This window comes from Bacteroidales bacterium (assembly GCA_017521245.1).
Lineage (GTDB): Bacteria > Bacteroidota > Bacteroidia > Bacteroidales > G3-4614 > Caccoplasma_A.
The window spans coordinates 1-57,671 of record JAFXDI010000017.1 but is presented as its reverse complement, the minus strand read 5'-3'; the positions used below and the strand labels follow the sequence as shown (position 1 = coordinate 57,671).

Here is a 57,671-nt window from a genome sequence, read left to right as displayed (position 1 = left end):
GTAAAGTCCTGCGCCGGGATACCAACGTGAACTCTCTATTAGGTTTTCAAGTCTGACAGCCAAAGTAACTTTCTCTCCCTCTTTTATGAAAGGTGTAGCATCAACATTAAATGATGTGTATCCGTAAGGTCTTGAAGTTGCAAATTCTCCATTAATATATACATTTGCATGGCTCATTGCACCATCAAAGATAATAGTACATTTTTTACCCTCTTTAAATTCTGGAATATCAAAAGATATTCTATACCAACCCGGACCTACAAAAGGTAAGCCTCCTGTACGACCTGCGTGTTCCATTGCCTCTTTCTGTCCATCTTGTGTAATTGCAACATTTTGTCTGTCATTGTCAATGCTAAATGGTCCATAAATAGCCCAATCGTGTGGAACTCTTACCTCTTGCCAATTATTGTCAACAAAGTCTGTTGTTGAAAACAAACTATTGTCTTCACGTGTAAAACGCCACCCCTTCTCTAATAGAGTCTCAGTGCGAGGTGTTGCAAAGAGCATCATTGGAGAAAGCAGTAAAAGCAATGCTGCATTTCTAATTTTCTTGTAGTTCATAATATTTATTATTAGTGATTATAATTATCAAAATAGCTTTATTTGGCGAAGATAATAAAAATTATGAGTTAAATCAATATCCTTTATATTAGACAATAAAAAAAGTATGAGTTTAACCCATACTTTTCTTAATATGTAATTTCCCTTATATCTTATCGTATTCTGTCTGCTGAACGAACTAATCTTTCATCTGCTTTAATTGCCTTAACAGCAAGTATATTTAATATTACTGATATAGCAGGAAGTATTAATCCAAATGATACTGATGTGTATGTATATTCTATTAAATCTTTTATGTACCATAAATATATGGCAAAAACAGCATAAAACATTATTGAAAGGAATAGAGATATTGATGCTATCTTAATTTGTTTTATTCTGTTTTTATACATAAATATTGATATAAATAATAGTATAGCAGATAAAATTGCAATTATGGCCATTGGATAGGTTGTTATTGTTCCGCAACCTATTCCGAAGGTATTAAACAGAATAGTTTCTTGTTCACTAACTGAGAATTTTAGTAATGGAAAACAATTTGTTAATGCCATTAATAATGAAGCAATAAATAGGTATATTGTTTGAATTCTTTGTATCATGATTTATCTTTTATTAGCATTTAATATTTAGGTTATCTAATACTACACGCATTTTTTCGTATGTTGTAATACGTGTTGGAACTAAAGGCAATCTTAATTTATTGTCGATATATCCCATAGCATTAAGCATTGCTTTTACTCCTGCAGGATTACCATCTACAAATAGTAGAGAGAATAGTTCTGTAAATTCATGGTGTATTCTTAATGCACTATCGTAATCACCATTAAGAGCCAAACGCACCATTTTACCAAACTCTTTTGGGAACGCATTTCCAATTACAGAGATAACACCTACAGCACCTAACGTAATTAGAGGGAAAGTTATACCATCATCGCCAGAGATAACCATAAAATCAGCAGGTTTGTTCTTGATGATATCATCCATTTGAACAATATTTCCTGATGCCTCTTTGATTGCTACAACGTTTTTAAACTCACGAGCAATACGCAAAGTGGTTTCGGCAGTCATATTGACACCTGTTCTGCCGGGTACATTATACAGGATTATTGGCAATTCAGTTGCTTGAGCAATTGCTTTATAGTGTTGATATATGCCCTCTTGTGATGGTTTATTATAGTATGGGACAACACTTAATATAGCATCTATTCCTTCGTAGTTGTCGTTCTTTAATTGAGCGACAACGCTATTTGTACAATTTCCTCCAACGCCTAAAACAATAGGAACTCTTCCATTTACTCTTTGTTTTACAAATGAAACAACCTCTTTTTTTTCTTCGGTTGATAATGTTGGAGTTTCGGCTGTTGTACCAAGTACAACAAGATAATCTATATTGTTTTGTATTAAGTGTTCAATTAGTTTGCCGAGTGCCGTGAAGTCGATAGTTTCATCCTCTTTAAAAGGCGTTATCAATGCAACACCCAATCCTTTTAAATTAATTCTCTCCATAAAGGTCTTGTCGAATATTTCAAGATGCGAAGATAATAAATAATTTCTACTTTTACTATAACAAATTAAATAATATTAAGTACAAATATTAACTATTTGATATTAATTAACTAAGTTTACTATAACTCTCCTATCATTGATAGGAACTCGGTTTCGTTTATAACTTTAACACCAAGTTTCTGAGCTTTTTCTAATTTTGCAGGTCCCATATTTGCACCAGCCAATATGTAATCTGTTTTTGCAGAAACAGATGAAGTGTTCTTACCTCCGTGTTGTTCTATTAGTGATTTGTATTCATCTCTTGAGTGTTTCTCAAAAGTACCACTAATTACAATTGATAGTCCAGACAAAGTATCGGAAAACATTGAAATTCTCTCTTCAGAGAGTTTTAATTGTAAGCCTTCTGCTCTTAACTCCTCTATTAATGAGCGATTACGTTCATCGGCAAAATATTTAATAACACTTTCGGCTATTCTTTCGCCTATTTCATCAACGGCAACAAGTTCCTCTTTTGTTGCATTCATTAAAGAATCAATATCTTTAAAAGCGTATGCAAGTTTTTTTGCAACAGTCTCGCCAACAAATCTGATACCTATTGCATATACAACTCTTTCAAAAGGAACGTTACGAGAATTGTTTATACCATCAATTATATTTTGGGCTGATTTCATCCCCATCCTATCAAGTATGGCAATGTCCGATACTTTAAGTTTATATAAGTCTGCAACTGTTTTAACTAAACCCTCTTTGTAAAAGGCATCAACAGTCTCCTCTCCGAGTCCATCAATATTCATCGCCTTGCGACTTATAAAGTGTTCTATACGTCCTCTTATCTGAGGAGAACAACCAGACTCATTTGGACAGTAGTGTGCCGCCTCCCCCTCGTATCTAATCAATGGGGTAGCACATTCAGGACAGTTTTTAATAAATCGAACTTTATCTCCAATCAGTAGCATACGAGCATCAGTATCAACCCCTGTAATTTTGGGGATAATCTCTCCACCTTTTTCAACATACACCATATCTCCAATGTGTAAATCTAATGCCTCAATAATATCAGCATTATGTAAAGATGCTCTTTTAACAATTGTGCCTGAAAGTTGTACAGGATCAAGGTTTGCAACAGGAGTTACAGCGCCAGTTCTACCAATTTGGAACGATACGGAATTTAATCGAGTACATGCTCTTTCGGCTTGGAATTTATAAGCAATTGCCCATCGTGGAGATTTTGCTGTATAACCTAATGCTTTTTGTTGTTTAAGAGAAGCGACTTTAAATACAATACCATCTGTTGCTACCGGGAGATTTTTACGTTCACTATCCCAATAGTTTATAAAATCAATCATATCTTGCAAAGAGTGGCATATTTTAGTATCAGGAGAGATTTTAAATCCCCACTCATTAGCTATTGAAAGATTTCTATAATGGTTATCCGATGGGAGATTTTCTCCTAACATATAGTAAAGATAAGCATCCAAACCTCGTTTTGCTACAACGGCTGAGTTTTGAAGTTTTAATGTTCCAGATGCTGCATTTCGAGGATTGGCAAATAGAGGCTCGTTTTGTGATGCTCTTTCGTTATTTAGTTTTTCAAAAACTGTCCATGGCATAAGAATCTCTCCACGAATCTCAAATGATTGAGGATAATTATCACCTCTCAATTGTAAAGGTATAGAACGTATGGTTTTTACATTAGCAGTAACATCATCACCTCTTGTTCCATCACCACGAGTAACAGCCCTTATTAATCTGCCGTCTTCGTATGTTAGGGAGATTGATGTTCCGTCATATTTAAGTTCTGCAACAATTTCAAATGGCTCGTTTAATCCTTGAAGTACACGATTATAAAATGCTTCAACTTCACCAATAGTATAAGTATTACCAAGAGATAGCATAGGGTATTTATGCTCAACTTGTGTAAACCCTTCTGATATATCGCTACCTACTCTTTGTGTTGGTGAAGAGGGTGAAAAGTATTGAGGATTTTCATCTTCTAAACGTTGTAGTTTAGCAAGTAAATCATCAAACTCTTTATCGCTTATTGTAGGATTGTTACATACATAGTAGTTGTAATTATGTTCATCAATCTCTTTACGAAGACTCTCTATAATCTCTTTAACATTATCCATTGTTGCATCTTTAAATATTGTGTAAAGATACAACAAATAAACCTATAAATTAGTAAGGTTGTAAAATAATTTATCGTAGAAATGTAAGACGTTCTTTTATGTCGGTTTTATTTAATATTTGCTTTTTGAATATAAAAAATATATCTATTTTACACGCAGAGAGTCAAAAGCAGGAATTCTAATAAACCTATATAAATTGGATTCATTATATAACAAAGAAAATCGCTAACTTAATTAGTGTCTTACACTTCTACAGCACTATTAAATCAGCGATTTTCAATGAATTATACAAATATTTCTACAATAAATTGTACACTATGTATATTTTATTCTAAAGTAAATTCTTGAAGATAATTGTATATCTCTTCGTTATAACTATTAAACGAAGAAATTCTTTCACTCATTGTTTTAGTATTAGAATATGGGGCATACATCACAACAGGGCTTTTTGTAGATGAGTTATAATATTCAAGAATAACTAATTTCTCAATTTTAGGTGATGATTTTTTACCTTTATAATGAACAAAGTCAGCAGTGCTGTTATCTATTTCTAAAATAGTGTATCTTTCAGTTAAAAAACCTGCTATTTCTTCTATATATGCTTCACTACTTGTACTTTTTAAAACAACAGTAGAATAAGTCAATTTCCCACCACTAAACATATACATAATGTATGGTGCTGATGAGTTATTAGTTTTATATAACAATGAGTTACTTGTCGATGCATATGGCGTACCATATTTTGACTTTACTTGACTCATTGTTAAAAAGTCCATACAAGGTTCTGTGAAAGTTTTATATTTAGGTGTTACTTTTACCGTAATAGTATGTCCTGATTGTGAGGATATTTTTGTTTCACCTACTTTCCCTGCATAAATAACTCCATTCTTAATTGTTGCTACAAATTCATTATCAGAACTCCAATTAAGGTTCTTAACTGATGTTGTATTTCCCGAATGTGATATTTGAATAAACTCATCGGGTTTTAGCGTGTAATTATCTTTTGTTATTTTAAAGTCCGATGTAAAATAATCGCATGAATTTAGTAAGGATGCCATTACAAAAATGGCTGTTAATAGAAATACTTTTTTCATAATACTTTGTTTTATAGTTTTGTGCAATATAGCCTTATCAAATAGATAAGCAAAGCACAAAAAAAGAACGCAGTGCCTATCCACTCGTTCCGCAGGATTACCACACCCTATCTTATCAATGGAGTAAGGCACTACGTTATAAAACGCAGTACACCCTTGATAAGATTAAAATAGCCGGTCTCAGTCTATTGTGGTAATTTGCGGAACGATAAGGCTATTAATATGTATAACAATTGAGTAATTGTTATCACAAAAATACAAAACATTTTCAAATAGTCAAAGGATTATTGTATTTTAGTTTATTTCATAACTATTCATAGCAAATAAAAGAATAAATAACTGCAGATACAGAGGTTGGATTATTCACTGCATTGCTCATTGCAGAGCCACTTATGAATAATTCAACCTCTATTATTTTGAAGTCTAACTAAAAATCAACAGATAGTTTGATGTTGAATTGTCGACGAGTCAGGTAATTGGGTACTGCACTTTGTTGGTTGTATATATCAGTTACCCAATAGTATGAGTTTACATTGGTTATGTCTAATAGGTTTAGTACATCGAAACTTAACCAAATGCTATGTAGTTCTTTAAAGAATTTGCGTTTCATTACCCTGTCGTTTCCTCCTGCAAGCATACACGATGCTCCTATGTCTAATCTCTTGTATGCAGGTGTTCTAAACCATCCATCTTCTCTTCCTTTATGGGGTGCAGATTGTGGTAATCCGTCTGCTACAATTGCTCTTATGTTTACTTTAAAGCGTGGAAATTTTGGTATGTAGTCTTGGAAGAATAATGTAAACGCATATCGTTGATCAGTAGGTCGTGGTACTTTTACTCCATTTATATACTCTTGTGTACTCATCAATGAGAATCCTATCCATGAATCTACTCCGGGTACAAACTCTCCGAATAGTTTTAGGTCTAATCCTGTTGCATATCCATGAGAACTATTGCCATCGCGATACCATATACTTAAATTATCTACTTCGTATGGTATTAGGTTGTTTAATATCTTATAATATGCTTCGGCCGTAAATTTAAATGGGCGGTTTCCGAGTTTGAAAGTAAAGTCACTTCCCAATATAAAGTGTATTGACTGTTGTGATTTAATGTTTTTATTGAGTTGTACTATTACATTATTTCGGTTGTCTCTGATTGTATCACGTAACTCTTTATAGAATGGTGCTTGGTAATATATTCCTGTTGCAAAACGGAATGTTAATCGCTCTTGGAATGAGGGTATATATCCAATGGATGCTCTCGGACTAATAATAAACTCGTTATTGAAATCCCAATATGATGCTCTTACTCCTCCTGTGAATGTAAAACTTCCTGCTTTGCAATACAATTTGTATGTATCTTGGATGTAGGCAGATATACGATTTGATTTCATATCTTGGTGTGATGATATGCTTGATATTAAATCAATTCCGTTTCCAGTGTGCGGAAGTGTATATCCTGCAGAGTCGCGTGTTTCCCACTCTCTTACTCGGTCTTTTATGCGTTCATATTGATACGTTACTCCGTAATGTAGTTCGTTATTCTTTTTTAGTTTAGTTACTCCTTTTAGTGATGCTGCATATACTGCTGCATTAAGTGTGTTATTTGCGTGTTCTCGATATGCTCCATATCCTAATGTTCCTGAGGTGACTGGTTCTCCTCCGTTAATTGCAGCATCTAACTCACTTAACCAATACTCTCCGCTTATATCGTAACGTATCTCCTCATTTGTTGTGAAGGCAGATCCCATTAGAGATAGTTTTGTATGATTTGCGGGGGTGTAATCAACTGTGAATGCTCCAAAATATGATTGGAATTTATCTCTCTCCATTCCATCAAAATATACCTTAAATTCGGTAACTGAAGCGTATGTTCCATAACTTGTTGTACGCTCTTGCGGTGTGAAATTATATTTGTTTTGAGAAATGTTGCCTAATAGTGCTACCGACCATTTGTTATTGAACTTATAGGTCATATAGGTTTGGTAATCGATAAATGAGGGATCGTACTCTCCTTTTGTGTCTAATGAGCCAAGCAGTAAGGAGTTTTTCTTAAATCTAAAGCCATGAAGTTGTGTAAAGTTTTTTATTTTGCTTCCAACGGAAACGCTTGCTCCCATTAAACTTCCTGATATTGCTCCCTCAACTATTTTGGTTGGTTTGCGATATGTAATATCGAGTACCGATGACATTTTATCTCCGTACTCACTTGCAAATCCTCCTGATGAAAATCCTACTGCTCCTACCAGATCAGGGTTTATAATACTTAACCCCTCTTGTTGCCCTGAGCGAATGGTTAGTGGACGATATACTTCAATGCCGTTGATATATACTAAGTTTTCATCATAGTTTCCGCCACGAACAGAATATTGTGTACTTAACTCGTTATTTGAATGTACTCCTGGCATTGTTGTTAAGAGAGATTCAATGCTACCGCCTGTTGCATCGGGCATTAGACGTAAATCTTCGGCATCGAGGTATTCCAAAGTTGATGTTTGCTTGCGAAATTCACTAACTGATACCTCTCCTAAATCGCTATCTTTTTGATATAATCTGACGTTTAGTTTTATCTCTCCTTCCGGCTCTATTAAACGGCGTTTGACTGTTTCGTATCCTAAATATGATATGATTACCTCTGCTGTATCTCTGCTTTGTGCCTCTATTGAAAATAGTCCTTTTTCGTTAGTTAAGGCTCCGCTCATTGTTCCTGCAATTCGTACTGAAACGAACTCCATAGGTTCATTTGCTTCGTCAATTACCTTGCCAGAAACAATAAACTTTTTTGCTTCAACAACGGTTGAAACAATCATTAAACAGAGTATTATGTAATATTTTAATCGATACATTCAATTTTATTAACGTAATTTTTATCTACATATTATATATGTAAGCAATAATATTTTGTTTAAAGGTATTTATTGTAATGATAAATATTTGTTATATCTTCGTATGTCAAATTTATAAATATTAGATATGAAAGATTTTCATCAATTACTTCTTAATCGTAGAAGTTACAGAAAATATAAAGATCAAGAGTTAAAAGCTGAAGATGTAAAACTTATTCTTGAGGCTGCATTGGTTTCTCCATCATCAAAATCGACTATGGGTTGGGAATTTATTGTCGTTGAGGAGAAGGACGATTTAGAGAGGTTATCGCTTTGTAAAGAGCATGGTGCTCGTCCTATAGCTGGTTGCAAATTGGCAGTTGTTGTTACTGCTGATACTACAAAGAGTGATGTTTGGATTGAAGATGCCTCTATTGCCTCAATTATTATGCAACTACAAGCTGCTGATTTAGGTCTTGGCAGTTGTTGGATTCAAGTAAGAGAGCGTTTTACGCAAGATGGAGTATCTTCTGAAGAGTATGTTCGTGAGATGTTTGATATTCCTGAGCAGTTTGCAGTTTTGTCGGTAATAACTTTTGGTTATAAAGATGAAGAGCGTAAGCCTTACGATACTGATAAGACTCAATGGGAGAAAGTGCATATTGGTAAATGGTAAAGAGTGTTGCTATAATAGGTAGTGGTAATGTTGCTACACATTTAGCAAAAGCCATATATAAAGCAGGAGTGGAAATTAAATATGTTTACTCTCCTACTCTTGCTAATTGTAAGGCTCTTGCAAACTATGTTAATGCTACTCCTATTTATACTATTGATAGTATAATTGATGTTGATTTAATAGTTATTGCAATTAAAGATAATGCCATAAGAAACGTTATTGAAAAGTTGAGTGATAAAAATTCAATTATAGTTCACACTTCAGGTGGCGTAAATATTGAAGTTTTTGATGGAGTAGTTACAAAGTGTGGTGTTCTTTACCCTTTACAAACTTTTTCTAAAGAGAGAGAAATTGATTTTAAAAAAGTTCCACTCTTTATTGAGGCTAATAGCACAAGCGTTTTTACTGAACTTGAAGAGTTTGCTAAGAGATTATCGGAAAGCGTTATAGAGGCAGATTCACGTAGAAGAAAGATAATGCATATTGCAGCTGTCTTTGCTTGTAATTTTGTAAATCATTGCTACGATATATCTTCTCAAATTTTAGAGAAAGAAGGATTGTACTTTTCAACTCTCATGCCTTTAATTGAGGAGACAACAAAAAAGATTTCAGATATTACTCCTCATAATGCTCAAACAGGTCCTGCACGAAGAGGTGATAGTGTTGTAATGAACTCTCATTTAGAGATGATTGATTCTCCTCAAATAAAAGAGATATATAAATTGTTAAGTAAAAGTATAGCAGATAGTTATAAAGAATAGGATATTATGAGTAAAATTAATTACGACCTGACAAAAATTAAAGCATTTGCTTTTGATGTTGATGGCGTTTTATCTCCTTCAACTATTACCTTGCATCCGTCTGGAGAGCCTATGCGTATGGTGAATATTAAGGATGGATACGCTATTCAATTAGCGATTAAGTTGGGTTATAAGATTGCCATTATTACAGGAGGTCATACTCGTGCTGTTTATGAGAGATATAAAGGGTTGGGGGTGAAATTTATTTATATGTCTATTAGTAAGAAACTTCCTACTTATAAAGAGTTTAGAGACCAGTTTCATTTAAAGGATGAGGAGATTTTATATATGGGTGATGATATTCCTGATTATGAAATTATGAAGATTGTTGGTTTGCCTTGTGCTCCTGCTGATGCTGTTAGTGAGATAAAAGAGTGTGCTACTTTTATATCATATCGTAATGGTGGCGAAGGTTGTGCCAGAGAAGTTATTGAAGAGGTATTAAAGGCTCAAGGTAAATGGATGAGTGACGAGGCGTTTGGTTGGTAGTTAATGTGCTTTTATATGCTTGATAATCTTAAAAAATACGATATAATTCTTGCAAGTAACTCTCCTCGCCGTAGGGAGCTATTAACGGGATTAGGTGTTGAATTTAGGGCAATATCTCTACCAGATATTGATGAATCATACCCTGAGGAACTTAAGGGTGGAGAGATTCCTGCATTTATATCAAAACAAAAGGCATCTTCATACAAAGAGTTTATGCAAGACAATACTCTTTTAATTACTGCTGATACTATTGTTTGGGTTGGAGATAAGCAATTTGGCAAACCTGTTGATGCCGTTGATGCTAAACGTATGCTCGTTGAGTTATCCGGAAATACTCACATAGTATATACTGCTGTTACAATTTCAACTAAAAATATTGAGAAAACTTTCATCGCCGCATCAGAAGTTAAATTTGCGACTCTGACTAATGATGAAATTGATTTTTATATTGAAAACTTTGCTCCTATGGATAAAGCTGGTGCATATGGTATTCAGGAGTGGATTGGCTATGTTGGAGTTGAAAGTATAAATGGTTCGTATTTTAATGTAATGGGATTGCCAATTCAACGGTTATACAAGGAACTTAAAGAATTTTGATTTTTATCGTTTTCTATTATAATATATACCATATAATCACTATCCTCTGTAATTGGGGACAGGTTCAAATATCCGCTACTTATCTTTCTGTTTTTTAAGATTAGCGGGTATTTTGTTTTATACTCTACATCAAGAGATAATGCCTCTCCTTTATGCTTAAAATATACAACATTATATTCTCCTATTTTACCTTTATCAATATGTTTGTCGTAGAGTATTCTGGATGTTGCTCCCATATTCATTCTTAAATTTAACTCAACACAAGGGTTAATGTGATATTTATTCTCTTCATCAGAATATATCATCATATCAACACCAAAATATCCTTCATATTCAAAGCCTTTGAAAATATCTTCTAACACAGAAATTAATGATGATTTTACTTGTGATATCGAAGTTTGTGGGTTGTAACTCTTTAAGAAATCTTCAATTTCAAAATCTTCTGCTAAAATATTTCCTGAATATACTCCTTTAGTTGATTTAAACAGTGAATATCCTTTGAATGATACGTCTCCGTTTTTGCAATAAAACTCCATTGCAAAATCTATAACCTTATTCAAAAACTTTTCACATATAACTCCGCCTTGTCGGCGAATTACACCTTTTGCAAAGTGTTCAACAGGTATTTCTCTTCTGCCTAATCCCCAAGCTATTCCTTTTCCGCTTCCTGACCATGGTGCTTTTATTACCGATAGTGGCATACTACATATAAACTCTGCAACCTCTTCGGTTGATGTAATATATTGAGGTAAAGGGGGTATGTCAACTCCTCTATTTCTCAATCCTTTTAGAATCTCTATTGTTACTTTTCTATTGGATAACTCTCTTAATTTACTAATAGAATTGATCGTTAATAGTGTTTTATTGGGCAATCCCATATTTGCAAAGCGTTTGCGTATATGCAAACTCCATCCCCATGGTGTACATTTAGTAATATTATCTGCTATTGAGTTATAAATTTTGGGGAATTTGAATAATTGAGAATATTTGTTGAAATATTGAATGTGGATATTATTAGGGAGAATTACAAAATCATCTTCATCAGCAAACCACAAAGGGAGTGTTGATAAGTCGTATGCAATTTTACTTGCCGATGGAGGTGCACAATAATTTGCATTTCCATTGGCAAGTGCTAAGTCATTTTCGGGGTTGAACAGATGTAGTTGCATCTACTAATCAATCTGTTTAAAATATTAGTTTTATTATAAAACTTTGTTTGCCGTCAACTTTACCCTGTACGTAGTAAGTTATGCCCTCTTCTGTTGATTGGCGTATTTTGTAAAGTTCAACCTCTTGACCTGCAAGAACTTCATTGTCAAAGTTTACAAATAACTCCTTTAATGGTTTGCTACTTGCGTCTTCATAATCTACTATATCTAACGCCCAAACAACATATTTTACATTGTTTACATGGTTGTTTGTATCAATGTCAGACCATCTTGCTTTATGTGTTCCTGCAAATCCCAATTCATAACCTTGAGGTAATGTTATTTTATCGGCTGGTTCACTTATTGCATCCTCTTTTATACAGGTATTTTCATCTGCCAATTCAGCATTACGTGAAAGACGGCGTGTATTTAAGTCGATGATTAACCAAGATGTTGTTGCATCTATAAGAGAGTTTCCATCTGTATCTTTTAATGTAAAATCACGTAAATAAAAAAGTTTAAATGCTCCTTTATGCCATGTGTATAGTTTTACTTCGTCTCTCCATTTGGGATAGGCGTTAACTTTTAAATGAAGACGTGATAATACCCATGCGGTATTTGTTGCCATCATATTGTCAAATCCAAATCCTAAACGAGTTGCATCGGCATTTGCAGCTTCTTGCATTAAATCAAGCATTGCTGTTGGACGTAATAATTTATTAGCGTCTGCTTCATAACAGGTTACAACGCTCTCTTTTGAATATTTTTCCATATATTTATATATAAATTATGTTACAAATGTACAAAAAAATATTTTTGTGTAATTTACTTCTATCGTTGTAAACGATATTTTGACTATAAATTTGTATCTTCGCACAATATAAAATATAAAGTTATGCGTAAAAATTTTGGAGTTAAAACTTGGTTATATCCAATGCCTGTTTTTATTGTTGCAGCATATGATAAAAACAATATCCCTAATGCAATGAACGCTGCTTGGGGAGGCATATATACTGATAATATGGTTGGTATATGTTTGTCTGAAGATCATAAAACCACTCAAAATATTCTTGAGTCAAAAGCATTTACCGTTAGTATGGCTACTGCAAACCAAGTAGTGGCTTGTGATTACGTTGGTATTGTGTCGGGTAATAATGAACCAGATAAGTTTAATAAAGCGGGATTTAGTGCTGTTAAATCAGAATTTGTCAACGCCCCTATTATTGAACAGTTACCTATGTGTCTGGAGTGTGAACTTGTTTCGTACGATTCAGATTCATGCTATATGATTGGTAAAATTATTAATATATCGGTAGATGATAGTATTATTAATGAAAATGGCAAGATTGATGTTCAAAAACTTCAACCTATAACATACGATCCATGTAATCACGACTATATTGCATTAGGAGAGAAAGTTGGCAACGCCTTTTCTGATGGTAAAAATTTGAAATAATTTTGATGAAAAGAGTTAGAATTACTGTTAAAAGAATGGCTTGTTACAGGGATTTAATGAGCGAATATGAAAATCCTATTGAACATGCTTGTGATATGAAATTGGGTCAATCTTTTATTGTGGAGGATTGTGCCAAACCCGATGGTATGTGTGATAGTGCATGGGAGAGTATGTTGCCTTTCGTGAAAGAACTTGCCTCTGGTGGCGGTAACTTTTATGATGGGTGGATGAAGGACCCATACTCTGCCATGATTTCGTGTAACGATGGATTTAGACCTGTAAGTTTTTATATTGAGGTTGTAGAGTAGTAATAAAAAACAACCTTGTAATTAATATTCCTATTTCTTATCTCCTACTTTTTATCTAATTTTGTAATGATGTGCATTTAAGTAATAATGAGTATTGATATGAGTAAAAATATAAGTGAAGATAATATTTTTATTAAGGGTGCGAGAGTTAACAATTTAAAAAATATTGATGTTGAGATTCCGCGTGATAAATTTATTGTTGTTACAGGAGTGTCGGGATCGGGTAAAACCTCTCTCGCTTTTGATACTTTATATGCTGAAGGTCAACGCAGATATGTTGAGAGCCTTTCTTCATACGCACGTCAGTTTTTAGGAAGGATAAGTAAACCTGAATGTGACTATATTATTGGCATTCCTCCTGCTATTGCAATTGAGCAGAAGGTTAGCACTCGTAATGCTCGTTCAACGGTTGGAACATCAACAGAAATTTATGATTATTTGAGAATGTTATTTGGTAGAATTGGTCATACTTATTCTCCAATATCAGGTGTTGAGGTCAAGAAACACGATTCTGATGATATAGTAAAATGTATGCTCTCCTACCCTAAAGGTACACGTTTTATATTAATGACTCCTCTTAAAGAGTGTAAGGATGATGAAGCACGAGGCTATCTTGAACGTCTTCAAAAAGAGGGTTTTTCAAGAATTATTGCCGATAATAATATTACTCCTATCTCAAATATAATTGAGGATAATAAAATTGATCTAAAAGGTTGCTATCTTGTTATTGACCGTATGTCGGCAAGTGATGCAAAAGATGTTATTAGCAGAGTTGTTGATTCATCTGAGATTGCTTTCTTTGAGAGTAATGGTGAGTGTATCTTGCGTTTTTATACTAATGAAGGAGAGATTGACCATAAGTTCTCAAAACATTTTGAGGCCGATGGAATTATTTTTCAAGAGCCTAATGATTTAATGTTTAATTATAATTCTCCAATTGGTGCTTGTCCTAAATGCGAGGGTTATGGTATGGTTGTGGGAGTTGATGAAAATTTAGTTATTCCTAATAAAGCTCTATCAGTATATAACGATGCTGTATTTTGTTGGAGAGGCGATAAAATGAGTGAATGGAAAAATGATTTTATTCTTAAAGCGGATAAATATAATTTTCCAATTCATAAGCCTTATTACGAACTTAGTCAGTCTCAAAAAGATTTACTATGGCATGGCAATGATGAGATATATGGTATAGATTCGTTTTTTAAAATGGTTGAATCTAATCTGTATAAAGTACAATATCGCGTAATGCTATCAAGATATAGAGGTAAAACTTTATGTCCTGTGTGTAAAGGAGCAAGACTTAAACCTGATGCCCTATATGTAAAAGTTGGTGGTAAGAATATTGCGGAACTAACACATATGTCTATTTCTGAATTGAGTCGTTTTTTTAATGAGATTCAATTGTCGGAATATGATATGGATATTGCAAAACGCCTTTTGGTTGAGATTAAAACAAGATTGCAATTTTTGATTGATGTTGGATTAAGCTATTTAACATTGGATAGGTTGTCTTCAACTTTGTCAGGAGGAGAAAGTCAACGAATCAATCTTGCAACTTCGTTAGGAAGTAGTCTTGTTGGCTCTCTATATATTTTAGATGAACCATCTATTGGTTTACATTCTCGCGATACTGAGTGCTTAATAAAAGTCTTACGTCAATTGCAAAGTTTAGGAAATACGGTTGTTGTTGTTGAACACGATGAAGATATTATTCGTAAGGCTGATTATATAATAGATATTGGCCCCGACGCCGGTAGATTAGGCGGTGAGGTTGTTTATCAGGGAGAAATGAGCGGATTGAAAAATAACTCACAAAGTTATACTGTTAAATACCTTACAGGAGAAGAGAAAATACCTGTCCCCCACTTCCGCAGGAAATGGAATAATTTTATCTCTATTAAAGGTGCTGCTCACAATAACCTCAAAGGTATTGATGTTGATTTTCCTTTAAACGTATTTACTGTTATTACAGGTGTATCAGGTTCGGGCAAATCCTCACTGATAAGAGATACTTTTTACAGAGCATTATGCCGTTATTACGATAAAGAGAGCGACGCTCCTGGTGCTATGTTGTCACTTGAAGGTGATATGAACTTAATGCATGGTATTGAGTTTGTTGATCAAAATCCTATCGGTAAATCAACACGTTCTAATCCTGCTACTTATCTCAAAGCATTTGACGAGATACGACGCTTATATGCCGACCAACAAGCTGCAAAACAACTCGGATACTCTGCAGGATATTTCTCTTTTAATATTGAAGGAGGAAGATGCGAAGAGTGCAAGGGAGAAGGCGTTATTACAGTTGAGATGCAGTTTATGGCAGATATAACACTTGTGTGTGAAAGTTGTAATGGCAAACGATATAAGAGTGATGTATTAGAAATTGAATATAGAGGCAAAAATATCAGTGATATTTTGGATATGACAATTAATCAAGCCATAGAATTCTTCTCAGAAACAAATGGTACATACGAAAAAAAGATTGTTAAGAAACTATTGCCTCTTCAAACCGTAGGTTTAGGTTATCTAAAGATGGGACAATCCTCTTCTACTCTTTCGGGTGGTGAGAGTCAAAGAATTAAACTTGCAGCATTTCTATCAAATGAGGCTCTTGCACCAACAATATTTATATTTGATGAACCAACAACAGGTCTACATATGCATGATGTCAAACGACTAATTTCTGTATTTAACAAGTTAGTTTCTAAAGGTCATACAGTTATTGTTATTGAGCATAATATGGACGTTATTAAATGTGCTGACCATATTATTGATTTAGGTCCTGAGGGTGGAGATAATGGTGGCAATGTTGTGTGTGTTGGTACTCCGGAAGAGATTGCTGAATGTGCAAATTCTTATACAGGCAAATTCCTTAAAGAAAAATTATAATCTTTATCTTATAAAATATTTTAAGTGATTACGTTGTAATGGCCAACAACCATTACTGCTATTTAGTATGTTTTAAAGTCTATTATTATAAAAACATAGTCAATGACTTTAAACCATATAATAACAGTTTTGTCATAGATTAATTACAATGAATGTTTATTTTGATAAGAGTTGTTAAATTAATATACATTGCGGTTAAAATAGTTTAAAACAATAATTTTTGACAAATTTTGCACGTTAATTGCATAGTATATTTATGAAATTCATTAATACATTAAATCTAAAATTATGAGTAATTATGGTAAAATGCTTTTGAGTTTAACGGCTGTTGCACTTATCAGTTCAAGTGTATCTATTGGAGCATACGCTATACTCAATGAAAAAAGCACAGAAGAGAGTGTTAGTTTTGTTAATAATGGAGTTGATGTTAATGGTAAATTTGTTAATGTTTCAAATGTGCCTAATCAATTTGTAGATTTTACAGGCGTTGCAGAAATGAGCGTAAATGCAGTAGTAAGTATTCGCTCAACAGTTACACCTAAGACTTCGCGAAGAGTACCTCAAATGCAAGATCCGTTCTTTGAGTTCTTTTTTGGGGATCATTTTAATTCACAACCTACTCCTCAGCCTCAAAGCGGTTTAGGCTCCGGTGTTATTATTAGTAGGGATGGATATATTATTACTAATAATCACGTAATTGATGGAGCTGACAAAATAGAGGTGACTCTTAATGATAAACGTATGTTTAACGCAGCGGTCATTGGTGCTGACCCATCAACCGATTTAGCCCTATTAAAAATTGACAGTAACGATTTACCAATGCTATCTTTTGGTAATTCAGACTTACTGAGAGTTGGTGAATGGGTATTAGCCGTTGGTAATCCAATGGGCTTAAATTCAACTGTTACTGCTGGTATTGTTAGTGCAAAAGGAAGAAGTATTGGTGCTGGAAAATCAATGTCTATTGAGTCATATATTCAAACAGATGCGGCTGTAAACCCTGGTAATAGTGGTGGTGCTCTTGTGAATGCAAATGGAGAGTTAGTAGGCATTAATACAATGATTTTATCTCAAACTGGCAGCTATATTGGTTATTCATTTGCGGTTCCTTCAAATATTGCTATTAAGATTGTAAATGATTTAAAAGAGTATGGTGCAGTTCAGCGTGCATTACTTGGCGTTACTATTATTGAAATGAATGCCGATTTGGCTAAAGATAAAGATATTGATTTTGTCAATGGCGTTTATATAGAATCTGTTGCAGATAGAAGTTCTGCTAAAGAAGCAGGTTTGAAGAAAGGAGATATTATAACAGCAATTGATGGAGTTCAAACTTACTCATCATCAAAACTTCAAGAGCAGATTAGTTTGCATCATCCGGGAGACAAAATTATTGTAACTATAAATCGCGATGGAAAAACTAAGGATATTGAGGTCGTATTAAAAAATCAACAAGGCGATACTTCTATTACAAAACCTTCAGATTTTAATATTTTAGGTGTAGAGTTATCTGAACTTTCAAATGATGCTAAAAATAAATATGGTATCTCATGTGGAGTTGAAGTGTCAAGTATAAAAGAGGGAAAATTCAAACAGGTTGGAATATCAAAAGGATTTATTATCCTAAATATTAATGGTGAGGTTATAAACTCAGCAAAGGACGTTGAAAGAATATATAATTCAATTAAAAATTCATCAAATAGAGATCAGGTAATGTTTATCTCAGGAATGTATTCAAATAAACGAAATGCATATTATGCTGTTGATATATCTGATAATGATGAAAAATAATAAACTGAATAACAGCAGAGAGGTTTCTTTCTGCTGTTATTAATTGTTTAAAATTAAGAATAAACATTTTTATATTTATAGAATACTTATTTTTAGTCAGTTATAAAAACAATTACCTGATAATTACGTTTTAGGGTTTGTAAATTGCTGATTATAAATAATATTTTCTCCTTTTTATCGTTTAATGATTATAGTAAGGAGAAATTTATTTTGCACCTTTTTTACTGAAAATTTGAATTTTTTCAAAAGAATTACTATATCAATAAAAAAATAAAGATTTTTTTACAAAACTATTTTATATCTAAAAATATTAAGGTATATTTGCGACTTAAATTCAATTTTTTGAAATGAGACAACTAAAGATTACTAAATCTATTACAAATCGCGAAAGCGCTTCGCTTGACAAGTATTTGCAAGAGATTGGACGTGAGGAACTTATTACTGTAGAGGAAGAGGTTGAGTTGGCTGCTAAAATTAGAAAAGGCGATAGAGCGGCTCTTGATAAATTAACAAGAGCAAATTTACGCTTTGTCGTATCAGTTGCTAAGCAGTACCAAAACCAAGGACTCTCCCTACCCGACCTTATCAACGAAGGAAATCTCGGTCTAATTAAAGCAGCAGAGAAGTTTGACGAAACGCGAGGATTTAAGTTTATTTCTTATGCTGTCTGGTGGATTCGCCAATCTATATTACAGGCATTGGCTGAACAATCAAGAATTGTACGCCTTCCTCTCAACCAAGTAGGCTCGCTAAACAAAATTAGTAAAGCATTCTCTCGTTTTGAGCAAGACAATGAGCGTCGTCCTTCAGTGGAAGAGTTGGCAGAACAACTTGATATGCCTGTTGATAAGATTGCTGATACAATGAAAGTTTCAGGACGTCACATCTCTGTTGACGCACCTTTTGTTGAAGGTGAAGATAACAGTTTGTTAGACGTACTTGTAAATGATGATTCTCCAAATGCTGACAGACCTTTGATTAACGAATCATTATCGAAAGAGATTGATAGAGCTTTAGGCACACTGACTCAACGCGAAAGTGAAATCGTTAAAATGTTCTTTGGAATAGGTTGCCAAGAGATGACTCTTGAGGAGATTGGAGATAAATTTGGATTAACACGTGAACGTGTTCGCCAAATCAAAGAGAAAGCAATCCGCCGTTTAAGACAAAATTCGAGAAGTATTCATCTAAAGCCATTTCTCGGTTAAAGTTTTTGTTAAAAATTTAAATTGATATTGACTGCCGAATTATTTCGGCAGTTTTTTTATATATTGAATTATATTTATAATGTATATTCTTTATTTAATAAATTGGCAAGAAAAAACATTTAAATTATCTATTGAATATAATTGATAATAGACATAGATTATTCTTATAATTTTTAAGCAAATTAGCGTTTATAAAAATAATTAATAATTATATAGTATTTTTTTCTATTTTTATTTTGGAAATAAGAACATTATTCTTATCTTTGCATAGTGTTAATAGGAAATGATATTTAACAATAGTATTAACACTCTAAAAATGTACTGAATATGAATAATTTATATATTATATCTCTAATTAACCTGCCTCTATTGATTGGAAAACGATAGGGAGTGAGATATTATATGTGTATTATTACCACGCAAAAACCTTTCTCACTCCACGTGCGGAAGGTTTTTTTAATTAAAGATTAAGATTAAATAATTAATTATAAAATATTAAGAAACTATGTCAGACAGACTATTTATTTTTGATACAACCTTAAGAGATGGCGAACAAGTACCCGGATGCCAATTAAATACAGTTGAAAAGATTCAAGTAGCAAAAGCATTAGAGACATTAGGTGTTGATGTTATTGAGGCAGGATTTCCTGTTTCAAGTCCTGGAGACTTTAAGTCTGTAGTTGAAATATCAAAGGCTGTTACATGGCCAACAATATGTGCGTTAACTCGTGCAGTCGAGAAAGATATTGATGCTGCTGCTGAGGCTTTGAAATATGCTAAGCGTAAACGTATTCATACAGGTATTGGTACATCTGATTATCATATTAAATACAAATTCAACTCTACTCGTGAAGAGATTATAGAACGAGCTATTGCCTGTGTTAAATATGCAAAGAAATATGTTGAAGATGTTCAATTCTATGCAGAAGATGCCGGACGCACTGATAATGAGTATCTTGCAAGAGTTGTTGAGGCTGTTGTAAAAGCTGGAGCAACTGTAATTAATATTCCTGACACAACAGGTTATTGCTTACCAGAAGATTTTGGTAAAAAAATTCTTTATCTAAAAGAGAATGTTAAAGGAATAGATAATGTTGTTATTGCTACTCACTGCCATAATGACCTTGGTATGGCTACCGCAAATACAGTTTCAGGTATTTTGAATGGTGCAAGACAAGCAGAAGTTACAATAAATGGTATTGGTGAGCGTGCAGGAAATACTTCTCTTGAAGAGGTAGTTATGACCTTTAAAAGTCATAATAAAGGTATTGAAACAAATATTAATACTCAAAAGATATATTCTACAAGCCGTATGGTTTCAAGTATGATGAATATGCCTGTTCAACCTAACAAGGCAATTGTTGGAAGAAATGCTTTTGCCCACTCTTCTGGTATTCATCAAGATGGTGTTTTAAAGAATAGAGAAAACTATGAGATTATAGACCCTAAAGATGTTGGTATTGATGAAAATTCAATAGTATTAACTGCTCGTAGTGGTAGAGCAGCTCTTAAACATCGCTTAAATGTTCTTGGTGTTGAACTTAATCAAGAGGATTTGGATAAAGCATACGCAGAATTCCTTGCATTGGCAGACCGTAAGAAAGATATTAATGATGATGATATTCTAATGTTAGTTGGTAAGAGTCGCGGAGAAAAGGCTCGTATCTCAATTGATTACCTTCAAGTGACTTCGGGTATAGATGTCCGTTCGGTTGCAAGTATTGGTTTGTCAATAGCAGGTGAGAAATTTGAAGCGGCTGCATCTGGTAATGGTCCTGTTGATGCCGCAATTAATGCTATCAAGAATATTATTCACAGAAATATGACTGTTGAAGAGTTCTTAATTCAAGCAATTACAAAGGGAAGCGATGATACAGGTAAAGTTCACATGACAGTATCATATAACAATGAAAGTTATTATGGTTTTGGTGCTAACACCGATATTGTAGCTGCTTCGGCTGAAGCATTTATTGATGCAATTAACAAATTTATTAGATAATAAATTATGGAGAAGAAAACTTTATTTGATAAGATTTGGGACGCACATGTGGTGTCGAAGATTGAAGGAGGTCCCAATCAATTATATATAGACAGACACTATTTACATGAGGTAACAAGTCCTCAAGCATTTGCAGGATTAAGAGAGAGAAATCTTTCTGTGTTTCGTCCCGATAGAACTACGTGTTCTCCAGACCATAATATCCCAACAATGAATCAAGACAAACCTATTTCAGATCCAATATCTCGTAATCAGGTTGATACTTTGATGAAGAATGCGAAGGATTTTGGTTTGACTGTTTATGGATTATTAAATCCTAAGAACGGAATTATTCACGTTATTGGGCCAGAAAACGGATACACACAACCTGGTATGACAATAGTTTGTGGAGATAGCCATACATCAACTCATGGTGCTATGGGTGCAGTTGCATTTGGTATTGGTACAAGTGAAGTAGAAATGGTTCTTGCCTCTCAATGTGTATTACAACCAAAGCCAATGAAAATGCGTATCAGCGTTGAAGGAAAACTTGGCAAATGTGTTACCGCCAAAGATGTTGCATTATATATTATATCTAAAATGACAACTGGCGGAGCAACCGGATATTTTGTAGAGTTTGCAGGAAGTGCTATTCGCTCTCTTTCAATGGAGGGACGTATGACACTCTGTAATATGAGTATCGAAATGGGCGCTCGTGGTGGTATGATTGCACCAGATGAAGTTACATTTGAGTATCTTAAAGGCAGAGAGTTTGCTCCTAAAGGTGAAGCATGGGATAAGGCAGTTGAAGAGTGGAAAAAACTTCCAACTGATGAAGGTGCTGTATTTGACAAAGAGGTATGCTTTGATGCAGCAGATATTGCTCCAATGATTACATACGGAACCAACCCTGGAATGGGTATGGCTATTGATGCAAATATTCCTACTATTGACCAAATTGATGATGCAGGACAAATATCATTTGAGAAATCTCTTTCTTATATGAATTTTAAACCCGGCGAAAAGTTGCTTGGAAAAGAGATTGACTATGTATTCTTAGGAAGTTGCACAAATGGTCGTATTGAAGATTTTAGAACATTTGCAAATATAGTAAAAGGTCATAAAAAGGCTGAGAATGTAACTGCATGGTTAGTGCCTGGTTCATGGAATGTTGAGAAAGCAATTCGAGAAGAAGGTATTGATAAGATACTTGAAGAGGCTGGATTTGAACTTCGTCAACCGGGATGTTCTGCATGTTTGGCAATGAATGATGATAAAATTCCAGCCGGGAAATATTCAGTTTCAACATCTAATAGAAATTTTGAAGGAAGACAAGGACCCGGAGCAAGAACCATGCTTGTTAGCCCAATTGTAGCAGCAGTGGCAGCAATAACCGGAAAAATAACCGATCCTCGTGATTTTGTTTAATTTAACCTCGTTACTATTATGAGAGAAAAATTTGAAAAATTAACATCAACATGTATCCCTCTCCCTATTGAGAATGTGGATACAGATCAAATAATACCTGCACGTTTCTTAAAAGCAACAACTCGTGAAGGCTTTGGTGATAATCTTTTTCGTGACTGGAGATACGACAAAGAGGGGAATAAGATAGATAGTTTTGTCTTGAATAATCCGACTTACTCTGGATCTATCTTGATAGCTGGTAAAAACTTTGGTAGCGGATCAAGTAGAGAACACGCAGCTTGGGCTGTAGCTGGTTATGGATTTAGAGCCGTTGTATCAAGTTTCTTTGCTGACATTTTTAAAAATAATGCTTTAAATAACTGTGTTTTGCCTGTTGTAGTATCAGAGAAATTCCTACAAGAGATTTTTTCTTCAATTGAAGAAAATCATTCTAATACGGTTACTATTGATTTACCAAATCAAACTATCACAAATAACGCAACAGGATGCTCAGAGAAATTTGAAATCAATCCTTATAAGAAAGATTGCCTACTTAATGGGTTTGATGATATTGATTATCTATTGAGTAAAAAAGAGGATATAGAGGCTTGGGAAAATAAGAGATAAATTATATGAAATACAAACTCGAAATAATGGATACAACCTTACGCGACGGAGAACAAACTTCGGGCGTATCGTTTGGTGCATTTGAAAAGTTGAGTATTGCTCGTTTACTTCTAAAAGAGATAAAAGTCAATAGAGTTGAAATTGCATCGGCAAGAGTATCTGTCGGAGAGATGGAAGCCGTTAAGCAAGTATGTGCATGGGCAGAAAAAAACAAAAAAATTCAAGCAATTGAAGTTTTAGGTTTTATTGACAATGGTGTCTCTATAAGATGGATTAAAGAGGCAGGAGGTAAGATTGTAAATCTTCTAAGTAAAGGTTCGTTGCGTCATTGTAAATATCAATTAAAAAAGTGTCCAGAGGACCATATAAATGATATAAAACGCGAAATTGAAATTGCAACAAATGAAGGTATAGGCGTTAATCTTTATTTAGAGGATTGGTCGAATGGCATGAAAGATTCTCCTGAGTATGTTTATAATCTTATCGACGCTCTATGTTCTTGCAATATTAAAAGGTTTATGCTCCCTGATACATTAGGGGTGCTTAATCCTGATTCAACATATAAGTATTGCAAAGATATTATTGATAGATACCCAAATTTACATTTTGATTTCCATGCTCATAATGACTATGATTTGGCAGTGGCTAATTGTTATGCGGCAATAAGAGCAGGGGTAAAAGGTATTCATTGTACAGTTAATGGTTTGGGAGAGAGAGCAGGTAATGCCGCTTTATCAAGTGTACTGGCTGTTACTCATGACCAATTAGGGATAAAAACCTCAATTAATGAAGCAAAGATAAATCATGTTAGTCGTGTAGTTGAAACCTATTCAGGTATTAGAATTCCGGCAAACAAACCTGTAATTGGCGATAATGTTTTTACTCAATGTGCTGGTGTTCATGCTGACGGTGACAACAAAAACAATTTATACTACAACGACCTTTTACCAGAACGTTTTGGAAGAATGAGAGAATATGCTTTAGGCAAAACATCTGGCAAAGCTAATATTCGCAAGAATCTTGAAGCAATGGGTATTGAGTTAGATGAAGAGTCGATGCGAAAGGTTACTGAACGTATTATTGAGTTAGGCGATAAAAAAGAGATAATTTCGCAAGAAGATTTACCTTATATCATTTCTGATACTCTAAAAAGTAGTACTCAAAAAGATAAAATTGTACTTCTAAATTATACTCTTGCTGTTGCCAATGGATTACGTCCTGGTGCTGTTTTAAAGTTAGAGATTAACGGAGAAATTTATGAGGCTGGAGCAACAGGTGATGGTCAATATGATGCTTTTGTAAAAGGGATACAATGGATATATAAAACTAAATTACATAGAGCATTTCCTCAACTGTTGGATTATGCTGTAAATATTCCTCCAGGAGGTAAAACTGACGCATTGGTTCAAACTACCATCACTTGGGACTACAAAGGAAAAGTTTTTAAGACACATGGTCTTGATTTAGATCAGATGGCTGCAGCAATTCAGGCAACCATGAAGATGCTAAATCATATTGAAGAGATGAATTAATATTAACTATATAATAAAAAATATATGGAAATGAATATAGCCGTATTGCCCGGCGATGGAATTGGTCCAGAAATTGTAGAGACCGCATTAGAGGCAACAAAAGCGATATGTGAAAAATTTGGTCATAAATTATCATATAAACATGCACTTGTAGGTGCTTGTGCAATTGATGCAACTGGCAATCCATACCCAGAAGAGACTCACAAGATATGTATGGAATCAGATGCCGTTTTGTTTGGTGCAATTGGTGATCCTAAATATGACAACAATCCTTCGGCAAAAGTACGCCCAGAGCAAGGTCTTTTGGGTATGAGAAAACAATTAGGATTGTATGCAAATATTCGCCCAGTTTCAACAATGCCTCAATTAATACACAAGTCTCCTCTTCGCCAAGATGTTGTAGCAGGAACTGACTTGATGTGTATTAGAGAACTTACCGGAGGTATATATTTTGGACGTCCTCAAGGAAGAAGTGAAGATGGTAATATTGCATACGATACATGTGTATATTCTCGTGAAGAGATTGAGAGAATTGTTCGTTTGGCATATACATACGCTATGCAACGCAGAAAAAAAGTTACAGTTGTTGATAAAGCAAATGTGCTTTGTACTTCAAGACTATGGAGAGAGGTTGCTCAAGAAATTTCAAAAGAATATCCCGAAGTTGAAACAGAGTATATGTTTGTTGATAATGCTGCAATGCAACTTGTTCAATGGCCTTCTCGATTTGATGTTATGGTGACAGAAAATATGTTTGGTGACATATTAACCGATGAGGCTTCTGTTATCACTGGTTCGCTTGGTATGCTTCCTTCTGCTTCGGTTGGATTATATACATCAGTGTTTGAACCTATACATGGTTCATACCCTCAAGCAGCAGGTAAAGATATTGCAAACCCATTGGCAACTATATTGTCAGCAGCATTAATGTTTGAGTATGCTTTTGGTTTGATGGAGGAAGGTAAACTAATTAGAGAAGCAGTATCTGCGTCAATTGATGCAGGAGTTGTTACTGTTGATATTGCTCAAGGAGAAAAAGCCTATAAAACATCAGAAGTTGGTAAATGGATAGTTGATTATATCAAAAACAAATAATCATTAAGTTCTATTTTTAAAGTTATTTATAAAATTTAGGGGAGTCAATTTTGATTGGCTCCCCTACTCTTTATATAGTTATTAGATTATTTGAAAAGAGGTGATGGATACTCTCCTGCATCAACTAATGCTTGAATCTTAGCAACTACATCAGGACGATCTTGTGCGTATGTTACACCAAACCATTTAGAAGGTGTATCAAGAACTTTAACTGACGCACGTTTAGTTTGAATTAGATCGTTTACAATTAATGGAATAAAGAATTCAGATTTTAAGTTTGACATATTCTCTTTTAAGAAATCAACAAAAATCTCATCTGAATATTTAAAGTAATCAGGAGTAAATCCCCACATATTCATTGATACGGGAACATTAGGATCAAGCATTGTCCACTCGTCTCCTTCATTGAATGCAATACCTCCATTGTAATATCCGATTTTAGTTCTCTCTACAACTGAAGTAAGTTCTGATGCCTCATTTGTTTCACAAATTCCACGAGATACAGTACCACTCTCGGACAAAGTGTTGCCTACACGATATCCTACCATACAGTATTTATTCTCACCCTCTTGTTTTGACAACCAATCTGCAATTACTGCAAAACTTTCACGTCCGTAGAAATCATCAGCATTAATTACGGCAAAAGGTTCTTTAATAACATCTTTACCCATCATTACAGCATGGTTTGTTCCCCAAGGTTTTTCGCGTCCTTCTGGTACAGAAAATCCTTCTGGAAGATAATCTAACTCTTGGTAAACTACTTCCGTTGGAATTACTTGAGCATATTTTTTTACTACTTTCTCCATAAATTCCTCTGCAAATGAATGGCGAATTACAAAAACAACTTTTCCAAATCCTCCGCGTATTGCGTCAAAAATAGAATAGTCCATAATTGTTTCTCCACTTGGTCCAAGACCATCTAATTGTTTGAGAGAGCCATAACGGCTTCCCATACCTGCTGCTAATACAAATAATGTTGGTTTCATAAATGTTTATATTTTTTGATATTGAAATTTCAACTACTTACATATTCAAATGTTTTGCAAATTTAATAATTTTATTATAATAACCAATATTTTAATTTATTATCTTAAATATTGATTTAGATTTTATAATATGCCGATTTATTGTGTTTGTAATGTTAAAAAATATTATTAATGAATTATTTTTTTGGTGATTTATTTGTTTATATCATATAATTATCTTTTCTTTGCGGAGTTAAACCTAAAAAAGTACGCCTATCGAATAGAATTTTACTCTTGAAACTATAAAGAGGATAATTAATGAAAAATCTAAATTTGCTTACCGACGAGGAGTTGGTAGCATTATATTCGAAAGGAGACAATGGTGCTTTTGACGTACTTCTACTAAGACACAAAAATCGCATCTATTCTTACGTATTCTACATTGTTAAAGATAGAGAGTTAACAGAAGATATTTTTCAAGAGACTTTTGTTAAGGTTATCACAACCATTAAACAAGGAAGGTATGTTGAGTCAGGTAAATTCTCTTCATGGATTACCCGTATTGCTCATAATCTAATCATTGACCACTATCGTCAAGAGAAAGCAGAAAATCATATTCCTAATAGCGATATGACACCTGATGTATTCAACAGAAAAGAGTTGAGCGAAGGCAATGTTGAGGATTCTATGATTTCATCACAAGTACGAGTTGATATACGTAAACTTGTTGCGGCTCTACCCGACCAACAAAAAGAGGTATTAGTAATGCGTTACTACCAAAATATGAGTTTTAAAGAGATTGCAGATGCTACAAACGTTAGTATAAATACCGCTCTTGGTCGTATGCGTTATGCTATACTTAATATGAGAAAAATGGCGGAAGAGAACAAGATTGAGTTATTCTTTTAAAAATTAATTTTTATATTATAATTGAAGGGCTATCGTAACAAAAATGTTAGATAGCCCTTTTTTATCCTTTAAAAACATATCATAAAATTTTTCAATCAACTAAACGGGTCTACCCCTGCTACTGCACTCAAATCGTGCATCTGGCAGTCAAGGGTTATTCCACTTGTGTTAAATGTTTTTACTGCACTGTCAATCTGTTCAAAAGCATTACGCGCCAAATCAACAACTGCAGGTGTAGAATACAGTTTACCAACCCAATTATTGGCAGACTCAACCTTAGCGGAAAAATCGCCTGTTGCCTCCGTCATATCGTTAATCGTGACCATATAATTACCTCCTACATTAAAAATATAATCGAACAGTTGCATATTCTGAATATTTATTTGTTAATTTTGTAGTAAATAATAGTTTGCTATATGATAGATTTCTTTTTGCAAATAATAGTTTGGGGTGTATGTGCAGCGGTTGCGTTGGGCATAATCGGTCTTTTTGTTATGATGTTCCAAATTATTCTATCTGCATTCACTGGCAAACAGCCAAAAGGGAACTCTTCAACAATGCCATGGTGGGTGTGGTGGTCTTCTTACCACAATCATTGACCCTTTTCTGAACTGAACATTTTAGCCAACATTTCATTTAGGTTTTTCAACCTCCATTTTTCCAACCACAAGGCTTGCGCATAATTTACTACCCAATCCTCATAATCGCCAATGGTAGGGTCAATCCCTAAATTAGCCCGTATTAAGGCACAACCTTTTTCAAATCCGTCTGAATTATCATCGTCTGAAAGCAGTTGCGCCTCTACAAGTTTTTTAGACTACTCCGACAACTGTTAAGCATCTTACCTAACTGCTTGGTAGTTTCTATAAACAAAACTGCATCATTTCTTAATGCACTACTTCCGCCTAACCAAGAATTATCACATGTAAGTCTTCACCATCTACGAGTAATTGAAATTTTACTATACAATAATTAAATATTTAGAGCGTTTTAAAATAAAAAAATTTACCTATGGATATAATTACTACAACTGATACTTTCATAGAAGGAAAAGAGATAATCTCTCCCAAAGATTCAACTATACTGTTTTTAATGAATTTAGCAAGAGTGTATAGCTGTAATAACGATAAATCAATTAGATATGAATATGTATTTAATTAAGTTTAAGTATCTATTTATATAGATATATTGTATATATTCATTAATATTTATTACCTTTGTAGCAATACAAAGGTTTTTTATTAATAATTAAATAAACTGATAAATTATGCCTATTATAGCACCTTCTTTATTGTCGGCAGATTTCGGCAACCTAGCTTCTTCTATTGATATGGTAAATAAGAGTGAGGCAGATTGGTTACACATTGATGTTATGGATGGAGTTTTTGTACCCAACATATCATTCGGATTTCCAGTATTGGATTATGTTAAGAAACTATCAACAAAACCTCTTGATGTTCATTTGATGATAGTTGATCCAATGAAATTTGTTAAAGAGGTAAAAAATAGTAATGCCTATTTAATGAATGTTCATTACGAAGTATCAACTCATTTGCATCGTTCAATTCAACAAATTAAGGAGGCAGGTATGAAGGCTGCTGTTACATTAAATCCTCATACACCTGTTTCTCTTTTACAAGACGTTGTAACGGATTTGGATATGATTCTTTTAATGTCGGTTAATCCGGGTTTTGGAGGTCAAAAATTCATTCCAAATACTGTTAATAAAGTTGCAGAACTAAAAGAGCTCATTTTAAAGAAAGGTTCAAAGGCTATAATAGAAGTTGATGGAGGTATTAATTTAGAAACAGGTAAACTTGTAGTTGATGCTGGAGCGGATGCTCTTGTTGCAGGAAACTTTGTTTTCAAATCTGAGAATCCAATTGAGACTATTGCGGCACTAAAAAATCTCTAAATTGTAAATATTGGTATGACAAAAAATGAGGGGTTTCTGAGACTATCTGAAGCCCCTTTTCTTAAATATCTCATACCGTTTGTTGTAGGTATTTTATTACAAACAGTATTTGACGGTGGAGTAGTTATTGCTCTATCAATACTTTTTGTGTCAACAATATTTTTCTATTTATACTATTCTGCAAAGTTGTCAAAAACAAAGTTCATTCGTAGAAAATATTTTGGTTATGCAATCTTCTCTCTTATAATTTCATTAGGAGTATTTAATGCAAATATCTCTTCTAAATCTTCATCTACTACCCTACCCGAAGTTGACGACTATGCCATTGCTCATATTTTAGAAACAACAGAGAAAGAAAAATCATTTGAATGTAAATCTAAAATAATTAAGTTTGGTGGTATTGAAGAGAATATAAGTGATTTTAATGCTGTTTTATATATTCAAAAAGATTCTCTTTCTAGGATGTTATCGAAGAACGACATTCTTATTTTTGAGCAGAATCTTCAACCTATAAAATTTTCAAAGAATCCCTACTCTATTGACTATTCAGCAATTTTAGAAAAGCAAGGATTTTGTTATTCTCAGTACCTTACAAGTAATAGTTGGAGAAAGATTGACAATATTAAGAATAATTCTTTCTATGATAAATCAGATGAAATTAAGAATAAATTTACTGATGCAATAAATATTATTCAAATTAGCGATAATTCAAAGATGCTTATCAGAGCGATGTTGCTAGGAGATACATCATTAATATCAAAAGATACCCGTAACTCCTATTCTTCATCAGGTTTATCTCATATTCTTGCAGTAAGTGGTTTGCATATCGGTATTATTGCATTTATTCTATACTTATTACTATATCCTTTTAAATGGATTAAACTCTCTTATGTACGACCTTTAGTTACTCTTCTGACATTATGGGGATATACTTATATTATTGGATTTCCTCCATCTGCAGTAAGAGCAACAATAATGGCTTCGTTTGTTCTTTTAGGTGAGATTATAAATAGAAAAGGGACAACTGTTAATTCATTGTTCGCCGCAGCACTGTTTATGCTCGTATATAATCCCAATAATCTTTTTAATATGGGATTTCAACTTAGTTTTATTGCTGTATTTTCAATATTCTATATATATCCATTCATATACAGATTGTTGCCCAATAATAATAAATTCACATCATATATTGCCTCAATAGTTGCAGTAACAGTGGCAGCACAAATAGGTACACTACCTTTATCAATATACTATTTTAACCAGTTACCTCTGATTGGCATAATTTCAAATTTGTTTGTAATTCCATTTTTACCTTTTATTCTTGGTGTTTCAATATTGGCTCTTATCATCAACATTTCATTTCTAAATAAAATAGTTGATATTTCGTTCTCATATATTGATTTTATTGCAAACTTTACAAATTCAATACCATACTCTTCAATTAACAATATACATATTGAGGGGTATTACTTAGTATTATTATATATAATAATTTTTGGAGGAATATGGGCTTTAAAAGATAAAAGTAGCAAGATGGTTGTTATGCTACTTTTATTTATTTCAATTTATTGTTTAATTGAAATTTTTATAATTGATGATTCAAAAAAGTGTAAGACTGCAATATATGATGATAATGAAATTACAGCAATTAATTTTATTGATGATAAATATAACTATATACTAACCATTGATACTACAAATGTTGCGAACAAAGTTGAATATATGGCGAAGAATTTATGGATTAGAGAAGCTGTGCCTGATGTTATATACAAACAAGATTCAATATTTGAAGACAACCTATATGTAACTCTTCCTTATATATCATATAAAGGAGATAAATATCTAATCCTAAATAGTGACTATTTTAAATACAATAAATTATCTGAAGGAAAAAGGCTATTTATTAATAAGGCTATAATTTGCGAAGGATTCTCTGGCTCACTACTCAGCCTAATGGATATTTTTGTATTTGAAGAGATTGTTATAGCATCAAATCTAAACCATTTCAAACGTAACTCAATAATAAAAGAGTGTAAAACTCTTAAAATCCCATACTACGATATTAAAGATAAAGGTGCTTATGTTCAATATGAATAACTTCAATTGTAATAATTACCTTGATTTATTAAATTTATAATTTAACCTATCAATTATTATTAATAGATTTTAAGTGAATATTTGATACTATTTGTGTAGTAAAAACATTATACTTTCATCATTTTTTTGTATTTTTGTAAATTGTGTATTTTATGCACAATTCAAATATTTTTTTTTGAAAAAACGATGAAGAAACAAATAGCAATATTAGGCTCAACAGGATCAATAGGGAGACAGGCTCTTGAAGTTATAGAGGCTTTTCCTGATATGTTTGAAGTTCATACATTAACGGCTAATAATAGTGCTGAGTTATTGATTGAACAGGCTCGAAAATTTATGCCCGATTCTGTTGTTATTGCAAATGAGGGGTTATATGACAGTGTTTGTAATGCTTTAAGCGATTTGCCAATTAAAGTTTTTGCAGGAAGTGATGCTATTGCAGAAGCCGTAGAGGCATCTCCTATTGATATTGTTTTAACTGCGATGATGGGATATTCAGGATTATTACCCACCATTAAAGCAATAAAAGCAGGAAAGAAAATAGCTCTGGCTAATAAAGAGACTCTTGTTGTTGCAGGTGAATTAATTACCAAACTTGCAATAGAGAACAGAGTTGAAATTATTCCAGTTGATTCAGAACATTCTGCAATTTTCCAATGTTTAACCGGCGAAGAGTTTAATAATATTGATAAGATTATTTTAACTGCTTCAGGTGGTCCTTTCCTAAGACATACTCCCGAACAATTGGCTTTAGTAACAAAGAGAGATGCTCTTAAACATCCTAATTGGGTCATGGGTGCAAAAATCACCATTGACTCCGCATCAATGATGAATAAGGGATTTGAAATGATTGAGGCCAAATGGTTATTTGGAGTTACACCTCAACAAGTAGAGGTTGTTGTTCATCCTCAATCCATAATCCACTCTATGGTGCAATTTGATGATGGTGCAGTTAAAGCACAATTGGGTGTCCCTGATATGAAACTCCCTATTGCCTACGCTTTTACATTCCCTAAAAGGTTAGATTTTGGAGGCAAAAAACTAACTCTTAACGATTATGCATCGATGACTTTTGAGACTCCAGATACAGAGCGTTTTCCTATGCTAAAATACGCATACGAAACAATAGATGCAGGAGGCAATATGCCATGTATATTAAATGCTGCTAACGAGGTTGCTGTTGCTGCATTCTTAGAAGATAAAATAAAATTTATTGATATTCCACGTCTTGCATACTCGGCAATGGAGAAATGCAGTTTTATTAAATCTCCTGTTTATGAAGATTATGTGGAGTGTGATAAATTAACCAGAATATACACTAACGAATTAATAGATAAATTATAATACTTATGGAAACATTTTTAATAAAAGCAGTACAACTTATAATGAGTTTATCGCTTTTAGTTATTATTCACGAATTTGGACACTTTCTATTTGCCAGACTATTTAAAGTTAGAGTTGAAAAATTTTATCTCTTTTTTAACCCTTGGTTTTCGCTCTTTAAATACAAACCAAAGAATAGCGATACTGAATATGGTATAGGATGGCTTCCTCTTGGTGGCTATGTTAAAATTGCCGGAATGATTGATGAATCAATGGATAAAGAGCAAATGAACCAACCTGAACAACCTTGGGAATTTCGCTCAAAACCTGCATGGCAACGATTATTAATAATGGTTGGTGGAGTTTTATTTAACTTCATTCTTGCGTTGTTAATATATATAATGATTGCTTTTACTTGGGGCAAAAGTTATATTCCTGTTCAAAATGTTACTTCTGGTTATACTTTTAGCCAAACTGCATTAGACGCAGGATTTATGAATGGCGACATACTTTTAAGTGCAGACGGAGAGGATTTTAAGGCTCTTGATTCTAAGACTCTTAGAATGATAGTTGAAGCGGAAAAGGTTAAAGTTCTTCGCCATAAAGATACTGTATCTATAAATATCCCAGAAGACTTTATGTTGAAGTTAGTTGCAGCAGAAGAGGGCTTTGCTACATATAGAGTTAGACCTGTTGTTGCCGATGTTGTAAAAGGTAGTGGTGCAGATATTGCTGGGATAAAAAAAGATTCTAAAATATTATCTGTAAACTACAAACTAACAGAAGATATTTCTCAACTATTCAAAGTCCTTGACAGTTGTAATCCTGGTGATAGTGTAAATGTTTGCTACCAAGTTGGCAAATCTACTCAATTTGCTAAAGTTAAGTTAAGTGATGATAAAAAATTGGGAATACAACTTAAACCTATTACAGAGGTATATACTCCCAAAGTTGAAGAATATTCATTCTTAGAGTCAATTCCTGTTGGTATTAAGCAAGGATTTGAAACATTATCAGGTTATGTGAGTGACTTTAAATATGTATTTACAAAAGAGGGAGCAGCAAGTCTTGGAGGCTTTGGTACTATTGGTAGTATATTCCCATCGGTATGGGATTGGGAAGCATTCTGGAATATGACTGCATTCCTTTCTGTAATATTGGCATTTATGAATATATTACCAATTCCTGCTTTAGATGGTGGCCATGTATTATTCTTACTATATGAGGTTATTACTCGCCGTAAACCCAGTTTGAAATTTATGGAATATGCTCAAACCGTAGGAATGATATTGCTATTATTATTGCTTGTATATGCTAACGCAAATGATATAATACGATTATTTAATTAAAGTATATGAGTAAACCACAAATAATACTTAAACCTAAAAAAGAGGACTCTTTATTAAGAAAACATCCTTGGATATTTTCGGGAGCAATAGCAAAAATTATTGGAGATCCTGAAGAGGGAGATATTGTTGATGTATTCTTTAATAATGGAGATTTTGCAGCAATAGGACACTATCAAATAGGGAGTATTGCCGTAAGAGTCTTATCTTTTGAAGAGACCGAGATAGATTATAATTTCTATAAAGAGAGGCTGGCAAGTGCGTATGATTTACGTCTTGCTTACGGAATTGCAGGAACAGAGAATAGCAACTGTTTTAGGTTAGTGCATGGAGAAGGTGATTTTTTACCCGGACTTATTATTGATGTTTATGACTCTACCGCGGTAGTACAAGCACACTCTCCCGGTATGCATTTTGCAAGAGAGATAATTGCTGATGCTTTATTAGAAATTATGAATGGCGTTGTAACAGAGGTCTATTATAAATCAGATACTACCCTACCCTATAAAGCTCAACTTGATCCTCAGAACGATTATATTAGAGGCTCTTATAAAGGTAATATTGCCATTGAGAATGGTCTTAAATTTTATGTAGATTGGCTTAAAGGTCAAAAAACCGGGTTCTTTGTTGACCAGCGCGATAACAGAGCGTTGCTTGAGAAGTATTCAAAGAACAGAAAAGTATTGAATATGTTCTGTTACACAGGAGGATTCTCATTCTATGCAATGCGTGGTGGTGCTGAGTTAGTTCATTCAGTTGATAGTTCGGCAAAAGCAATTGATTTAACAAAGAAAAATGTTGAGATGAATTTCCCCAACGATGAGAGACATGAGGCATACGTAAAAGATGCTTTTAAATATCTTGACGAAATGGGAGATAATTATGATTTGATTATTCTTGATCCTCCTGCTTTTGCAAAACATAGAAGCGCTCTTCATAATGCACTTCAAGGTTACAAAAGATTAAATGCGAAAGCATTTGAAAAGATTCAACATGGTGGTATTCTTTTTACATTCTCATGCTCTCAAGCAGTATCAAAAGAACAATTCAGATTGGCTGTTTTTAGTGCTGCTGCAATCTCGGGAAGAAAAGTAAGAATATTACATCAACTTACTCAACCAGCAGATCACCCTATTAATATATATCATCCTGAAGGCGAATATTTAAAAGGATTGGTTTTGTATGTAGAATAATAATTAATAAATAAAATAAATAGGAAATGAGAAAATTAATTTTAAGTACAACAACTGCTCTATTGTTTGGTATGAGTTTTATAAGTTGCTCAAAAACTGACACAGAGCCAAAATTTGATTACAACGTGGATAAATTTGCAGACTTACAAATTCTTCGTTACCAAGTCCCCGGATTTGAAGAATTGTCTTTAAATCAAAAGCTTTATGTTTATTATTTAACTGAGGCTGCTCAAGAGGGACGCGATATTCTTTTTGACCAAAATGGAAAGTATAACCTTGCTATCCGCAGAACATTAGAGGCAATCTACAATAACTATAATGGAGATAAAGAGGATGCTGATTACAAAGAATTTGTTGTTTATCTAAAACGTGTTTGGTTCTCAAATGGTATTCACCACCACTATGCGACTGATAAATTTGTACCCGGCTTCTCTCAAGAGTTTTTTGCAAACCAAGTAAAATCAATTGATCCTGCCCTACTTCCTATAAGAGAGGGTGAAACAGTTGAAAATCTTATTGCTGAACTTACTCCTGTAATTTTTGATAAAGAGGTAATGCCTAAACGTATTAACTTGGCAGCAGGATATGATTTGGTTCAAACATCTGCCGGAAACTATTATGATGGAGTTACTCAAAAAGAGGCAGAAGATTTTTATGCTAAAATGCGTAAACCTAACGATAATCAACCAATATCGTATGGATTAAATAGCCGTTTGGTTAAACGTGATGGTAAAATTTACGAAGAGGTTTATAAAATTGGAGGAAGATACTCTAAGGCTCTTGAACGTATTGTTTATTGGTTAGAATTGGCAAAAGGTGTTGCTGAAAATGATGAGCAACGCAAAGTTATTGATTTATTAATTGAGTTTAATAAAACTGGAGATCTTAAGAAATTTGATGAGTATGCAGTTGCTTGGGTTCAAGAGTTAACAGGCAATGTTGATTTTATTTGCGGATTTACTGAGGTTTATGGCGATCCTCTTGGAATGAAAGCAAGTTGGGAGGCTTCAATTAACTTTAAAAATATTGAGGCATCTGCTCGTACAGAGACAATCAGTGCAAACGCTCAATGGTTTGAAGACAACTCTCCTATCGATCCACGATTTAAGAAAGAGACTGTAAAAGGTGTTACAGCAAAAGTAATTACAGTTGCGATGTTAGGTGGAGATTGTTATCCAAGCACACCTATTGGTATTAACCTTCCTAACGCAGACTGGATACGCCGCGACTACGGTTCAAAATCGGTAACTATTGAGAATATTACATACGCATACGATCAAGCAGCATTAGGAAACGGTTTCAAAGAGGAGTTTGTTATTGATGAAGCAACTCGCGAGTTAATGAATAAATATGGATTTGTTTCTGATAATTTACATACTGACTTACACGAGTGTCTTGGTCATGGTTCAGGTAAACTTCTTCCTGGTGTAGATTCAGATGCACTTAAAGCATACGCATCAACTTTAGAGGAGACTCGTGCCGACCTATTCGCTATGTACTATATGGCTGATCCTAAAATTATGGAGTTAGGTTTATTACCTGATAAAGATGCTTACAAAGCAAACTACTACTCTTATATAATGAATGGTTTAATGACTCAATTAACTCGTATTGAGTTAGGAAACGATATTGAAGAGTCACACATGCGTAACCGTCAACTAATTGCTAAATGGTGTTTAGAGAATGGTGCAGAAGAGAATGTAATATCAATTGAGAAAATTGATGGTAAAAGTTATATCAAAATCAATGATTATGATAAACTGCGTGGACTATTTGGAAAACTTCTTGCAGAAATCCAACGCATAAAATCGGAAGGAGATTACGAAGCAGGAAAAGCAATTGTTGAGAAATATGCTGTAAAAGTTGACATTGATCTTCATAAAGAGGTGTTAGCTCGTTACAAAAGTTTGAACTTGGCTCCTTATAAGGGATTTGTTAACCCAAAATATTCTTTAGTTGAAGATGAAAATGGTAATGTTATTGATGTTACAGTAACATACAACGAGGGATATGCTGAGCAAATGTTACGTTATTCAAAAGATTATTCATCTTTAGATTCATATAACGACTAACAAAAAAATTTATGATTAGTAACGAGATAATAAAAAGTATAAAAAATGAGTTCCGTCTTGGAATGAATGGTGTTATTTCTACAAGTATGAGAAATAAAGGGATGGACTATAAAATTATTTTTGGTCTCTCCTTACCACAACTACGCACCATTGCTGAGAAATACTCATTCAACAAAGAGGTGGCAGAAATATTATGGAAAGAAGATATCAGAGAATCTAAGTTATTAGCAACAATGATATATCCTTATGAAGAGATGAATATTGAAGTTGCAAAATTGTGGATTAATGATATCCGTTTCACAGAAGTTGCTGATATTTCTACAATGTTCTTATTCTCAAAATTTTCTTATGCCGATAAGTTGGTAATAGATAATATTAACTCTGAAGATGACAATAAGAAGTATTTTGCAATGAGATTATTTATTAGACTTGTTATTAATAAGACAGAAATTAATTCAAATATAATTGCAATGGTAAAAGAGGCTGCAAACAGATATATCAATTCAGATAATATTGCTGTGGCTACTATTGCAAATGATATTATTCTTAGACTTGAGAATTAGTTAATTAGGACATTATATTTGAATATACTAAGTACTCCCATACTCAAAAAATAATGAGTATGGGAGTTTTTTATTTAGAATATTGCAGAATATATAGAAAAAGTTTGTAAATTTGTAAGGTGTATGTTCTGTTCAAAAATTGATTAAATGATAATTTATTAACTATGTCTGAAGATAAAAACAAAGAGAGTTTAAGAATCAGATTTAATCAATACCTTGAAGAGAACAAACTTAGAAAAACACCTGAACGTTTTTTCGTTCTTGATGCAGTAAGCGAGACTTCAAAAAAGTTTGATGCTGAATATGTTTTAAACGAAGTACTTTCTAAAGGTATAAGAATAAGCAGGGCTACTGTATATAATACATTATCAACTCTTGTAGATGCTCAAATATTAAGAGAGCATGAGATTGAGGGTAAAAAATATTTTGAACGCTCTCCCCTATCTCAAATCTACATAAGATTGATATGTACAAAGTGCGGAAAAATAAAAGATGTTAAAGATGCCGACACTATTAATTTGGTTAATAGTAAAAAATATGGAAAATTCTCTACATCTTATAGTTCGATAGCAATATATGGTTTGTGTAGTTCGTGCGTTAATGCCGAGAGAAAAGCAAAATTAAAAGCCAAACTTATTGCTAAGGAGAAGAGTTTAGAAAATAAAAAGAAAATATTAAATAATAAAAAGAAATAAATGAGCACAACCATGAAAGTAGATGTGTTATTAGGTCTTCAATGGGGCGATGAAGGTAAAGGAAAAGTAGTTGACGTTCTAACTCCTGAATACAATGTTATTACTCGTTTCCAAGGAGGTCCAAATGCAGGACATACCCTTGTTTTTAATGGAGAAAAATATGTTCTTCGTTCAATTCCATCAGGAATATTTCAAGGAGGTAAAATAAATATTATTGGTAACGGAGTTGTCTTAGACCCAATTCTATTTAAACAAGAAGCAGTTGCGTTGGCAGAGAGCGGACACGATTTAAAATCTCGTTTATACATATCTAAAAAGGCTCATTTGATTTTGCCTACTCACCGTATGTTAGATGCTGCATACGAAGCAGCAAAAGGTGATGCTAAAATTGGTACAACAGGTAAAGGCATTGGCCCTACATATACTGATAAAGTAAGCCGTAACGGTTTAAGAGTTGGAGATATATTGGAGAACTTTGATGATAAATATGCTAAAGCAAAAGCAAAACACGATCAAATTCTTAAATCATTAAACTTTGAATATAACATTGAGGCTTTAGAGAAAGAGTTTTTTGAGGCATTAGAGTATATCAAAGAGTTTAAACTAATTGATAGCGAACACGTAATAAACAACCTGCTTAAAGAGGGCAAGAGTGTATTGGCTGAGGGCGCTCAAGGTACACTATTGGATGTTGATTTTGGTTCATATCCTTTTGTAACATCATCAAATACAGTATGTGCCGGTGCATGTACAGGTATGGGTATTGCCCCTACTAAAATTGGTAAAGTGTATGGTATTTTCAAAGCATATTGTACTCGCGTAGGTAGTGGACCTTTCCCAACAGAGTTATTTGATGAAGTTGGAGAAACAATCTGTAAAAACGGAAATGAGTTTGGTGCAGTAACTGGTCGTAAACGCCGTTGCGGATGGATTGACCTTGTTGCACTCAAATATGCTATTATGATTGATGGTGTTACAGATTTAATTATGATGAAGAGCGACGTTCTTGACTCATTCAAAACAATTAAAGCGTGTGTAGCATACAAAATAAATGGAGAAACAGTAACAGAGTTCCCTTTCTCTATCAGCGATGATATTGAACCAATTTATAAAGAACTTCCAGGTTGGAATTGCGATATGACTAAAATGCAATCAGAAGATGAATTCCCAGCAGAGTTCAAAGCATATATCAAATTCTTGGAAGAGGAGTTAGAAGTTCCTATTAAGATTGTATCTGTTGGACCTGACAGAGCTCAAACTATTGTAAGATAATAATTGCAAATATTATAGTTAGGAAGAGTTCGGATAAAACCGAACTCTTTTTTCGTTTTAATAATTAGAATATATAAAAACATTATATTGAGAATTTATATTATTTTTGTAGTGAAAATTTAACTAAAGATAAATAGAACTATAGATAGATTAAAGGGATAATACACCTTTAAATTTATAAATTTTGTTAGAGCAATTGCTCTTATTCTCTCTACTTGAAAACCGCCAATTTGAAAGCATACGAGAATAAGTGTTAATAGTTCATAGCCTATGTTAGGCGTGGACTGTTCGTACTTATTTGTGTGCAGGGTGCTTGGCGGTACCTCAAGTAGAATTTAAGTATCGAATGGTTCCGCCTTTTTTATTATGGTACACATAGGAAAAATTATTGAAAAAGAGTTCTACAGACAAGGTCGCTCCGTAACATGGTTTGCAAATATGCTTTGCTGCGAACGAACCAATGTGTATAAAATCTTCAAAAGAGAAAGTATTGACTCTGCCCTACTCTTTAAAATCTCACAAATTTTAAATCATAATTTCTTCTCATACTATACCGATAACCTATAAATAGTTGTGAATATATTTCCACATATAGTGGATTTATAGGATACGATAATTAGCAAACTTGTGTATTGTATTTATATACATTTGTTAAAAAAATCAACAAATCAAAAAAAATAATATTATGGGAATATTTGATTTCTTATTTAGAAATAAAAACAAACAAGCAAAAAATATATCTGAAAATAAAGTGATTTTTGAGGAATATAAACCGCAATATAAAGAGTATGACACAGATAAAATTGTTGAAATTGCGACAAGCTTAAATTTTGCTTATAATGTGGGAAATAAATCATTTGCAGGTAGATTATGTAAAGATTTATATATGGAAGTAAGTCCTCAGAGACAAGGAGGGAAAGTGCTTTTAGAACTTTCTTCTAAAGAATGTCAAGTAGTAGGTATGGCATTCACAACAATAGCCTTAAGATATGATTTTGGAGATCCTGATTTTAATTCTGTCGCTGCTGAAAATGCATATTATTGCTTGGCAAGGAATCTAATAGATAATAATAATAGTTTTGTAGCTCCAGTATTATTTGCAATCTTATTAGTAAATTATAATTTAATGAAAAGCAAATTAATATCAAGCTATTGTAATATATTTAATAAAAAAAGAGGGATTAATGTATATCTTGCTGGAGATCCTTTTAATGATTCTGGATTTGAAAAATTCCGTAATGATGCTATAAACTTCAAAGATTATATAATGTACTATGCTCTTTCAAAATTTTACGATATCGAAAATAAATCTTATCTCATTCCTACAGATTTGAATTATTATATACCTCAAGAGAGTGTGATTAATGATTTTTTAGAAAGAGTTTCGAAAATTGAAGATTACTCTAAAGAATCTTTTATAAAAGAATGTGAAATACACTTCAAAAGTGTATATAAAGAGTGTGAAGAGACACTTAAAAATTTCTAAATATAAAAATTTATTAATAAACAACTTAATACTTAATTTTATGGGAATATTTGATTTCTTTAGTAAAAAAAAAAGTTATGTAAAAATGCAAAATGAGGAAAAGATTAGTCATCTAAAAAATTTAATAGCAGTTGCTATAAGTGATGGGAAAGTAGATGAAGAAGAATTTGCCACATTAGTTTGTATATGCGAGAGAGAGGGTTTAGCAATAGAAACCATTAATGATATTATAAAAGATCCCAACTCTGTAGAATATGTTAAACCCACTGATTATGAAACAAAAATTCAATATCTTAGAGATATGGTTAGCATTATGATGGTTGATGGAAATATAGACAAAAAAGAATTAGCACTTTGTAAATTAACAGCTTTAAATCTTGGATTTAAACATGAAATTATTGATGCTATGATAGTAGACATTATTAAGTATTTAGAAAAAGAATCATAATCTGAAATGGAAATTAGTTTTAACTCTACATCTCACCAAAGGTTTGAGAATAATATACCCATAAATAGTTTGCAAGAATGTAACCGATGCATAAAAATAGAAAAAAACATCAATGGGTGTAAAGGATATAAACTTATTAATGGAGATGGTTATATTATTTCTATAATTAATATTGATGGGAATCATCCATTATGGCAAAATAAATACCAAATGAGCCCAAAGCCCATGAGAGTAGTTCTTCAAAATTCGAATATTATAGTTCTTAGAGGATACTCTGTTTTAGCTCAAACTCCTTTTGGTTGGGATAATTTTGATATGTCAGATTATGGAATTACTTTATATATTAAAGGCGATGAAATAGAAAAATGTAGATTAGACATGTTTGACAGAAATATCTATATTGAATATTATAAATAGAAATACTATATATATGATTAAGTCTATTGATGAAGTTTTACAATTTTCAAAACGTCACCCTAATGAAACAATAAGACAAATTATTCGATCGGATTCAGGCTATCTAAAAGATATATTTGTAAAAAATGAGAATATATTCTTTAGTCAAGAATGTTTTGATGAAATTTGTAGATTAACAAAAGGTCATAAAGATAATTGGGAAAAACCTAATAATAAAACAGAATCAGTGTTACATCAATTAAAAGTTTATGGGACACCATATCTATTTGATTTTAATAATAACGATTTGAAAGAACTTAATAATCGACGAATAATAAAATATACAGATGATATGTAACAAAAAAAATGCTATTGACACCAATAGCATTTTTTTTGTTTTTCATATATTAGATTAAGGTTTATCTTTTAGAACATGGTTTTTGAGGACATCCATTATGGGGTTTAGCACAACCTCGTTCCATTCTTACCCATTTTTCATATTGCGATGCTGTTAAAACGTTTTTCATTGCTCTGTAATAGTTGCATGTAGCAGAATCGGGCTTCATATATTTGTTATTATGATAGCAGCCTTTCATATGATTTGGGTTGCCTCTCATAAATGATGAATCGCATTTTGGTTTGCCACATTCCGGTTTCATTTGTGGGCAAGGTTGAGATTTTGGACAATTGCCTTTCATTTGAGGTTTCCCATTAGGACAAACACTTTTGCAATTAGGTTTAGGTCGTTCACATTCAACAGCACAAGGTCTCTCTGGATTAGGTTGACAGACTACTCCTTTAAAATGCTTTCCCTCTTTTGGTAGTGTTGGACGATGAGCAATACAACCTTTTTTAAAATTAAAATAGTTTAGATTTATATCATATACTTGTTTTGTTTGCTTTTTAGTCAAATCTAAACTCTCTTTCATCATCTCTGTTTTCTTCGCCGCTATATCTTTTGAAGATATTTTTTTACTACTTTGTGCAAATGACACTGAAGAAATACTCATCATTATTGCTAACGATAGTGATACTGATTTAAATTTTGTAAGTTTCATAGTCGTTTTTATTAAAGTTTCTGTCTTTATGACCAAATATAATTACAAAGGTTTAAAAAAATATTTGAAAAAATTTTGTTTATAAGTTTATTTAAATCTTTTTCTTACTCATTAATTTATTTATTATCTTCGCAAAGGTAGAACTACATATATTATATATATGCACCAACCTTTAGCAGAAAGATTACGCCCAGTTAATTTTGATGGGTATATAGGACAAAAACACCTCGTTGCAAAAGGTGCAATTCTTCGTAATATGATTGAGAGTGGAAGAATCTCTTCTTTTATATTATGGGGTCCTCCCGGTGTGGGTAAAACATCGTTAGCTAAAATAATTTCCTCAATATTAGAGGTCCCTTTCTATACTTTAAGTGCTATTCATTCGGGAGTTAAAGATGTTAGGGATGTTATTGACAAATGCAAGAGTGCAGGAGTTTTTCAGTCAATTGCACGCCCCATTTTGTTTATTGATGAGATACACCGATTTAGCAAATCGCAACAAGACTCTCTTTTAGGTGCAGTTGAGAATGGTACGGTAACTCTTATTGGTGCAACAACAGAGAACCCTTCGTTTGAAGTTATTCGCCCCCTACTCTCTCGTTGCCAGGTTTATACTTTAAAGCCTTTAGAGGAGAGCGACCTTAATGATTTGCTAAACAAAGCAATTACCGAAGATGTTTATTTAAAGAAACTTACTTTTAAGGTTGAAGAGACTGAGGCTCTTTTCAGATATTCAGGTGGTGATGCTCGTAAACTTTTGAATATAATTGATCTTATTGTTCAAAGTACACCTATAAACGAGTGTGTTGTTATAAACAATAGTATTGTAACTGAACGCTTACAACAAAACCCAGCAGCATACGATAAAGGTGGCGAAATGCACTACGATATAATTTCTGCCTTTATTAAATCAATTAGAGGTAGTGACCCTGATGCTGCAATCTATTGGTTAGGAAGAATGGTTGCAGGTGGAGAAGATCCTAAATTTATTGCTCGCCGTTTAGTTATATCTGCGGCAGAAGATATAGGATTGGCAAATCCAAATGCTCTTTTGATAGCCAATGCTTGTTTTGATACTCTCGAAAAGATTGGCTGGCCTGAAGGTAGAATTATTTTAGCTGAGGCTACTATATATTTGGCTACAAGCCCCAAAAGCAACTCAGCATATATGGCAATTAATGATGCTCTTATGAAGATTGAAGAGAGTGGCGATTTACCAGTTCCTCTACATCTTCGTAACGCACCTACAAAATTGATGAAAGAGTCAGGCTATGGTAGTGGTTATAAATATGCTCACGACTACCCTGGTAATTTTGTTAAACAACAATTTTTACCTGATAATATTAAAGATTTTTCTTTTTGGAAACCTCAATATAATGCTTCGGAAGAGAGAATGAGAGAAAGAATGGAGCAATTATGGGGAGATAAATTTACAAAGAAGTAAGAAATTAAGAATATTTTGTAGCAAAAAGATAAAGATTAACAAGTTTTAAATTGCATTTTGTTTGCATTTTATTTGCAATACCGAAATTATGTATTAATTTTGTCGTGCCTAAAAAACAAAAGGTCAATTAATATTTAGAAAAATTTATAAACATATAAAATTAACAAAAATGAAAAAGCACAACTTTTATGCAGGTCCCTCAATTTTGAGTCCCTACACAATTAAAAACACAGCTGATGCTGTTATGGATTTTGCTGGTACAGGTCTTTCAATTTTGGAGGTATCTCACCGCTCAAAAGAGTTCGTTGCAGTTATGGACGAAACTCAAGCATTAATTAAAGAACTTCTTGACGTTCCCGCTGGTTACGAAGTTGTATTAGTTGGTGGTGGTGCAAGTATGCAATTCTGTATGGTTCCATACAACATTCTTAAAACTAAAGCTGCTTACTTAGAGACTGGAACATGGGCTGTAAATGCTATTAAAGAGGCTAAATTATTTGGAGAGGTTGAAGTTGTTGCTTCATCAAAAGATGCTAACTTTAACTATATTCCTAAAAACTATGAAATACCTGAAGATGTAGATTATTTCCACTTTACATCTAACAACACAATATTTGGTACAGAGATTAGAAAAGATCCTGATGTAAAAGCTCGTTTGGTTGCAGATATGTCATCTGATATCTTCTCTCGTCCTATTGATGTATCAAAATATGATATTATCTATGCAGGTGCTCAAAAGAACTTGGCTCCTGCTGGTGTAACTTTGGCAATTGTTAAAGAAGATGCTCTTGGTAAAGTTGACAGACCTATTCCTACTATGTTAGACTATCGTACTCACATTAAGAAAGGTTCAATGTTCAACACTCCTCCTTGTTTGCCAATCTTCTCTGCATTGCAAACTCTTAAATACTACAAATCATTAGGTGGTGTTGCTGCTCTTGAAAAAATTAATGTTGAGAAAGCAACTATGCTATATGATGAGATTGACAGAAACCGTCTATTCAAAGGTACTGCTGCTGTTGAAGACCGTTCAATAATGAATGTTTGTTTTGTCATGAACGAGGAGTATCAAGAACTTGAAGGCGAATTTGTTGAGTTTGCGAAATCAAAAGGTATGATTGGTATTAAAGGACACCGCTCAGTTGGTGGATTTAGAGCATCAATCTACAATGCAATGCCAAAAGAGAGTGTTGCTGCCTTGATTGACACAATGAAAGAATTTGAGAAAAAATATTAATAGATATACAAATTTAATTGAAACTCACTTTGAAGTATAAAAATCCTTCAAGTGGGTTTCTTTAATTAATAAAATAAATTATGAAAATATTAGTTGCTACTGATAAGCCTTTTGCTGCTGTTGCAGTTGAAGGTATAAAGAAAGAGATTGAGGCTGCCGGTCTTGAACTTGTTTTGTTAGAGAAATACGGAGATAAAGCAAACCTTTTAAATGCAGTTAAAGATGTAGATGGTATCATTGTACGTAGTGATATTATTGATGCAGAGGTTATTGATGCTGCTGAAAATCTTAAAATAGTTGTTAGAGCAGGTGCCGGATATGACAATATAGACCTTGAGGCTGCAACAGCAAAAGGTGTATGCGTGATGAATACTCCCGGTCAAAACTCTAATGCAGTTGCTGAACTTGTTTTTGGTATGACAGTAATGATGGTTCGCAATATGTTTAATGGAACTTCAGGAACAGAGTTACTTGGAAAGAAATTAGGAATTCACGCATTCGGACAAGTTGGTCGCAATGTTGCTCGCATTGCAAAAGGTTTTGGAATGGAAGTTATGGCTTTTGACCCATACTGCCCAGATGAAGTTATGATTGAAGCAGGTGTTACTCCTGTTAAAGATGTAAATGCTCTTTATTCAGAGTGTCAATTTATTTCATTACATATTCCTGCTACAAACGAAACTAAAAAATCAATTAACTATGCTCTTCTAAACCAAATGCCCAAAGGTGCAGTTCTTATCAACACTGCCCGTAAAGAGGTTATCAACGAAGAGGAGTTAGTTAAACTAATGGAAGATAGAGCAGATTTCCGTTACGTTTCGGATATTGCTCCTGTTATTGCTGATGAGTTTAAAACTAAATTTGAAAATCGTTGTTTCTTCACTCCTAAAAAAATGGGAGCACAAACAGCAGAGGCAAATATTAACGCCGGTATTGCTGCTGCAAAACAATCGGTAGGATACTTGAAAGATGGTATTGACAGATTTCGCGTTAATAAATAATAATTAATTATCTTTATATCCAAAGAGGCAACTCCTTTATGGGGTTACCTCTTTGGAGTTTATATTAAATATATAATATTATGGCAAAAATAAAACCATTTAAAGGTATCAGACCTCCTCAATCAATGGTAGAAGAAGTTGCTTCTCGCCCATATGATGTTCTAAATTCAGAAGAGGCTCGCAAAGAGGCAGAAGGAAATGAGAAATCTCTATACCACATTATAAAACCTGAGATTGATTTTGCTCCAGGTACTGATGAACACGCACCAGAAGTTTATGATAAGGCCGTTGAGAACTTCAACAAATGGCAAAACAATGGATGGTTGGTTCAAGATGATAAGGAGTGCTATTATGTATATGCTCAAACTATGGACGGAAGAACTCAATATGGTTTGGTTGTTTGTGCTAATGTTGAAGACTACTTAAGTGGAGTTATTAAAAAACATGAGTTGACTCGTAGAGATAAAGAAGAGGATCGTATGAAACACGTTCGTATTAATAATGCAAACGTAGAGCCTGTTTTCTTTGCTTATCCCGATGAGGCAGAACTTGATGCTATTGTTAGCAAAACTGTTAGTGGTAAAGCAGAGTATGACTTTGTTGCTCCTGATGGTTTTGGTCACCACTTTTGGTTGATAGATGATGAGAAAGATATTGCTCGTATTACAGAGATATTTGCTTCTATCCCCTATCTTTACATTGCTGACGGACACCACAGAACTGCGGCTGCCGCTCTTGTAGGTGCAGAAAAAGCAAAACAAAATCCAAATCACAAGGGAGATGAGGAATACAACTATTTCTTAGCAGTTTGTTTCCCTGCATCACAACTTAAAATTATTGACTACAATCGTGTAGTTAAAGATTTGAATGGTTTAAGCGATGAAGAGTTCTTAGCTAAGTTAAATGAAAACTTTATAGTTGAAGAGAAAGGTGATGATATTTACTCTCCTTCTGCTCTTCATAACTTCTCGCTTTATTTGAGTGGCAAATGGTATTCACTAACTGCAAAAGAGGGTACTTACAACGATGAAGATCCTATTGGCGTACTTGACGTTACAATATCTTCAGATCTAATATTGAGAGATATTCTTGGTATTACAGACTTACGTTCTGATAAACGTATCGACTTTGTAGGAGGTATCAGAGGTTTGGGAGAACTTAAACGCCGCGTTGATAACGGAGAGATGAAAGTTGCTCTTGCTCTTTATCCTGTTTCAATGAAACAACTTATGGATATTGCAGACACGGGCAATATTATGCCTCCTAAAACTACATGGTTTGAACCTAAACTACGTTCAGGTCTTGTAATTCATAAGTTAGTATAATTAATTACATTATATCAAATAGATGAGAGTGATTCAAAATTAAATTTGTTCACTCTCATTTTTATATCAAAACAAAATAATTTCTTCTGTTAAAAATATTATTGTAATTTTGGGGAGAAATTAAATACAGAAAACTTATGAAATTAAATAGACTCTTCTCATCTCTATTATTATCGCTAAGCATTATATCATTTCCTTCATGTATAGGAGATAAGGGAAATGTTTTACAATCGTATGATGTTGGTACAATTATAGACAACAAAGGAGAACCAATAATTAAAACTGACAATATTCATATAAGTTTAACAGGTGCAGGTTTAGAAATTCCTCAAAAAGATATTATAGATAGATGTTTGTTTACATTTACTCTTGATTGGGATAATCAACCTGAAGGTGCTTATGAGAATGGTATATATACTGCCGATATTGCTATTCAAGAGAAGTGGGTTGCAAAACAAATTGAGAATATTGCAAATAAACCTTTTATAGGGAGTGATTCTATAAATAACATATCAAAACCATATCTTACAACAATTGGTGATACTACGATGATAACATTTCAATCATCTTTTCAACATGCCGAAGATAGTTCTATTCAGTTTGTTACCGAAAGTATTAATGAAGCAACAAATACTATAACTCTTGACTATATCTACTATACTGGTAATAATTCAACTGTAACTACAACAAAAAAAATGTGGCAATCTTATATACTTCCAAAGTTTGACTCAAATTACACATTAATTTTTAGATTTAAAAGTTTAAACAGACCTGAATTTGATACCGAGAGTTTTAAATCGCCTGATGGAGATAAAAATAAAAACTGCTACTTATACACTTTACAGTATAATGCAATAAAGAAATAGTTATAGCATTTACATAAATAGAGCGAGTATAGAATTAATCTAACTCGCTCTATTTATATTTAAGATTTTCATTACTCTGTAATTGCTGCTATATTCATTTTATTCCAACCTTCTGCATTTTGATATGCTGAAACTGCTTCTGCTGGAACATAAATTGTTGCTTTTGTTTTACCCAAATTACCCATAATCACGGGAGGTGTTGTTGCTTTAATAGTTATAGAAGTTAGAGATTTACAATTATTAAAAGCATTATCTCCTATTGATGATAATTTATCTCCAAAAACTATTGATTCAAGTGATGTGCAATTATAAAATGCTATCATACCAATTGATTCAACATTGTTTAAAGGTTCAACCTTTTTTAAATTTGAACAACTCATAAATGCTCCATCTCCTATTTCTATAATATTTTCAGGAAATGTAACCTCCACCAAATCCTTTGAGTGAGCAAAAGCGTTCTCCCATACCGATGTAATTGCATACGACCAACCATCTTTAACAACTTTTTCAGGAATATTAACTACCCCTGAGTAACTGTTATAATCGTAACTTCCAAATGCAACTGCTACCTCAAGAGGAAATTCATCTACTGTTACATTATAGTAAATTGTTGTTCCTGATTTATCATCTGAGAAATCATAATCTGTCTCCTGAGCTTGAGCGTTATATGCTGAACCACACAAAATTAAAGCAAATAAGTACTTTGAAATTTTAGTTAATCTCTTTTTCATAGGTGAATTATATTTAATGTTGCTAAATTACAAAAATATTTAACTCGTTTTATAAATATTATAATAAATGAGGTTAAAAAATAGATAATTATTTAAACTATTGGCTATATTAATTTTTTTGTATTAATTTTGTCTTCGATAATTTGACAATTGTGGGGTGCTTAAGTTTATTTGCATCAAATAAATTTTTGCTGAGATTATACCCGATGAACCTGTACGGATAATGCCGACGTAGGGATTTTTGATACTCTATTCCGTTGGCAATATACTATACTATTATAGTTATTGCCTATTTTTTTCTTAAAGGTCAATCGACTATATAACCATCAACCTCACTTAATTGTCATACAAACATTAAAAATGATTTTGTATGAGGCAATATGTAAAATGTTTAACCATTGCTGGTAGTGATAGCGGTGGTGGTGCTGGAATTCAAGCCGATTTAAAAACTATGTCGGCAATCGGCGTATATGGTATGAGTGCAATAACTGCTGTTACTGCTCAAAACACTATTAAAGTAAATGAGATATACCCTATTCCACCTGAAATTGTATCAAGTCAAATTAACTCGGTTATTGAAGATATTGGATGTGATACAGTTAAAATTGGAATGTTATATTCTGCTGATATTGTAAAAGCAGTTGCATCTGAATTAAAAAAGTTTTCTCCTAAAAATATAGTATTAGATCCCGTTTTAATATCAACAAGCAATTGCGAATTAAATAAAGAGAATTGTATTGAGGCAATTATTAACTATTTAATTCCAATATGTAGCCTAATTACTCCAAACTTTGATGAATGTTACAAACTCACAGGAATAAAACCGTCCAATTGGAAAAATGTGCATTTAGCCGCTAAAAAGTTTATAGGATATGGAGCCAAAGCAGTTTTGATAAAAGGAGGGCATAATATTAAAGGTAAATATTCGACTGACTATCTTTTAACGAATAAAGGGTTTGAATACTACTACAAGAGTGTTGCTATAAATACTACAAACTTACACGGAACAGGTTGTACTTTATCGTCTGCTATTACATCATATTTAGCACTTGGATATAATCTGCATGAGGCAATATTAAGAGCAAAAAGATATATTTCAAATGCTATAAAGCATGGAACAAATATTACAACTGGTCAAGGATGTGGACCTGTAAACCATTTTTATTCACCTAAAAAATTGATAATAAAATGATTAAAATAGTATTAAACAAAAAAGAGATTGAATTAAAAGATAACTCAACAATAACTATGCTTATTGAGAATATGAGCATTGTGACAACAGGTATAGCTATTGCGGTAAACAATAAAGTTATCCGCCGCAACGAATGGCAAAATTATATTTTAAAAGATAATGATAAAGTGATAGTTATTAAGGCTGTTTGTGGAGGGTAACTATTATTATGAGAGCAATTGTTATTACATCAGAAAAGATCTTTGCAGATGAATATATGTATATTAAAGTAATGCTTGACTATGGTATAGATAATATTCATATACGCAAACCTTTTGAAGATACGAATAATATTAGATTATTACTTGATTGTATTGATAAAGAATATCATAATAGGTTAACTCTAAATGGTAATTTTCAGTTACTTGAAATATATAAAAACATAAAGGCAATTCACGTTAATAGCAGAAATCATAACATTCCAAAATCATTTAATGGTAGAGTGAGTTACTCATGCCATTCATTAAAGGAGATTAAGGATAAAAAAGAGAAGTTTGACTATATGTTTTTAAGTCCTGTTTATGATAGTATTTCTAAAACAGGTTATAGAGCAAATTTTAGTTATAATGAACTTAAAAGAGCAAATGAAGAAGGAATTATAGATAATAAAATATTTGCTCTTGGTGGAGTTACTCCTGAGAAAATACCTGAGTTAAAAGAGTTAGGATTTGGCGGTGTAGTATTTATGGGATATATCTGGAATTCAAAAAATATAAACGAAGTAATAGATAAGGTTAAACTTATAAAATCATATATGTAATGTTGCAATTTATTACTAATAAGACAGATAGGTATAATCATTTAGAAGGAGCAAAACTTGCTCTTGAAGGTGGTTGTAAATGGATTCAACTGAGAATGAAGAAATCATCAAAAGAGGAGATTATTTCTGTTGCAAAAGAGTTGAAGAAGGAGTGTGAAAAATATGATGCTATATTGATAATTGATGACTATCCTGATATAGCAGTAGATGTTAAAGCTGATGGTGTTCATTTGGGGAAGAATGATATGAATCCTATTGAGGCTCGTAACCTTATGGGCGAAGAGTATATTATTGGTGGAACAGCCAATTGTTTTGAAGATATTAAAAGACTTGTAGATGCAAATGTAGATTATATAGGACTTGGCCCGTATCGTTTTACAAAGACTAAAGAAAAATTATCACCCATTTTGGGAATTAATGGCTATAAAGATATTATTAATAAATGTAGAGAAAACTCCATTAATACTCCAATTGTAGCAATTGGAGGGATAGAGATTGATGATATTCCGGCCCTTATAAAATCGGGTGTGAACGGAGTAGCCATATCGGGATATATTTTAAAAGATGATAACCCTACATTAAAAACTAAGGAAATAATTAATACATTATATGAAAACAGAGAATAACGACAAATTAATAATTGGCGGAATAGAGTTTAACTCTCGCCTTTTTTTGGGAACAGGAAAATTTGCTTCAAATGAGATTATGAGGCAATCAATAATTAGTTCAGGTACTGAGATGGTTACTGTTGCAATGAAACGTATTGATATGGATAATGAAGAGGATGAAATGCTTCACCATATTATTGAAAACAAAGTGCAACTATTACCAAACACATCGGGAGCAAGAGATGCTGAAGAGGCTATATTTGCAGCAGAATTAGCAAGAGAAGCATTTGAAACCGATTTTCTTAAATTGGAGATTCATCCTGATCCGCGTCACCTGTTGCCCGACCCCATAGAGACTCTTAAAGCAACAGAAGAGTTGGCTAAACGAGGATTTAAAATTTTGCCATATATACAAGCAGACCCCGTATTATGTAAGCGTTTAGAAGATGTTGGAACATCGGCTGTGATGCCTTTGGCTGCCCCTATTGGAACAAATAAAGGGATAATAACACGAGATTTGATTGAGATAATTATTGAGCAAAGCAGAGTTCCTGTTATTATTGATGCTGGTATAGGAGCTCCTTCTCATGCAGCAGAGGCAATGGAGATGGGAGCAGATGCAGTGTTAGTTAATACTGCCATTGCTATTGCTGGTAATCCCATAGAGATGGCATACGCCTTTAAACTTGCTGTTGAAAGTGGCAGAATTGCATATCGTTCAGGTTTGGGTGCAAAATCAAAATTATCTATTGCAAGTAGTCCATTAACATCATTTTTAGAAGAGATATGATAGAATCAAAAGAGAATGGTTGTGCAACAACCGAAAAGATATATATCAAAGGTAAACTTTATGATATTAGTGTTGGTATGAGAAAAATAAATCTTACCGATACTGTTACTATCAATAGTAAGGGAGAAAAGATTTACGAAAAGAATGCACCTGTTATTGTTTATGATACTGGAGGAGTTCATACTGATGAGAATATAAGTGTTAATATCAATGAGGGTATTCCCCGATTAAGAGAGAGGTGGATTAAACGCAGAGGAGATATTGTTGAATTAAATCAACTCTCATCGGAATATGGAAGAAAACGAGATAAGGATAGTTCAACAGAAAGCATACGCTTTAAGAAAAGATATTTACCTTTAAAAGCAGTTGAAGGCAAAGAGATATCACAAATGTACTATGCACGAAAAGGGATAATAACTGAGGAGATGGAGTATGTTGCTATTAGAGAAAATATGCAAAACGAGGAGTTAGGTATTAAAAGTCATATAACCCCAGAATTTGTTAGAGATGAGATTGCTGCTGGACGTGCAATTATTCCTGCAAATATAAATCATCCTGAGAGTGAGCCAATGATAATTGGTAGTGCATTTTTAGTTAAGATAAACACAAACATTGGCAACTCGGCTTTGTCATCAAGTATTGAGGAAGAGGTAGAGAAAGCAATATGGAGTTGCAAATGGGGAGGTGATACTCTTATGGATTTATCAACAGGGAAGAACATACACGAAACTCGCGAATGGATAATTCGCAACTCCCCCACTCCTATTGGTACAGTTCCTATTTATCAGGCTCTTGAAAAGGTAAATGGCAATGTTAAAGATTTGACTTGGGAGATATATCGCGACACATTAATTGAACAATGCGAACAGGGCGTGGATTATTTTACTATTCATGCAGGAGTTACAAAATCTCACATAGAGTTATCGAAAGAGAGATTGACCGGTGTTGTATCGCGAGGTGGTTCAATAATGATGCAGTGGTGTGCTATTCATAATTGTGAGAGTTTTTTATATACTCACTTTGATGATATATGCGATATTGTAAGGCAATATGATGTTGCTCTTTCGCTTGGTGATGGTATGCGTCCTGGCTCAATTTATGATGCAAATGACAAAGCACAATTTTCGGAACTAGAAGTCTTAGGAGAACTGACTCAACGTGCATGGGATAAGAATGTGCAAGTAATTATAGAAGGACCAGGGCATGTTCCAATGAACAAAATTAAAGAGAATATGGATAAACAGATAGAGTGTTGCAAAGGTGCTCCATTCTATACATTAGGACCGCTAACAACTGATATAGCACCAGGATATGATCACATAACGTCTGCCATTGGTGCTGCTATGATTGCCTGGTATGGAACTGCTATGATTTGCTATGTAACTCCCAAAGAACATTTGGGATTGCCCAATAAGGAAGATGTACGAAATGGTATTATTGCATATAAGATTGCTGCTCATGCAGCAGACATTGCTAAAGGGCATCCTGGTGCAGACGTAAGAGATAATGCATTGAGTAAGGCACGATTTGAATTCCGTTGGTTAGATCAATTTAATTTATCGTTGGACAGAGAGAGAGCATTAGAATACTATAAAGAGAGCAACAGAGGTACAAGCGACTTCTGCACTATGTGTGGACCTAACTTTTGTGCAATGCGATTAACCAAAGAGATACATAAGGGTGATGTTAGTTGTTGGTTGTTGGTTTTTTGATTTTAGTTTTTTATTATGTTTGGCGAAGAGATTAAGAATTATAGTTGGAGCAATATTGAAAAGTGCATTTATTCAAAAACAGAGAGTGATATTGAAAGGGCATTAATTAAGTCAAATTTAAATATAGATGACTTTATGGCATTAGTATCTCCTGCCGCTGAAAAGTATATTGAACAAATGGCTCAATTAAGCCGAAGATATACACAAGAACGCTTTGGTAAAACAATACAGATGTATATACCTCTCTATTTGACAAACTCATGTACAAATCACTGTGTTTATTGTGGTTTTCAACATAACAACCCTATTGAGAGAGTTGTTTTAAACGAACAAGAGATTGAAGAGGAGTGCAAGGCAATTAAACAATTAGGACCTTTTGAAAATATACTTTTAGTTACAGGCGAAAATCCACGTGTTGCAGGTGTTGACTATTTAGAGAGAGCGATTAAGATTGCAAACAGATATTTCTCAAATGTTTCTATTGAAGTTATGCCTCTTAAATCAGAAGATTATTCTCGTTTAAAAGAGTGTGGGTTAAATGGTGTTGTATGCTTTCAGGAGACATATAACATGGATAGATATAAGTGTTACCATCCAAAAGGTATGAAGTCTATTTTTGATTGGCGTCTAAATGGTTTTGACCGAATGGGAGAAGCAAAACTTCATAAAATAGGATTGGGGGTACTTATTGGTTTAGAAGATTGGAGGGTTGATGTAACTATGATGGCTCTGCATCTGCAATATCTTGAAAAAAGATACTGGCAAACTAAATTCAGTATAAACTTTCCAAGAATCAGACCGTCAAAAGGAGGTTTTCAACCTAATGTTATAATGAGTAATAAGCAACTTGCCCAACTGATTTTTGCTTACAGGATTTTTGATAGGGATTTGGATATATCAATTTCAACTCGCGAAGAGGTTAAATTCAGGGATAATATTCTCTCACTTGGAGCAACATCATTTAGTGCCGGCTCTAAAACAGAACCTGGTGGATATAAAACTCATATTAAAGCCTTGGAGCAATTCGAAGTTAGCGACCAACGTTTGCCTGTTGATGTTGCTAATAGCATAAGAGAAAATGGGTATGAAGTTGTATGGAAAGATTGGGATAGAGTGTTTATAAATAGGATATGAAACGATTTGAGAAGCAAACATCTTTGAAGGAGATAGGTATTGAAGGGCAAAAAAAGCTACACAATGCTAATGTATTGATTGTGGGTATTGGGGGGTTAGGCTCCCCAATATCACTATATTTGGCGGCTGCAGGAGTTGGTAAAATAGGGATTGTTGATGCAGATATTGTTTCAGAAAGCAATCTGCAACGACAGATTCTCTACAATGATTCTCACATTGGAAAGAAAAAAGTTTGCGTAGCAAAAGAGCAATTAGAGTACGTATATCCTAACATAAAAATTGAGATATACAATACTTTGTTTACAAAAGAGAATGCTTTTGAAATTGCAAAAGGTTACGATATTATTATTGATGGATGTGATAATAATGAAACACGATACCTGATGGATAGTGTTTCAAAGGAGTTAAAAATACCATACGTATATGGAGCAATATCTGAATTTAAAGGACAGGTATCTGTTTTTAACTATAAAGATGGTATCTCTTATTCTGATATTTTCCCTCAATCTGATAATATAAATAGCAATACAGACATTGGAGTTATTGGTGCGTTACCAGGTATTGTGGGGAGTATTCAAGCAATGGAAGCAATTAAAATTATTACCTCCACAGGTGAAGTATTACAAAATAAACTGCTCACTATTGATGCTCTCACAATGGATTTTACTATCTTTGAGGTAAACCTCTAAGATTTTTTGCAATCGCATTGAAAAATATTCAAGCAAGGTTGATATTTCTCGCTCGTTTGTTACTATCTTTATAGTAAACCATGAAGATACTTTCGTTCGTTGTGAATACATCAAAGTAAACATTGTGTATTCGCTCACTTATGCGTATATTTGATGAAGTTTGATTAAGATTCTTTGAGTATCAAACCATTAAGAAGAACTTGCATGAGAATGGGCAATGAATAAGAAATTGCTAACTTGTTTTATTACACTATATTCCTCATGCTTTTCAAATAACTCTTTTC

The 57,671-nt window shown here is 33.3% G+C and carries 55 protein-coding genes and 1 riboswitch (1 of these 56 running past the window's edge); of the genes, 43 read left to right on the top strand and 12 right to left on the bottom strand.

Annotated elements, in window-relative coordinates; all coding sequences use genetic code 11:
* The 6 genes from IKK64_03835 to IKK64_03810 form a co-directional block, all read right to left on the bottom strand.
* Positions 1–561 carry part of the coding region annotated (locus IKK64_03835; protein MBR4119191.1) for a beta-galactosidase on the bottom strand (this coding region is incomplete at its 3' end). The annotated region extends 977 nt beyond the left edge of the window, so 561 of the 1,538 annotated nt are shown.
* A gap of 152 nt (positions 562–713) precedes the next feature.
* Positions 714–1,160 (bottom strand): DUF4293 domain-containing protein, encoded by a 447-nt coding sequence (locus tag IKK64_03830; protein ID MBR4119190.1) that lies wholly within the window; start codon positions 1,158–1,160, stop codon positions 714–716.
* 13 nt (positions 1,161–1,173) lie between these two features.
* On the bottom strand, positions 1,174–2,067 hold the full coding sequence (locus IKK64_03825) for a 4-hydroxy-tetrahydrodipicolinate synthase (GenBank protein ID MBR4119189.1): 894 nt from the start codon (positions 2,065–2,067) through the stop codon (positions 1,174–1,176).
* 119 nt (positions 2,068–2,186) lie between these two features.
* Positions 2,187–4,196 (bottom strand): NAD-dependent DNA ligase LigA, encoded by a 2,010-nt coding sequence (gene ligA / locus IKK64_03820; GenBank protein MBR4119188.1) that lies wholly within the window; start codon positions 4,194–4,196, stop codon positions 2,187–2,189.
* A 326-nt stretch (positions 4,197–4,522) separates the two neighbouring features.
* Positions 4,523–5,254: a hypothetical protein gene (locus tag IKK64_03815; protein ID MBR4119187.1), complete on the bottom strand. Its 732-nt coding sequence runs from the start codon at positions 5,252–5,254 to the stop codon at positions 4,523–4,525.
* Between the two features lie 463 nt (positions 5,255–5,717).
* Positions 5,718–8,138: a TonB-dependent receptor gene (locus IKK64_03810; GenBank protein MBR4119186.1), complete on the bottom strand. Its 2,421-nt coding sequence runs from the start codon at positions 8,136–8,138 to the stop codon at positions 5,718–5,720.
* A gap of 127 nt (positions 8,139–8,265) precedes the next feature.
* Here IKK64_03810 and IKK64_03805 point away from each other — a divergent pair, with 127 nt between their 5' ends.
* Genes IKK64_03805 through maf form a run of 4 tightly spaced genes read left to right on the top strand, consistent with a single transcriptional unit; the run spans position 8,266 to position 10,679 of the window.
* A complete protein-coding gene (locus IKK64_03805) occupies positions 8,266–8,793 on the top strand; it encodes a nitroreductase family protein (protein ID MBR4119185.1) in 528 nt (175 codons plus the stop codon).
* The gene (locus IKK64_03800) at positions 8,787–9,554 is read left to right on the top strand and encodes a DUF2520 domain-containing protein (GenBank protein ID MBR4119184.1); all 768 of its coding nucleotides are present in this window, start codon (positions 8,787–8,789) and stop codon (positions 9,552–9,554) included. Before IKK64_03805 ends, IKK64_03800 begins: the two co-directional genes overlap by 7 nt.
* A 6-nt stretch (positions 9,555–9,560) precedes the next feature.
* Positions 9,561–10,082: an HAD-IIIA family hydrolase gene (locus IKK64_03795; protein ID MBR4119183.1), complete on the top strand. Its 522-nt coding sequence runs from the start codon at positions 9,561–9,563 to the stop codon at positions 10,080–10,082.
* Between the two features lie 15 nt (positions 10,083–10,097).
* A complete protein-coding gene (maf, locus tag IKK64_03790) occupies positions 10,098–10,679 on the top strand; it encodes a septum formation protein Maf (protein MBR4119182.1) in 582 nt (193 codons plus the stop codon).
* On the opposite strand, the gene IKK64_03785 is transcribed toward maf, so the two are convergent.
* Entirely contained in the window at positions 10,646–11,848 is a 1,203-nt protein-coding gene (locus IKK64_03785; GenBank protein MBR4119181.1) for a hypothetical protein, read from the bottom strand. The two genes, maf and IKK64_03785, sit on opposite strands and share 34 nt — an antisense overlap.
* Positions 11,849–11,864: 16 nt before the next feature.
* Positions 11,865–12,599, bottom strand: coding sequence for a hypothetical protein (locus tag IKK64_03780; GenBank protein ID MBR4119180.1), 735 nt, complete (start codon positions 12,597–12,599; stop codon positions 11,865–11,867).
* 123 nt (positions 12,600–12,722) lie between these two features.
* Between IKK64_03780 and IKK64_03775 the strand changes: the two genes are divergently transcribed.
* The 10 genes from IKK64_03775 (at position 12,723) to leuB (ending at position 26,121) form a co-directional block, all read left to right on the top strand.
* On the top strand, positions 12,723–13,283 hold the full coding sequence (locus tag IKK64_03775) for a flavin reductase family protein (GenBank protein ID MBR4119179.1): 561 nt from the start codon (positions 12,723–12,725) through the stop codon (positions 13,281–13,283).
* Between the two features lie 5 nt (positions 13,284–13,288).
* Positions 13,289–13,591 carry a TIGR04076 family protein gene (locus tag IKK64_03770; protein ID MBR4119178.1) on the top strand — a complete coding sequence of 101 codons (303 nt, stop codon included), beginning with the start codon at positions 13,289–13,291 and terminating at the stop codon, positions 13,589–13,591.
* Positions 13,592–13,702: 111 nt separating this feature from the next.
* A complete protein-coding gene (gene uvrA / locus IKK64_03765) occupies positions 13,703–16,483 on the top strand; it encodes an excinuclease ABC subunit UvrA (protein ID MBR4119177.1) in 2,781 nt (926 codons plus the stop codon).
* 288 nt (positions 16,484–16,771) lie between these two features.
* Positions 16,772–18,274: a Do family serine endopeptidase gene (locus tag IKK64_03760; GenBank protein ID MBR4119176.1), complete on the top strand. Its 1,503-nt coding sequence runs from the start codon at positions 16,772–16,774 to the stop codon at positions 18,272–18,274.
* A 347-nt stretch (positions 18,275–18,621) separates the two neighbouring features.
* The gene (locus IKK64_03755; GenBank protein MBR4119175.1) at positions 18,622–19,482 is read left to right on the top strand and encodes an RNA polymerase sigma factor RpoD/SigA; all 861 of its coding nucleotides are present in this window, start codon (positions 18,622–18,624) and stop codon (positions 19,480–19,482) included.
* A 505-nt stretch (positions 19,483–19,987) separates the two neighbouring features.
* The gene (locus IKK64_03750; protein MBR4119174.1) at positions 19,988–21,481 is read left to right on the top strand and encodes a 2-isopropylmalate synthase; all 1,494 of its coding nucleotides are present in this window, start codon (positions 19,988–19,990) and stop codon (positions 21,479–21,481) included.
* 6 nt (positions 21,482–21,487) lie between these two features.
* Complete coding sequence (gene leuC / locus IKK64_03745) at positions 21,488–22,888, top strand: 3-isopropylmalate dehydratase large subunit (GenBank protein MBR4119173.1); 1,401 nt, start codon at positions 21,488–21,490, stop codon at positions 22,886–22,888.
* Between the two features lie 18 nt (positions 22,889–22,906).
* Positions 22,907–23,494 (top strand): 3-isopropylmalate dehydratase small subunit, encoded by a 588-nt coding sequence (gene leuD, locus IKK64_03740; GenBank protein MBR4119172.1) that lies wholly within the window; start codon positions 22,907–22,909, stop codon positions 23,492–23,494.
* A gap of 26 nt (positions 23,495–23,520) precedes the next feature.
* A complete protein-coding gene (locus IKK64_03735) occupies positions 23,521–25,026 on the top strand; it encodes a 2-isopropylmalate synthase (GenBank protein ID MBR4119171.1) in 1,506 nt (501 codons plus the stop codon).
* 24 nt (positions 25,027–25,050) lie between these two features.
* Entirely contained in the window at positions 25,051–26,121 is a 1,071-nt protein-coding gene (gene leuB, locus IKK64_03730) for a 3-isopropylmalate dehydrogenase (GenBank protein MBR4119170.1), read from the top strand.
* An 86-nt stretch (positions 26,122–26,207) separates the two neighbouring features.
* Here leuB and IKK64_03725 read toward each other — a convergent pair whose 3' ends face one another.
* The gene (locus tag IKK64_03725; GenBank protein ID MBR4119169.1) at positions 26,208–27,107 is read right to left on the bottom strand and encodes a nucleotidyltransferase; all 900 of its coding nucleotides are present in this window, start codon (positions 27,105–27,107) and stop codon (positions 26,208–26,210) included.
* A 297-nt stretch (positions 27,108–27,404) separates the two neighbouring features.
* Between IKK64_03725 and IKK64_03720 the strand changes: the two genes are divergently transcribed.
* A complete protein-coding gene (locus IKK64_03720; protein ID MBR4119168.1) occupies positions 27,405–27,995 on the top strand; it encodes a sigma-70 family RNA polymerase sigma factor in 591 nt (196 codons plus the stop codon).
* Positions 27,996–28,090: 95 nt separating this feature from the next.
* Here the strand turns inward: IKK64_03720 and IKK64_03715 are convergent, their stop codons facing one another.
* Positions 28,091–28,363, bottom strand: coding sequence for a hypothetical protein (locus tag IKK64_03715; GenBank protein MBR4119167.1), 273 nt, complete (start codon positions 28,361–28,363; stop codon positions 28,091–28,093).
* A gap of 48 nt (positions 28,364–28,411) precedes the next feature.
* Here IKK64_03715 and IKK64_03710 point away from each other — a divergent pair, with 48 nt between their 5' ends.
* The 15 genes from IKK64_03710 (at position 28,412) to IKK64_03640 (ending at position 43,159) form a co-directional block, all read left to right on the top strand.
* Positions 28,412–28,594, top strand: a complete 183-nt coding sequence (locus IKK64_03710) for a hypothetical protein (GenBank protein ID MBR4119166.1) — start codon at positions 28,412–28,414, stop codon at positions 28,592–28,594.
* Between the two features lie 412 nt (positions 28,595–29,006).
* Complete coding sequence (locus tag IKK64_03705) at positions 29,007–29,156, top strand: hypothetical protein (protein MBR4119165.1); 150 nt, start codon at positions 29,007–29,009, stop codon at positions 29,154–29,156.
* A gap of 103 nt (positions 29,157–29,259) precedes the next feature.
* Entirely contained in the window at positions 29,260–29,910 is a 651-nt protein-coding gene (rpe, locus tag IKK64_03700; protein MBR4119164.1) for a ribulose-phosphate 3-epimerase, read from the top strand.
* Positions 29,911–29,925: 15 nt separating this feature from the next.
* The gene (locus IKK64_03695) at positions 29,926–32,007 is read left to right on the top strand and encodes a ComEC/Rec2 family competence protein (GenBank protein MBR4119163.1); all 2,082 of its coding nucleotides are present in this window, start codon (positions 29,926–29,928) and stop codon (positions 32,005–32,007) included.
* Positions 32,008–32,193: 186 nt separating this feature from the next.
* Entirely contained in the window at positions 32,194–33,351 is a 1,158-nt protein-coding gene (locus IKK64_03690; GenBank protein MBR4119162.1) for a 1-deoxy-D-xylulose-5-phosphate reductoisomerase, read from the top strand.
* A 5-nt stretch (positions 33,352–33,356) separates the two neighbouring features.
* Positions 33,357–34,679, top strand: coding sequence for an RIP metalloprotease RseP (gene rseP / locus IKK64_03685; GenBank protein ID MBR4119161.1), 1,323 nt, complete (start codon positions 33,357–33,359; stop codon positions 34,677–34,679).
* A 5-nt stretch (positions 34,680–34,684) separates the two neighbouring features.
* Entirely contained in the window at positions 34,685–35,869 is a 1,185-nt protein-coding gene (locus tag IKK64_03680) for a class I SAM-dependent rRNA methyltransferase (protein ID MBR4119160.1), read from the top strand.
* A gap of 26 nt (positions 35,870–35,895) precedes the next feature.
* Positions 35,896–37,941, top strand: a complete 2,046-nt coding sequence (locus IKK64_03675; GenBank protein MBR4119159.1) for a dihydrofolate reductase — start codon at positions 35,896–35,898, stop codon at positions 37,939–37,941.
* Between the two features lie 11 nt (positions 37,942–37,952).
* Positions 37,953–38,504 carry a DNA alkylation repair protein gene (locus IKK64_03670; protein ID MBR4119158.1) on the top strand — a complete coding sequence of 184 codons (552 nt, stop codon included), beginning with the start codon at positions 37,953–37,955 and terminating at the stop codon, positions 38,502–38,504.
* 164 nt (positions 38,505–38,668) lie between these two features.
* Positions 38,669–39,199, top strand: a complete 531-nt coding sequence (locus IKK64_03665; protein ID MBR4119157.1) for a transcriptional repressor — start codon at positions 38,669–38,671, stop codon at positions 39,197–39,199.
* Positions 39,200–39,211: 12 nt separating this feature from the next.
* Entirely contained in the window at positions 39,212–40,471 is a 1,260-nt protein-coding gene (locus IKK64_03660) for an adenylosuccinate synthase (GenBank protein MBR4119156.1), read from the top strand.
* 685 nt (positions 40,472–41,156) lie between these two features.
* Complete coding sequence (locus IKK64_03655) at positions 41,157–41,957, top strand: hypothetical protein (GenBank protein ID MBR4119155.1); 801 nt, start codon at positions 41,157–41,159, stop codon at positions 41,955–41,957.
* A 40-nt stretch (positions 41,958–41,997) separates the two neighbouring features.
* Entirely contained in the window at positions 41,998–42,405 is a 408-nt protein-coding gene (locus IKK64_03650; protein ID MBR4119154.1) for a TerB family tellurite resistance protein, read from the top strand.
* Positions 42,406–42,411: 6 nt separating this feature from the next.
* Complete coding sequence (locus tag IKK64_03645; protein ID MBR4119153.1) at positions 42,412–42,822, top strand: hypothetical protein; 411 nt, start codon at positions 42,412–42,414, stop codon at positions 42,820–42,822.
* A 13-nt stretch (positions 42,823–42,835) separates the two neighbouring features.
* Complete coding sequence (locus IKK64_03640; protein ID MBR4119152.1) at positions 42,836–43,159, top strand: hypothetical protein; 324 nt, start codon at positions 42,836–42,838, stop codon at positions 43,157–43,159.
* Positions 43,160–43,220: 61 nt separating this feature from the next.
* On the opposite strand, the gene IKK64_03635 is transcribed toward IKK64_03640, so the two are convergent.
* Positions 43,221–43,859, bottom strand: a complete 639-nt coding sequence (locus IKK64_03635) for a hypothetical protein (protein MBR4119151.1) — start codon at positions 43,857–43,859, stop codon at positions 43,221–43,223.
* Between the two features lie 160 nt (positions 43,860–44,019).
* Between IKK64_03635 and IKK64_03630 the strand changes: the two genes are divergently transcribed.
* The 5 genes from IKK64_03630 to IKK64_03610 all read left to right on the top strand — a co-directional run bounded on the left by IKK64_03630 (position 44,020) and on the right by IKK64_03610 (position 49,732).
* Positions 44,020–45,303 carry a replication-associated recombination protein A gene (locus IKK64_03630; GenBank protein MBR4119150.1) on the top strand — a complete coding sequence of 428 codons (1,284 nt, stop codon included), beginning with the start codon at positions 44,020–44,022 and terminating at the stop codon, positions 45,301–45,303.
* Between the two features lie 169 nt (positions 45,304–45,472).
* A complete protein-coding gene (gene serC, locus IKK64_03625; GenBank protein MBR4119149.1) occupies positions 45,473–46,540 on the top strand; it encodes a 3-phosphoserine/phosphohydroxythreonine transaminase in 1,068 nt (355 codons plus the stop codon).
* An 80-nt stretch (positions 46,541–46,620) separates the two neighbouring features.
* Complete coding sequence (locus tag IKK64_03620; GenBank protein MBR4119148.1) at positions 46,621–47,541, top strand: 3-phosphoglycerate dehydrogenase; 921 nt, start codon at positions 46,621–46,623, stop codon at positions 47,539–47,541.
* 80 nt (positions 47,542–47,621) lie between these two features.
* Positions 47,622–48,866, top strand: a complete 1,245-nt coding sequence (locus IKK64_03615) for a DUF1015 domain-containing protein (protein MBR4119147.1) — start codon at positions 47,622–47,624, stop codon at positions 48,864–48,866.
* Between the two features lie 137 nt (positions 48,867–49,003).
* Positions 49,004–49,732 carry a hypothetical protein gene (locus tag IKK64_03610; GenBank protein MBR4119146.1) on the top strand — a complete coding sequence of 243 codons (729 nt, stop codon included), beginning with the start codon at positions 49,004–49,006 and terminating at the stop codon, positions 49,730–49,732.
* A gap of 71 nt (positions 49,733–49,803) precedes the next feature.
* Here the strand turns inward: IKK64_03610 and IKK64_03605 are convergent, their stop codons facing one another.
* A complete protein-coding gene (locus tag IKK64_03605; GenBank protein ID MBR4119145.1) occupies positions 49,804–50,463 on the bottom strand; it encodes a leucine-rich repeat domain-containing protein in 660 nt (219 codons plus the stop codon).
* A gap of 143 nt (positions 50,464–50,606) precedes the next feature.
* A riboswitch (TPP riboswitch) is annotated at positions 50,607–50,718 on the top strand.
* Between the two features lie 115 nt (positions 50,719–50,833).
* Here IKK64_03605 and thiD point away from each other — a divergent pair.
* Genes thiD through IKK64_03565 form a run of 8 tightly spaced genes read left to right on the top strand, consistent with a single transcriptional unit; the run spans position 50,834 to position 57,387 of the window.
* Positions 50,834–51,655 (top strand): bifunctional hydroxymethylpyrimidine kinase/phosphomethylpyrimidine kinase, encoded by an 822-nt coding sequence (gene thiD / locus IKK64_03600; protein MBR4119144.1) that lies wholly within the window; start codon positions 50,834–50,836, stop codon positions 51,653–51,655.
* Complete coding sequence (gene thiS / locus IKK64_03595; GenBank protein MBR4119143.1) at positions 51,655–51,855, top strand: sulfur carrier protein ThiS; 201 nt, start codon at positions 51,655–51,657, stop codon at positions 51,853–51,855. Before thiD ends, thiS begins: the two co-directional genes overlap by 1 nt.
* Positions 51,856–51,863: 8 nt before the next feature.
* Positions 51,864–52,454, top strand: coding sequence for a thiamine phosphate synthase (locus tag IKK64_03590; GenBank protein MBR4119142.1), 591 nt, complete (start codon positions 51,864–51,866; stop codon positions 52,452–52,454).
* Positions 52,454–53,080, top strand: a complete 627-nt coding sequence (locus IKK64_03585) for a thiamine phosphate synthase (GenBank protein ID MBR4119141.1) — start codon at positions 52,454–52,456, stop codon at positions 53,078–53,080. Before IKK64_03590 ends, IKK64_03585 begins: the two co-directional genes overlap by 1 nt.
* Entirely contained in the window at positions 53,064–53,852 is a 789-nt protein-coding gene (locus tag IKK64_03580) for a thiazole synthase (protein ID MBR4119140.1), read from the top strand. Before IKK64_03585 ends, IKK64_03580 begins: the two co-directional genes overlap by 17 nt.
* Positions 53,849–55,564, top strand: a complete 1,716-nt coding sequence (gene thiC / locus IKK64_03575) for a phosphomethylpyrimidine synthase ThiC (GenBank protein MBR4119139.1) — start codon at positions 53,849–53,851, stop codon at positions 55,562–55,564. Before IKK64_03580 ends, thiC begins: the two co-directional genes overlap by 4 nt.
* 15 nt (positions 55,565–55,579) lie before the next feature.
* Positions 55,580–56,698 carry a 2-iminoacetate synthase ThiH gene (gene thiH / locus IKK64_03570; GenBank protein MBR4119138.1) on the top strand — a complete coding sequence of 373 codons (1,119 nt, stop codon included), beginning with the start codon at positions 55,580–55,582 and terminating at the stop codon, positions 56,696–56,698.
* The gene (locus IKK64_03565) at positions 56,695–57,387 is read left to right on the top strand and encodes a HesA/MoeB/ThiF family protein (protein ID MBR4119137.1); all 693 of its coding nucleotides are present in this window, start codon (positions 56,695–56,697) and stop codon (positions 57,385–57,387) included. Before thiH ends, IKK64_03565 begins: the two co-directional genes overlap by 4 nt.
* Positions 57,388–57,671 lie beyond the last annotated feature (284 nt).

Coding starts and splice junctions, on each gene's coding strand:
- IKK64_03690 (MBR4119162.1), top strand. CDS start 32,194: ATGAAGAAACAAATAGCAATATTAGGCTCAACAGGATCAATAGGGAGA.
- IKK64_03655 (MBR4119155.1), top strand. CDS start 41,157: ATGGGAATATTTGATTTCTTATTTAGAAATAAAAACAAACAAGCAAAA.
- IKK64_03580 (MBR4119140.1), top strand. CDS start 53,064: ATGAAAACAGAGAATAACGACAAATTAATAATTGGCGGAATAGAGTTT.
- serC (MBR4119149.1), top strand. CDS start 45,473: ATGAAAAAGCACAACTTTTATGCAGGTCCCTCAATTTTGAGTCCCTAC.
- IKK64_03675 (MBR4119159.1), top strand. CDS start 35,896: ATGAGAAAATTAATTTTAAGTACAACAACTGCTCTATTGTTTGGTATG.
- IKK64_03680 (MBR4119160.1), top strand. CDS start 34,685: ATGAGTAAACCACAAATAATACTTAAACCTAAAAAAGAGGACTCTTTA.
- IKK64_03695 (MBR4119163.1), top strand. CDS start 29,926: ATGACAAAAAATGAGGGGTTTCTGAGACTATCTGAAGCCCCTTTTCTT.
- IKK64_03735 (MBR4119171.1), top strand. CDS start 23,521: ATGGATACAACCTTACGCGACGGAGAACAAACTTCGGGCGTATCGTTT.
- IKK64_03725 (MBR4119169.1), bottom strand. CDS start 27,107: ATGAAACCAACATTATTTGTATTAGCAGCAGGTATGGGAAGCCGTTAT.
- IKK64_03585 (MBR4119141.1), top strand. CDS start 52,454: ATGTTGCAATTTATTACTAATAAGACAGATAGGTATAATCATTTAGAA.
- IKK64_03815 (MBR4119187.1), bottom strand. CDS start 5,254: ATGGCATCCTTACTAAATTCATGCGATTATTTTACATCGGACTTTAAA.
- IKK64_03755 (MBR4119175.1), top strand. CDS start 18,622: ATGAGACAACTAAAGATTACTAAATCTATTACAAATCGCGAAAGCGCT.
- IKK64_03565 (MBR4119137.1), top strand. CDS start 56,695: ATGAAACGATTTGAGAAGCAAACATCTTTGAAGGAGATAGGTATTGAA.
- leuB (MBR4119170.1), top strand. CDS start 25,051: ATGGAAATGAATATAGCCGTATTGCCCGGCGATGGAATTGGTCCAGAA.
- thiH (MBR4119138.1), top strand. CDS start 55,580: ATGTTTGGCGAAGAGATTAAGAATTATAGTTGGAGCAATATTGAAAAG.
- thiC (MBR4119139.1), top strand. CDS start 53,849: ATGATAGAATCAAAAGAGAATGGTTGTGCAACAACCGAAAAGATATAT.
- thiD (MBR4119144.1), top strand. CDS start 50,834: ATGAGGCAATATGTAAAATGTTTAACCATTGCTGGTAGTGATAGCGGT.
- IKK64_03590 (MBR4119142.1), top strand. CDS start 51,864: ATGAGAGCAATTGTTATTACATCAGAAAAGATCTTTGCAGATGAATAT.
- IKK64_03805 (MBR4119185.1), top strand. CDS start 8,266: ATGAAAGATTTTCATCAATTACTTCTTAATCGTAGAAGTTACAGAAAA.
- IKK64_03610 (MBR4119146.1), top strand. CDS start 49,004: ATGAAATTAAATAGACTCTTCTCATCTCTATTATTATCGCTAAGCATT.
- leuD (MBR4119172.1), top strand. CDS start 22,907: ATGAGAGAAAAATTTGAAAAATTAACATCAACATGTATCCCTCTCCCT.
- IKK64_03620 (MBR4119148.1), top strand. CDS start 46,621: ATGAAAATATTAGTTGCTACTGATAAGCCTTTTGCTGCTGTTGCAGTT.
- IKK64_03750 (MBR4119174.1), top strand. CDS start 19,988: ATGTCAGACAGACTATTTATTTTTGATACAACCTTAAGAGATGGCGAA.
- IKK64_03645 (MBR4119153.1), top strand. CDS start 42,412: ATGGAAATTAGTTTTAACTCTACATCTCACCAAAGGTTTGAGAATAAT.
- maf (MBR4119182.1), top strand. CDS start 10,098: ATGCTTGATAATCTTAAAAAATACGATATAATTCTTGCAAGTAACTCT.
- IKK64_03660 (MBR4119156.1), top strand. CDS start 39,212: ATGAAAGTAGATGTGTTATTAGGTCTTCAATGGGGCGATGAAGGTAAA.
- IKK64_03605 (MBR4119145.1), bottom strand. CDS start 50,463: ATGAAAAAGAGATTAACTAAAATTTCAAAGTACTTATTTGCTTTAATT.
- IKK64_03760 (MBR4119176.1), top strand. CDS start 16,772: ATGAGTAATTATGGTAAAATGCTTTTGAGTTTAACGGCTGTTGCACTT.
- IKK64_03650 (MBR4119154.1), top strand. CDS start 41,998: ATGGGAATATTTGATTTCTTTAGTAAAAAAAAAAGTTATGTAAAAATG.
- IKK64_03830 (MBR4119190.1), bottom strand. CDS start 1,160: ATGATACAAAGAATTCAAACAATATACCTATTTATTGCTTCATTATTA.
- IKK64_03825 (MBR4119189.1), bottom strand. CDS start 2,067: ATGGAGAGAATTAATTTAAAAGGATTGGGTGTTGCATTGATAACGCCT.
- IKK64_03630 (MBR4119150.1), top strand. CDS start 44,020: ATGCACCAACCTTTAGCAGAAAGATTACGCCCAGTTAATTTTGATGGG.
- IKK64_03785 (MBR4119181.1), bottom strand. CDS start 11,848: ATGCAACTACATCTGTTCAACCCCGAAAATGACTTAGCACTTGCCAAT.
- IKK64_03715 (MBR4119167.1), bottom strand. CDS start 28,363: ATGCAACTGTTCGATTATATTTTTAATGTAGGAGGTAATTATATGGTC.
- IKK64_03705 (MBR4119165.1), top strand. CDS start 29,007: ATGGATATAATTACTACAACTGATACTTTCATAGAAGGAAAAGAGATA.
- leuC (MBR4119173.1), top strand. CDS start 21,488: ATGGAGAAGAAAACTTTATTTGATAAGATTTGGGACGCACATGTGGTG.
- IKK64_03775 (MBR4119179.1), top strand. CDS start 12,723: ATGCGTAAAAATTTTGGAGTTAAAACTTGGTTATATCCAATGCCTGTT.
- IKK64_03710 (MBR4119166.1), top strand. CDS start 28,412: ATGATAGATTTCTTTTTGCAAATAATAGTTTGGGGTGTATGTGCAGCG.
- IKK64_03770 (MBR4119178.1), top strand. CDS start 13,289: ATGAAAAGAGTTAGAATTACTGTTAAAAGAATGGCTTGTTACAGGGAT.
- rseP (MBR4119161.1), top strand. CDS start 33,357: ATGGAAACATTTTTAATAAAAGCAGTACAACTTATAATGAGTTTATCG.
- IKK64_03800 (MBR4119184.1), top strand. CDS start 8,787: ATGGTAAAGAGTGTTGCTATAATAGGTAGTGGTAATGTTGCTACACAT.
- IKK64_03780 (MBR4119180.1), bottom strand. CDS start 12,599: ATGGAAAAATATTCAAAAGAGAGCGTTGTAACCTGTTATGAAGCAGAC.
- IKK64_03810 (MBR4119186.1), bottom strand. CDS start 8,138: ATGTATCGATTAAAATATTACATAATACTCTGTTTAATGATTGTTTCA.
- IKK64_03615 (MBR4119147.1), top strand. CDS start 47,622: ATGGCAAAAATAAAACCATTTAAAGGTATCAGACCTCCTCAATCAATG.
- ligA (MBR4119188.1), bottom strand. CDS start 4,196: ATGGATAATGTTAAAGAGATTATAGAGAGTCTTCGTAAAGAGATTGAT.
- IKK64_03795 (MBR4119183.1), top strand. CDS start 9,561: ATGAGTAAAATTAATTACGACCTGACAAAAATTAAAGCATTTGCTTTT.
- IKK64_03720 (MBR4119168.1), top strand. CDS start 27,405: ATGAAAAATCTAAATTTGCTTACCGACGAGGAGTTGGTAGCATTATAT.
- IKK64_03635 (MBR4119151.1), bottom strand. CDS start 43,859: ATGAAACTTACAAAATTTAAATCAGTATCACTATCGTTAGCAATAATG.
- IKK64_03640 (MBR4119152.1), top strand. CDS start 42,836: ATGATTAAGTCTATTGATGAAGTTTTACAATTTTCAAAACGTCACCCT.
- IKK64_03670 (MBR4119158.1), top strand. CDS start 37,953: ATGATTAGTAACGAGATAATAAAAAGTATAAAAAATGAGTTCCGTCTT.
- IKK64_03665 (MBR4119157.1), top strand. CDS start 38,669: ATGTCTGAAGATAAAAACAAAGAGAGTTTAAGAATCAGATTTAATCAA.